Annotated in this window: 57 protein-coding genes, 1 tRNA gene and 1 pseudogene (2 of these 59 cut by a window edge); 24 read left to right on the top strand and 35 right to left on the bottom strand. The window is 70.7% G+C overall.

The window, feature by feature from the left end; all coding sequences use genetic code 11:
• Positions 1-1,010: the 5' portion of a 3-hydroxybutyryl-CoA dehydrogenase gene (locus tag NE235_RS28320; RefSeq protein ID WP_252808320.1), read on the bottom strand. Its footprint begins 691 nt before the window's first position; only the first 1,010 of its 1,701 coding nucleotides appear in the window; it begins with the start codon at positions 1,008-1,010; its stop codon lies off the left edge, out of view.
• A gap of 217 nt (positions 1,011-1,227) precedes the next feature.
• On the opposite strand from NE235_RS28320, the gene nucS reads away from it, so the two are divergent.
• Positions 1,228-1,887 (top strand): endonuclease NucS, encoded by a 660-nt coding sequence (nucS, locus tag NE235_RS28325; protein WP_252808321.1) that lies wholly within the window; start codon positions 1,228-1,230, stop codon positions 1,885-1,887.
• Here the strand turns inward: nucS and NE235_RS28330 are convergent.
• Entirely contained in the window at positions 1,842-2,744 is a 903-nt protein-coding gene (locus tag NE235_RS28330) for an SGNH hydrolase domain-containing protein (protein ID WP_308206168.1), read from the bottom strand. The genes nucS and NE235_RS28330 overlap by 46 nt on opposite strands.
• Positions 2,745-3,029: 285 nt before the next feature.
• Between NE235_RS28330 and NE235_RS28335 the strand changes: the two genes are divergently transcribed.
• The 3 genes from NE235_RS28335 to NE235_RS28345 are packed head-to-tail and all read left to right on the top strand — an operon-like array spanning position 3,030 to position 5,430.
• On the top strand, positions 3,030-3,818 hold the full coding sequence (locus tag NE235_RS28335) for a DUF459 domain-containing protein (protein WP_252808323.1): 789 nt from the start codon (positions 3,030-3,032) through the stop codon (positions 3,816-3,818).
• Positions 3,819-3,871: 53 nt separating this feature from the next.
• Positions 3,872-4,111 (top strand): hypothetical protein, encoded by a 240-nt coding sequence (locus NE235_RS28340; protein ID WP_252808324.1) that lies wholly within the window; start codon positions 3,872-3,874, stop codon positions 4,109-4,111.
• A gap of 5 nt (positions 4,112-4,116) precedes the next feature.
• Positions 4,117-5,430 (top strand): acyltransferase family protein, encoded by a 1,314-nt coding sequence (locus NE235_RS28345; RefSeq protein ID WP_252808325.1) that lies wholly within the window; start codon positions 4,117-4,119, stop codon positions 5,428-5,430.
• Positions 5,431-5,470: 40 nt separating this feature from the next.
• On the opposite strand, the gene NE235_RS28350 is transcribed toward NE235_RS28345, so the two are convergent.
• A complete protein-coding gene (locus NE235_RS28350) occupies positions 5,471-6,235 on the bottom strand; it encodes an SGNH/GDSL hydrolase family protein (RefSeq protein ID WP_252808326.1) in 765 nt (254 codons plus the stop codon).
• A gap of 250 nt (positions 6,236-6,485) precedes the next feature.
• Here NE235_RS28350 and NE235_RS28355 point away from each other — a divergent pair, with 250 nt between their 5' ends.
• From NE235_RS28355 to NE235_RS28390, 8 genes are all read left to right on the top strand, one after another.
• Positions 6,486-6,884: a DUF3224 domain-containing protein gene (locus NE235_RS28355; RefSeq protein WP_252808327.1), complete on the top strand. Its 399-nt coding sequence runs from the start codon at positions 6,486-6,488 to the stop codon at positions 6,882-6,884.
• A gap of 55 nt (positions 6,885-6,939) precedes the next feature.
• Entirely contained in the window at positions 6,940-7,515 is a 576-nt protein-coding gene (locus tag NE235_RS28360; protein ID WP_252808328.1) for a TetR/AcrR family transcriptional regulator, read from the top strand.
• A 3-nt stretch (positions 7,516-7,518) separates the two neighbouring features.
• Positions 7,519-8,316: a site-2 protease family protein gene (locus tag NE235_RS28365; protein WP_252808329.1), complete on the top strand. Its 798-nt coding sequence runs from the start codon at positions 7,519-7,521 to the stop codon at positions 8,314-8,316.
• Positions 8,317-8,403: 87 nt separating this feature from the next.
• Positions 8,404-9,249, top strand: a complete 846-nt coding sequence (locus NE235_RS28370) for an ABC transporter ATP-binding protein (RefSeq protein WP_252808330.1) — start codon at positions 8,404-8,406, stop codon at positions 9,247-9,249.
• Positions 9,246-10,058 carry an ABC transporter permease gene (locus tag NE235_RS28375; protein WP_252808331.1) on the top strand — a complete coding sequence of 271 codons (813 nt, stop codon included), beginning with the start codon at positions 9,246-9,248 and terminating at the stop codon, positions 10,056-10,058. The genes NE235_RS28370 and NE235_RS28375 overlap by 4 nt, the downstream gene beginning before the upstream one ends.
• Positions 10,016-11,215 carry a sensor histidine kinase gene (locus tag NE235_RS38375; protein WP_252808332.1) on the top strand — a complete coding sequence of 400 codons (1,200 nt, stop codon included), beginning with the start codon at positions 10,016-10,018 and terminating at the stop codon, positions 11,213-11,215. The genes NE235_RS28375 and NE235_RS38375 overlap by 43 nt, the downstream gene beginning before the upstream one ends.
• Positions 11,212-11,838 (top strand): response regulator, encoded by a 627-nt coding sequence (locus tag NE235_RS28385; RefSeq protein WP_252808333.1) that lies wholly within the window; start codon positions 11,212-11,214, stop codon positions 11,836-11,838. Before NE235_RS38375 ends, NE235_RS28385 begins: the two co-directional genes overlap by 4 nt.
• A gap of 49 nt (positions 11,839-11,887) precedes the next feature.
• On the top strand, positions 11,888-13,390 hold the full coding sequence (locus NE235_RS28390; protein WP_252808334.1) for an aldehyde dehydrogenase family protein: 1,503 nt from the start codon (positions 11,888-11,890) through the stop codon (positions 13,388-13,390).
• A gap of 45 nt (positions 13,391-13,435) precedes the next feature.
• Here NE235_RS28390 and manD read toward each other — a convergent pair whose 3' ends face one another.
• Entirely contained in the window at positions 13,436-14,644 is a 1,209-nt protein-coding gene (gene manD / locus NE235_RS28395) for a D-mannonate dehydratase ManD (RefSeq protein ID WP_252808335.1), read from the bottom strand.
• 473 nt (positions 14,645-15,117) lie between these two features.
• Positions 15,118-16,704 carry a GMC family oxidoreductase gene (locus tag NE235_RS38380; protein ID WP_425542316.1) on the bottom strand — a complete coding sequence of 529 codons (1,587 nt, stop codon included), beginning with the start codon at positions 16,702-16,704 and terminating at the stop codon, positions 15,118-15,120.
• Positions 16,705-16,898: 194 nt separating this feature from the next.
• Here NE235_RS38380 and NE235_RS28405 point away from each other — a divergent pair, with 194 nt between their 5' ends.
• Entirely contained in the window at positions 16,899-18,398 is a 1,500-nt protein-coding gene (locus NE235_RS28405) for a M28 family metallopeptidase (protein WP_252808337.1), read from the top strand.
• Positions 18,399-18,457: 59 nt separating this feature from the next.
• A complete protein-coding gene (locus NE235_RS28410; RefSeq protein WP_252808338.1) occupies positions 18,458-19,051 on the top strand; it encodes a cob(I)yrinic acid a,c-diamide adenosyltransferase in 594 nt (197 codons plus the stop codon).
• A 198-nt stretch (positions 19,052-19,249) separates the two neighbouring features.
• Here the strand turns inward: NE235_RS28410 and NE235_RS28415 are convergent, their stop codons facing one another.
• The 12 genes from NE235_RS28415 to NE235_RS28470 all read right to left on the bottom strand — a co-directional run bounded on the left by NE235_RS28415 (position 19,250) and on the right by NE235_RS28470 (position 28,734).
• Positions 19,250-19,687 carry a DUF2550 domain-containing protein gene (locus tag NE235_RS28415; protein ID WP_252808339.1) on the bottom strand — a complete coding sequence of 146 codons (438 nt, stop codon included), beginning with the start codon at positions 19,685-19,687 and terminating at the stop codon, positions 19,250-19,252.
• A 35-nt stretch (positions 19,688-19,722) separates the two neighbouring features.
• The gene (locus NE235_RS28420) at positions 19,723-20,112 is read right to left on the bottom strand and encodes a F0F1 ATP synthase subunit epsilon (protein WP_252808340.1); all 390 of its coding nucleotides are present in this window, start codon (positions 20,110-20,112) and stop codon (positions 19,723-19,725) included.
• A 26-nt stretch (positions 20,113-20,138) separates the two neighbouring features.
• On the bottom strand, positions 20,139-21,569 hold the full coding sequence (gene atpD / locus NE235_RS28425) for a F0F1 ATP synthase subunit beta (protein WP_252808341.1): 1,431 nt from the start codon (positions 21,567-21,569) through the stop codon (positions 20,139-20,141).
• A gap of 8 nt (positions 21,570-21,577) precedes the next feature.
• On the bottom strand, positions 21,578-22,498 hold the full coding sequence (locus NE235_RS28430; protein ID WP_252808342.1) for a F0F1 ATP synthase subunit gamma: 921 nt from the start codon (positions 22,496-22,498) through the stop codon (positions 21,578-21,580).
• Between the two features lie 3 nt (positions 22,499-22,501).
• Entirely contained in the window at positions 22,502-24,139 is a 1,638-nt protein-coding gene (gene atpA / locus NE235_RS28435; protein ID WP_252808343.1) for a F0F1 ATP synthase subunit alpha, read from the bottom strand.
• A gap of 38 nt (positions 24,140-24,177) precedes the next feature.
• Entirely contained in the window at positions 24,178-24,996 is an 819-nt protein-coding gene (locus NE235_RS28440) for a F0F1 ATP synthase subunit delta (RefSeq protein ID WP_252808344.1), read from the bottom strand.
• 3 nt (positions 24,997-24,999) lie between these two features.
• Complete coding sequence (locus tag NE235_RS28445; protein ID WP_252808345.1) at positions 25,000-25,560, bottom strand: F0F1 ATP synthase subunit B; 561 nt, start codon at positions 25,558-25,560, stop codon at positions 25,000-25,002.
• Positions 25,561-25,592: 32 nt separating this feature from the next.
• The gene (atpE, locus tag NE235_RS28450; RefSeq protein ID WP_252808346.1) at positions 25,593-25,826 is read right to left on the bottom strand and encodes an ATP synthase F0 subunit C; all 234 of its coding nucleotides are present in this window, start codon (positions 25,824-25,826) and stop codon (positions 25,593-25,595) included.
• Positions 25,827-25,893: 67 nt separating this feature from the next.
• Positions 25,894-26,688, bottom strand: coding sequence for a F0F1 ATP synthase subunit A (gene atpB / locus NE235_RS28455; RefSeq protein WP_252808347.1), 795 nt, complete (start codon positions 26,686-26,688; stop codon positions 25,894-25,896).
• An 82-nt stretch (positions 26,689-26,770) separates the two neighbouring features.
• The gene (locus tag NE235_RS28460; protein ID WP_252808348.1) at positions 26,771-26,932 is read right to left on the bottom strand and encodes a hypothetical protein; all 162 of its coding nucleotides are present in this window, start codon (positions 26,930-26,932) and stop codon (positions 26,771-26,773) included.
• A gap of 117 nt (positions 26,933-27,049) precedes the next feature.
• Positions 27,050-27,478, bottom strand: coding sequence for a hypothetical protein (locus NE235_RS28465; protein ID WP_252808349.1), 429 nt, complete (start codon positions 27,476-27,478; stop codon positions 27,050-27,052).
• 107 nt (positions 27,479-27,585) lie between these two features.
• Positions 27,586-28,734, bottom strand: a complete 1,149-nt coding sequence (locus NE235_RS28470) for an MraY family glycosyltransferase (RefSeq protein ID WP_252808350.1) — start codon at positions 28,732-28,734, stop codon at positions 27,586-27,588.
• A 531-nt stretch (positions 28,735-29,265) separates the two neighbouring features.
• Here NE235_RS28470 and NE235_RS28475 point away from each other — a divergent pair.
• Positions 29,266-29,784: a hypothetical protein gene (locus NE235_RS28475; RefSeq protein ID WP_252808351.1), complete on the top strand. Its 519-nt coding sequence runs from the start codon at positions 29,266-29,268 to the stop codon at positions 29,782-29,784.
• Positions 29,785-29,918: 134 nt separating this feature from the next.
• Positions 29,919-30,329: a hypothetical protein gene (locus NE235_RS28480; protein ID WP_252808352.1), complete on the top strand. Its 411-nt coding sequence runs from the start codon at positions 29,919-29,921 to the stop codon at positions 30,327-30,329.
• A 316-nt stretch (positions 30,330-30,645) separates the two neighbouring features.
• Here the strand turns inward: NE235_RS28480 and NE235_RS28485 are convergent, their stop codons facing one another.
• Positions 30,646-30,951, bottom strand: a complete 306-nt coding sequence (locus tag NE235_RS28485; protein WP_252808353.1) for a hypothetical protein — start codon at positions 30,949-30,951, stop codon at positions 30,646-30,648.
• A gap of 118 nt (positions 30,952-31,069) precedes the next feature.
• Between NE235_RS28485 and NE235_RS28490 the strand changes: the two genes are divergently transcribed.
• Complete coding sequence (locus NE235_RS28490; protein WP_252808354.1) at positions 31,070-31,888, top strand: helix-turn-helix domain-containing protein; 819 nt, start codon at positions 31,070-31,072, stop codon at positions 31,886-31,888.
• Complete coding sequence (locus NE235_RS28495) at positions 31,873-32,082, top strand: DUF397 domain-containing protein (protein WP_252808355.1); 210 nt, start codon at positions 31,873-31,875, stop codon at positions 32,080-32,082. Before NE235_RS28490 ends, NE235_RS28495 begins: the two co-directional genes overlap by 16 nt.
• A gap of 169 nt (positions 32,083-32,251) precedes the next feature.
• Here NE235_RS28495 and NE235_RS28500 read toward each other — a convergent pair whose 3' ends face one another.
• The 5 genes from NE235_RS28500 to NE235_RS28520 all read right to left on the bottom strand — a co-directional run bounded on the left by NE235_RS28500 (position 32,252) and on the right by NE235_RS28520 (position 36,520).
• Positions 32,252-33,064: an L-threonylcarbamoyladenylate synthase gene (locus NE235_RS28500; RefSeq protein ID WP_252808356.1), complete on the bottom strand. Its 813-nt coding sequence runs from the start codon at positions 33,062-33,064 to the stop codon at positions 32,252-32,254.
• 57 nt (positions 33,065-33,121) lie between these two features.
• The gene (gene prmC, locus NE235_RS28505) at positions 33,122-33,985 is read right to left on the bottom strand and encodes a peptide chain release factor N(5)-glutamine methyltransferase (RefSeq protein WP_252808357.1); all 864 of its coding nucleotides are present in this window, start codon (positions 33,983-33,985) and stop codon (positions 33,122-33,124) included.
• Entirely contained in the window at positions 33,982-35,037 is a 1,056-nt protein-coding gene (prfA, locus tag NE235_RS28510) for a peptide chain release factor 1 (protein WP_252808358.1), read from the bottom strand. The genes prmC and prfA overlap by 4 nt, the downstream gene beginning before the upstream one ends.
• Positions 35,038-35,125: 88 nt before the next feature.
• A complete protein-coding gene (gene rpmE / locus NE235_RS28515) occupies positions 35,126-35,353 on the bottom strand; it encodes a 50S ribosomal protein L31 (RefSeq protein ID WP_252808359.1) in 228 nt (75 codons plus the stop codon).
• A 132-nt stretch (positions 35,354-35,485) separates the two neighbouring features.
• Positions 35,486-36,520, bottom strand: a complete 1,035-nt coding sequence (locus NE235_RS28520; RefSeq protein WP_252808360.1) for a fatty acid desaturase family protein — start codon at positions 36,518-36,520, stop codon at positions 35,486-35,488.
• Positions 36,521-36,742: 222 nt separating this feature from the next.
• Here NE235_RS28520 and NE235_RS28525 point away from each other — a divergent pair, with 222 nt between their 5' ends.
• Together NE235_RS28525 and NE235_RS28530 are read left to right on the top strand one after the other, a co-directional pair.
• On the top strand, positions 36,743-38,002 hold the full coding sequence (locus tag NE235_RS28525; RefSeq protein ID WP_252808361.1) for a sensor histidine kinase: 1,260 nt from the start codon (positions 36,743-36,745) through the stop codon (positions 38,000-38,002).
• A gap of 19 nt (positions 38,003-38,021) precedes the next feature.
• Complete coding sequence (locus NE235_RS28530; RefSeq protein WP_252808362.1) at positions 38,022-38,669, top strand: LuxR C-terminal-related transcriptional regulator; 648 nt, start codon at positions 38,022-38,024, stop codon at positions 38,667-38,669.
• A 21-nt stretch (positions 38,670-38,690) separates the two neighbouring features.
• On the opposite strand, the gene NE235_RS28535 is transcribed toward NE235_RS28530, so the two are convergent.
• From NE235_RS28535 to thrC, 6 genes are all read right to left on the bottom strand, one after another.
• Complete coding sequence (locus tag NE235_RS28535) at positions 38,691-41,513, bottom strand: DUF4429 domain-containing protein (protein WP_252808363.1); 2,823 nt, start codon at positions 41,511-41,513, stop codon at positions 38,691-38,693.
• Between the two features lie 84 nt (positions 41,514-41,597).
• On the bottom strand, positions 41,598-42,245 hold the full coding sequence (locus NE235_RS28540) for a response regulator transcription factor (protein WP_252808364.1): 648 nt from the start codon (positions 42,243-42,245) through the stop codon (positions 41,598-41,600).
• A 20-nt stretch (positions 42,246-42,265) separates the two neighbouring features.
• Positions 42,266-43,564 (bottom strand): sensor histidine kinase, encoded by a 1,299-nt coding sequence (locus tag NE235_RS28545; RefSeq protein ID WP_252808365.1) that lies wholly within the window; start codon positions 43,562-43,564, stop codon positions 42,266-42,268.
• A gap of 216 nt (positions 43,565-43,780) precedes the next feature.
• Complete coding sequence (gene rho / locus NE235_RS28550) at positions 43,781-45,709, bottom strand: transcription termination factor Rho (protein WP_252808366.1); 1,929 nt, start codon at positions 45,707-45,709, stop codon at positions 43,781-43,783.
• Positions 45,710-46,048: 339 nt separating this feature from the next.
• Positions 46,049-46,987 carry a homoserine kinase gene (gene thrB / locus NE235_RS28555; protein WP_252808367.1) on the bottom strand — a complete coding sequence of 313 codons (939 nt, stop codon included), beginning with the start codon at positions 46,985-46,987 and terminating at the stop codon, positions 46,049-46,051.
• The gene (thrC, locus tag NE235_RS28560; RefSeq protein ID WP_252808368.1) at positions 46,984-48,024 is read right to left on the bottom strand and encodes a threonine synthase; all 1,041 of its coding nucleotides are present in this window, start codon (positions 48,022-48,024) and stop codon (positions 46,984-46,986) included. Before thrC ends, thrB begins: the two co-directional genes overlap by 4 nt.
• A gap of 111 nt (positions 48,025-48,135) precedes the next feature.
• Here thrC and NE235_RS28565 point away from each other — a divergent pair, with 111 nt between their 5' ends.
• Genes NE235_RS28565 through NE235_RS28575 form a run of 3 tightly spaced genes read left to right on the top strand, consistent with a single transcriptional unit; the run spans position 48,136 to position 50,005 of the window.
• Positions 48,136-48,774: a hypothetical protein gene (locus NE235_RS28565; protein ID WP_252808369.1), complete on the top strand. Its 639-nt coding sequence runs from the start codon at positions 48,136-48,138 to the stop codon at positions 48,772-48,774.
• Positions 48,771-49,409: a hypothetical protein gene (locus NE235_RS28570; protein WP_252808370.1), complete on the top strand. Its 639-nt coding sequence runs from the start codon at positions 48,771-48,773 to the stop codon at positions 49,407-49,409. Before NE235_RS28565 ends, NE235_RS28570 begins: the two co-directional genes overlap by 4 nt.
• The gene (locus NE235_RS28575) at positions 49,406-50,005 is read left to right on the top strand and encodes a hypothetical protein (RefSeq protein ID WP_252808371.1); all 600 of its coding nucleotides are present in this window, start codon (positions 49,406-49,408) and stop codon (positions 50,003-50,005) included. Before NE235_RS28570 ends, NE235_RS28575 begins: the two co-directional genes overlap by 4 nt.
• Here NE235_RS28575 and NE235_RS28580 read toward each other — a convergent pair.
• From NE235_RS28580 to NE235_RS28600, 5 genes are all read right to left on the bottom strand, one after another.
• Complete coding sequence (locus NE235_RS28580; RefSeq protein ID WP_252808372.1) at positions 49,938-51,182, bottom strand: hypothetical protein; 1,245 nt, start codon at positions 51,180-51,182, stop codon at positions 49,938-49,940. The genes NE235_RS28575 and NE235_RS28580 overlap by 68 nt on opposite strands.
• Positions 51,183-51,234: 52 nt before the next feature.
• On the bottom strand, positions 51,235-52,521 hold the full coding sequence (locus NE235_RS28585) for a homoserine dehydrogenase (RefSeq protein ID WP_252808393.1): 1,287 nt from the start codon (positions 52,519-52,521) through the stop codon (positions 51,235-51,237).
• Between the two features lie 32 nt (positions 52,522-52,553).
• Complete coding sequence (gene lysA / locus NE235_RS28590) at positions 52,554-53,933, bottom strand: diaminopimelate decarboxylase (protein WP_252808373.1); 1,380 nt, start codon at positions 53,931-53,933, stop codon at positions 52,554-52,556.
• 22 nt (positions 53,934-53,955) lie between these two features.
• Positions 53,956-54,693 (bottom strand): DALR anticodon-binding domain-containing protein, encoded by a 738-nt coding sequence (locus NE235_RS28595; protein ID WP_252808374.1) that lies wholly within the window; start codon positions 54,691-54,693, stop codon positions 53,956-53,958.
• 103 nt (positions 54,694-54,796) lie between these two features.
• Positions 54,797-55,174 carry a response regulator transcription factor gene (locus tag NE235_RS28600; RefSeq protein WP_252808394.1) on the bottom strand — a complete coding sequence of 126 codons (378 nt, stop codon included), beginning with the start codon at positions 55,172-55,174 and terminating at the stop codon, positions 54,797-54,799.
• A 518-nt stretch (positions 55,175-55,692) separates the two neighbouring features.
• Here NE235_RS28600 and NE235_RS28605 point away from each other — a divergent pair.
• Positions 55,693-55,764, top strand: a tRNA-Arg gene (locus NE235_RS28605).
• A gap of 176 nt (positions 55,765-55,940) precedes the next feature.
• On the opposite strand, the pseudogene NE235_RS38790 reads toward NE235_RS28605, so the two are convergent.
• Positions 55,941-56,319: pseudogene (locus NE235_RS38790) on the bottom strand (carboxymuconolactone decarboxylase family protein) (its annotated part continues 80 nt past the right edge of the window); the annotation flags it as partial.

Raw genomic sequence — 56,319 nt, forward strand, 5'->3', positions numbered from 1 at the left:
CCGCTGATCAGCGCGACGGCCAGCGGCCCCGACCCGACGACCCCGACCCGCGGCAGCGCCCCGGCGACCTCGGCCGCCATTTCGGCCGCCACCTCTGCCGCCGCCGCGGCCACGGCGGCCTCGGCGGCCGCGGCCGGCGCGGGAGCCGCCGGCGGCTCGTCGTACGCGTAGAAGCCGCGGCCGGTCTTGCGGCCCAGCAGGCCGGCGGTGACCATCTGCCGCAGGATCGGCGCGGGCGCGTGCCGCCGGTCCCGTGTCTCCCGGTAGATCGCCTCGCAGACCTCCAGCGAGACGTCGAGACCGATGAGGTCCATCAGCGTCAGCGGCCCCATCGGCAGGCCGGTCGCCTTCATCGCGGCGTCGATGTCCTCACGGCTCGCGTGCCCGGAGTCGTACATCGCCGCCGCCTGGTTGAGGTAGCCGAAGAGCAGCCGGTTCGCGATGAACCCGGCCCGGTCGCCGACCGTCACGCCGACCTTGCCGAGCCGCTCGACCAGTTCCTGCACGACCGCCAGGGCCTCCGGCCGGGTCAGCACGGTGTGAATGATCTCGACCAGCCTCATCACCGGCGCGGGATTGAAGAAGTGCACCCCGACGACCTGCTCCGGCCGGTTCGTACTGACGGCGATCTCGGTGACCGACAGGGAGGAGGTGTTGGTGGCGAGCACGGCGTCGGCCCGGCAGACCTCGTCCAGTTGCTCGAACACGCGGCGCTTGAGCGGAAGCTGCTCCGGCACGGCCTCGACGACCAGGTCACAGTCGCCGAGCGCGCCGAACGACGTGGACAACTCGATCCGGCCGAGGATCGCCTGCTGCTCGTCGACGGACAGTCTGCCGCGCTTGACCGCCCGGCCGGTGGACCTCTCCAGGTGCCCGCGGCCACGCCGCAGCGCCTCGTCGCCCACCTCGACCCCGACGACGGACAGTCCGCTCCGGGCCAGCACCTCGGCGATCCCGGCCCCCATCGTCCCGAGCCCCACGACCCCGACCTTGTTCAGCGAAGCAGCCATGCCCGCAGTCTTCCAAAGCCCGCGCCCGCTCCCAAGACCAGCCCCGCTCGGCGCCGGGCTATCCGTCCCTGCCGCGCAGAAGGCCGAGCCGGTACGGTCGCAGCTCCGCGCGCATGAAGCCGCCGCCGGTCACCGGCTCTGGTCGTCACCCGATGGGCCCGGCCGAGCCGGGCGATCGCGCGCGATCAGGTGCGTGCTGCGGCTAAGGTGGGCGACCGTGCGCCTCGTCATCGCCCGCTGCAGTGTCGACTATGCCGGCAAGCTCACCGCCCACCTGCCCATGGCTCCGCGGCTCATCTTGATGAAGGCCGACGGCAGCGTCTCCATCCACGCGGACGACCGCGCGTACAAGCCGCTGAACTGGATGAATCCGCCGTGCACCCTCAAGGAGGAAGAGGGCCGGTGGACGGTCACGCACGGCAAGTCCGGTGAGCAGCTGATCCTCACGATCGAGGAGATCCTGCACGACTCCAGCCACGAGCTGGGCATCGACCCGGGCCTGCGGAAGGACGGCGTGGAGGCTCACCTTCAGGAGTTGCTCGCCGAGCACATCACCACGCTGGGCGAGGGGTGGAAGCTGATCCGCCGGGAGTACCCCACGGCGATCGGGCCGGTCGACATCCTGTGCCGGGACGACAAGAGCGGGACGGTGGCCGTCGAGATCAAGCGGCGCGGTGAGATCGACGGCGTCGAGCAGCTCACCCGCTACCTGGAGCTGCTGAACCGCGATCCGCTGCTGGCGCCGGTCCGCGGGATCTTCGCCGCGCAGGAGATCAAGCCGCAGGCGCGGGTGCTCGCCGCGGACCGCGGCATCGACTGCGTCACCCTGGACTACGACGCGCTGCGCGGCATCGAGCGGGACGGCACGCTCTTCTGACCCGCCGGCCGGGGAACGAGGTGCGTCAGTGCGGGGACGTGCGCCCGAAGGTAGGCGGCGACACGCGTGCCGCCCGGGTCCTCGTAGTGTGCTCCGTCCGGTCTGAAGTCGAACCCGCCGGCCGTCCGGCAGGGCGGCCCCGACGGGCAGACCAGCGGAGCGATGTCGACGACGGTGACCCGGCCGGGATGCCCGGCCGCCCATCGCCGGTAGAGGTCGCGCAGCGGTCCGAGGGGAAGGTCCGTCTTCGACTGCGGCCCTGCCGGGAGGTCCTGCCACCACAGGGGCAGGAGCAGGAGGACCTGCGCGCCACCGCTGGTGACTCGGGCCAGGGTCTCATCCCATGCGGCCATGATCTGGCGTTCCCACCCGGCCGTTCCCGCCCTGAATCGCCTCTCTCCCTGAACGATGTCGAACCGATCTTGAATCGAGTGCCACACCACGATCCTGGGGTGGAAGTCGTTCACCATCGTGGCCTGCTTACGACGGGTCAGATCCGGGCACCACGTGAGTCTCACCTCCCCGCCGCGCGACGTCATGACACCCAGGACCGCGCCCGCGGCACAACCTGAGGTGGCCGCGTCCACCACGCGTACACCGGCCGGTCCGAGTTCGCGAGCGAGGTAGTACGCGTAGTCGCGGGCCACGGAGTCGCCGATGACGCCAAGGGTCGGTGCGGTCGGCGAGGTCGCCGATCCCTGAGGGAGAAACGGTACTGAATCGCGGTTCGAGGCCGGTTTTGGATGGTGCACCCTATGCGGAGGAGTCGGGTCGGTTCTCCCGCCGTAGGTCATTCCGGACCCCGCCAAGCCCACGGTCATCAGCACCGATGCCATCCGCCATCGATCAAGTCGCATGACGAGAGATTCTATTTCGCCGTGCTCATCGCTCGACAGTGCCTTCTTTAGAGTCAGGTAGATTCGGGCTTCACATGGCGTCACAATACCGGACGACTCACCGGATGCCGGGATCAGCCAGAGCTCGCCCCTCAATGGCGCGCAATCGGCGCTCACCCTAAGGCGTTGTTGCCATTATTTTGCCGACCACCGCTGTATCGGCGGGTAGGTTGACGTGGGTGGCGGCGGACCCGACCGGGGGGTGCGGTGGCAAGGAAATACTCCGCGATTCAGAGATTGATGAGCGTGGGAACGGTATCGGTCCTGTCGGTGCTGTTCGGGTGCGCGCAGAAGGACGTTCATCCGGCGGCGCCGACCGGCGCTGCCAGGTGGCAGGTGCCATTGGGCGACCCGTCACCGTCGCCGGCCGTCCGGGGAATGACGCTCCTGGTCGTCGGCGACTCTTGGGCTCGCAACCTCGGGGTCGGGATCGCGAACGCCGACCGGGCTCGGCACAACGTGGTGATCAACGCGGGGCAGCCGGGATGCGGTCTGATGCAGCCCGTCCGGATTCGGCGCAAGGGCACGATGGTCGCGGCGCCGGCGAACTGCAATACCTGGCCTGACCGGTGGCGTGACCTGGTGACGAGGTACCGGCCGACGGCGGCGCTGCTCGAGGTCGGCTACTGGGACGGCCAGGACTCCCAGCAACTCCCGGGTCAGAGCACGGTGAGTTCCATCTCGCACCCGGCCTTCCGCCATCGGTTCGACGCACAGATCGACCGGGCCATCGCCATTCTTTCCGCTACCGGCGCCACGGTGTACATCCCGACCGTAATCGACAACACCGGGCCTGCACGAACGGATTCGGATGCGATGAACACCGCGCTCCGTGCCGCCGTCCGGCGGAACCCGCGCACGGCACTGCTGGACGTCCATGGCCAGCTGTGCACCGCCGGCAAGATCTGCCCACCGGAAGTCGGCGGGATTCAGGTTTATGACGAGACCGGTCATCTGTCGGGGCCCGCACACGATCGCATCGGCGCGTGGATCCTGAACGTGATTTACGCCGGTAAGAACACTGGACGGAAGTGACGTACAGAACGCGCCACCTTCCCGTCCGACCATTGTGATCGGAGGAGATCGAGATGAGTTTCCGTAAACCGATTGTGACGCTCGCGGGCGCGGCCGCGCTCACGGCGATCCTGGCCCCGGCCGCCGCTGCCCATGCGGCCGCCGACTGGCGTTACGTCGCCGAGTACCGGTCGGTGACCGCCTGCCGGAGCGTCGGGCAGAGCCTCGTGGCCCAGCATCGTGCCCGTGAGTACCGGTGCGAGAACACCTACACCGAGTCGGGCACCCCCGTACTCGATCTCTACGTGCGCTGACCGGCGTGTCGATCCGTCCCGGCAACGGCCGGCAGGCGCCCATGCTGAACGAACCCGCTTCGCGCCGGTCGCCGGCCGTCCCGCGGCGCGCCGGCCGGGCGGCGTCCGACGCCACCGGGGCCGGGCGGATCGGCGCGGTCGACGGTCTGCGCGCCTTCGCCGTATGCGGCGTGATGGCGTTTCATTTCGGGCTCGGCGTACGCGGTGGGTTCCTCGGCGTCGACTTCTTCTTCGTCATCTCCGGCTACGTCATCACGCGGCTGCTCCTGATCGAGTGGCACCGGACGGGGACGATGAACCGCGCCCGGTTCTGGGGGCGCCGGGCTCGCCGGCTCCTTCCGGCCGTCCTGGCACTGCTGATCGTCGTGCAGGTGTGGCTGCGCTGCGGCGCACCGCCCGACCTGCGCGGCACGACCAACGCGCAGACCCTCGCGGCGCTGGCGTACCTGTCCAATTGGTACGCGATCGTCGCGGACGTTGGCTATTGGGGCGCCGCGGTCGATGCCACGCCCCTCACCCACCTGTGGTCACTCGCCGTGGAGGAGCAGTTCTACCTCGTCTGGCCGCTCCTTCTGATCGCCGCCCTGACGGCCACCCGCTCCCGCCGCGTCGTCGCCGCCGTGGCAGGAGCGGGAGCGCTCGCCTCGTACGGGGCCGGAGCCTCGCTGTTCTCTCCGAACGGCGCCAACCGCGCCTACCTGGGTACCGATACGCGGGCCGGGGCACTGCTCCTGGGCGTGCTGTGCGCCCTGGCGCTCACCCGCAGCACCGCGGGGCCGGGCGGGACGTGGGACCGGCCGTTGCCGGCCCGCCTGATCCCGCTCGCACGGTGGGTCTTCGCCTTCGCCGTCGCGGCCCTCGTACTGCTCTGGGCGACGGCCTCCGTCCCCGCGCCCTGGCTCTATCCCGGCGGCCTCGCCGTCGCCGGAGTGTCGGCCGCGCTGATCATCGGCTACGTCACCGCCGTACCCGGGACGGCCGCGGTCCGGCTCCTGGAGCGCCGACCGGTGCTGTGGACCGGGCGGATCAGCTACTCGCTGTACCTGTGGCACTGGCCCGTGCACATCTTCGCGGTCCACCGGTGGGCCGCGCTGGGCCGGCCGCTTCAGGTACTCGCCGAGATCGGAGCGACATTCGTGCTGGCGACCCTGTCCTACGCGCTGATCGAGCGGCCGGCGCGGCACGTCCGGCGGCCCGGCGTACTGGCCGCGGTCCTGCTCGCCGGCGCTCTCGCCGCTCTGGGCGGTGCGGTCCTCGCTCAGCCTCGGCCACACGTCGAGGAGCAGTCCGGCGTCATCGTGCACGGCCCCGGGCACTGAGGCCGGCAGAACCCCAGGACGCTCGCCGGGCCCCGGCCCTTCAGGCTCCTGCGGGCCGCCGCCCCGCGCGGACCAGGGCCGCGAGCGCCGGGACGTGGGTGCGGAGATACGCCGCGACGCGCGTGCCTCCGGGGTCGTCGAAGTGCACCTGATCCGGCCTGAAGTCGATTCCGCCCACCAATCCGCACGGAGGCCCCGAGGGGCAGACGAGCGGAGCGACGTCGACGACGGTGACTTGGTCGCGGTGACCGGCCGCCCACCGCTGATACATGTTCCGGAGCCTCTCGACGCCGGCACCCCGAGCGGGAGGCTCCGGGGGTTGGTGCTCGTACCACAGCGGCAGAACGAGCAGGACCCGAGCGCCCTCCCGCGTGACCCGGGTCAGGATGTCGTCCCATCCCGCCATGATCTGCCGCTCCCAATCCGGGGTGCCCGCGGTCGTCCGTACATTGCCCCGGATGAGGTCGAAGCGTTCCAGAATCGAATGCCACAGGACGACGCGGGGGTGGAAATCCCTCACCAGCGCGGTCTGCCTGGCGCGTTCGGCGTCCGGACAGCGGGACACCTCCTCCCTCCCGCGGACCGGGACGATGAAGGGGACGGCGGTCGCGGGACAACCGTAGATCGCCGCGTCCACCACCCGGACTCCCCTCGGGCCGAGTTCGCGCGCGAGATAGTACGCGTAACCACGCGCGACCGAGTCGCCGATCACGCCGAGGGTCGGCGCGGCCGGGGACGTCGCCGACCCCGGCGGCAGGAACGGCTTTTCGCCACGAGGCTCCGGCTTCGGGGAATTCGCCGACATGGCGCGAATTTCGGCGTTCGCGGCGGGAATCAGCCCGGTTCCCGAGAATCCGGCGGCCGTTACCACGAGGAGAAACCGCCATCGTTTAAAGGCCATGACAGAGAATGCTAGTCAGCGTATCCCGGGAAATCCCACGGCGCGCGCGTGAGAGCGGGTAATCATCGACCGTTTTCTCGGTGTCCCCCGAGTGACCGGGCGCCCTCCGGCTACCTGACAGGAGATGGCAGTCTCCTCCGGCATGCTCGCCGTCATGAGCAAACGAGCAGAGGGCACGTTCGTCGTCGACGCGTGGGACGCCGAGAAGCCGTACGACGAGCGGGACGGGGTGACGTTCACGCGGGTCCACGTGGACAAGACGTTCGGCGGCGGTCTCACCGGCACCAGCACCACCGAACTGATCACCGTCCACACCGGGGCCGGTCCGGCCGCGTACGTCGGGATCGAGCGGTTCGAGGGCACGCTGGACGGCCGGGCGGGCGGGTTCGTCCTCCAGCACAACGCCGGCGGTGAGAACGGCACGCCGTGGCTGACCTGGAAGATCGTCGAGGCCAGTGGCACCGGGGCCCTCACGGGGATCAGGGGCGAGGGGCGGATCATCGTCGACGAGGACGGCGGGCACTCCTACTCCCTCGACTACGAAGTGGACTGACCGCCCCTCGCCAGGGCGCGGGATTCCGGTCATGGGGGCCGGTACCCTGCCAGGCATGCCGCAGGCCACCACCGACGTCCGGGAACGGATCGTCGGCGCCGCCGAGCGCTGTTTCGCGCGCTACGGCGTCGCCAAGACGACCGTCGAGGACATCGCGGCGGCGGCGGGACTGTCCCGGGCGACCGTCTACCGCAGCTTCGCCGGCGGGCGGGACGAGGTGATCCTCGAGGTCCTCCTCCGTGACCTGCGCCGGTTCCTCGACCGGCTGGCCGCGCGGCTCGCCGCGCAGACCTCGGTGCCCGAGGGCATCGTCGAGGGCGTGCTGGACGCGGTCGCGTTCGTACGCGGCGAGCCGCGGGTGGCCGCCCTCCTCACGCCGGAGGCCGCCGGGCACACCCAGACCGCCGTCGCCGGGGCCGCCGAGAGCGTCCTGCGCCTGTGCGCCGACCGCGTCCGCCCGTACTTCGTGACGGCCCAGCGTGAGGGGCTGCTGCGGGCGGACATCACGGTCGAGGGCGCGGTGGAGTTCCTCTTCCGGATCATCTCCTCGATGATCGTCCTCCCCGGTGACGGCGACCCTCGGGACTTCCTGCGCGTCTATGTCGTCCCCGCCCTCACAGAGAGCACCTGATCGATGTCCAACGTAAGCGCGGTGCGGTCCTCCGTACGGCCCAGCCCGGCGTTCCTGTTCGTCGTCGGCCTGTTCGCCCTGTCCGGCCTGGCGGTGTGGCGCTACGGCATGAGCCCGGAGCGGACGGCCCGGCTCTTCCTGTTCGTGTTCGTGGTGAGCGGCTGGATCGTGTCGCTGTGCCTGCACGAGTTCGGGCACGCGTTCTTCGCCTGGCGGTCGGGCGACCGGAGCGTCGCGACCAACGGCTACCTCACGCTGAACCCGCTGAAGTACGGCGACATCACGCTGAGTTTCCTGCTGCCCGTGCTGTTCGTGCTGCTCGGCGGCATCGGCCTGCCGGGCGGCGCCGTCTACATCGACCGGGGAGCCATCCGCGGGCGGCTCCGGCACAGCCTCATCTCGGCGGCCGGGCCCATCGCCAACCTCGTCTTCGCGATCGTCCTCGGCGTCGTGATCACCAACCTGGCGAAGGACCCGGCGCACCTGCTGTTCTGGACGGGAATGGCGTTCCTGGCGTTCCTGCAGGTCACCGCAGCTGTGCTGAACCTGCTGCCGGTGCCCGGCCTGGACGGCTTCGGCATCGTCGAGCCGTACCTGCCGCGGCCCTGGGTCGCGCAGGCGAACAAGATCGGCGGGTACGCCTTCATGGCGCTGCTCGCGCTGCTGTGGATCCCGGCGGTCAACGAGCAGTTCTTCTCCCTCGTCTACCACCTCACCGACCTGTTCGGGATCGACCAGGACTACGTCGCGGCCGGTCACGGCCTGTTCCAGTTCTGGAAGAGCCTCGGCACCGCCGGCTGAGGCCGTCCCGTGTCCACCGTTCGGTGGACACGGGAATCACCGGACCACCGATCCCGGACCGGCCGGATCGCCGCGACGCTGGGAGGCATGAACGACACGGCGGTGCGGGTCCGCGACCTGCGCAAGCGATACGGCGACGTCGACGCGGTGAACGGCGTGGACCTCGACATCCACCGGGGCGAGGTCTTCGCCCTGCTCGGCCCGAACGGCGCCGGCAAGAGCACGACGATCGAGATCCTCGAAGGGCACCGGCGGCGCACCGGCGGCGAGGTGTCGGTGCTGGGGACCGACCCCGGGCGGCCGACCCGGAAGTGGCGGGGCCGCCTGGGGATCGTGCCGCAGACCTCGAACGAGCAACCGGAGCTGAGCGTCCGCGAGATCGTCGCCCACTTCGCGGGTTACTACCCCCGCCCCCGGAACGTCGACGAGGTGATCGAGGCGGTCGGGCTGACCGACAAGGCGGGGGCCCGCCTCGCGCACCTGTCCGGCGGCCAGCGCCGGCGGGTCGACGTGGCGCTCGGCATCATCGGCGACCCCGAACTCCTCTTCCTCGACGAGCCGACGACCGGGTTCGACCCGGACGCGCGGCGGCGGTTCTGGCGGCTGATCGAGGGGCTCGCGCACGGCGGCACGACGATCCTGCTGACCACCCACTACCTGGACGAGGCCGAGGCCCTCGCCGACCGGGTCGGCGTCATCGCCGGCGGCCGCGTCGTGGAGGTCGGCTCGCCGCTGGAGCTCGGCGGCCGGGCCACGGCGACGGCGCGCGTGGGCTGGCTCGGGCCGGAGGGACGACAGGTCCTGGAGACCGACTCCCCCACACAGGTGGTCGCCGAGCTGAGCCAGAAGTTCGACGGCGAGGTGCCGGAGCTGACCGTCACCCGCCCCACGCTCGAGGACGTGTACCTCACGATGATCGGAGAGACGCGATGACCGCCGCCGCCCTGCCCTCCCCGCTGCGGATCGGGCTGTCCCGCGGCGCGCTGGAGCTGAAGGTGTTCCTCCGCGAACGGGCGGCCGTCATCTTCACCCTGGGGATGCCCGCCATCCTCCTGCTGATCTTCGGCACGATCTTCAAGGGCGAGGTCGGACGCACGGGCGTCGACTTCCGGCAGTACATCGCGGCCGGCATCATCGCCAGCGGCATCATGTCGACGACGTTCGTGAGCCTCGGCATCACGATCGCGCAGGAGCGCGACGACGGCACCCTCAAGCGGCTGTACGGCACGCCGATGCCGAGGGCGGCCTACTTCATCGGCAAGACGATCGCGGCGCTGGTCCTGTCACTGCTGGAGACGGTCGTCCTGTTCGTGCTGGGAAGCCTGCTGTTCGGGCTGAAGCCACCGAGCACGCCCGAGCGCTGGCTGACCTTCGCCTGGGTCTTCGTCGCCGGGGTGACCGTCTGCACGCTGCTCGGCATCGCGATCAGCAGCGTGCCGCGCTCGGGCCGCAGCGCGGCCGCCGTGCTGAACGTGCCCTACCTCGTCCTGCAGTTCATCTCCGGCGTGTACTACACCTTCAGCGACCTGCCGTCCGGCGTCCAGCAGGTCGGAGCGCTGTTCCCGCTGAAGTGGATCAGCCAGGGGCTGCGGTCCGCGCTGCTGCCGGACACGCTGCTGGCGGCCGAGCCGGCGCACTCCTGGGAGCACGGGCGCACCGGACTGGTGCTGGCCGCCTGGGGTGTCGCAGGCTTGGTCCTGTGCCTGACGACATTCCGCTGGAAGCGGCGCCGCGACGCATGAGCGCCAAGGACGCCTGGGACTGGGGACTGGGCCGCTGGGAGGCGTACTTCGGCCTGGTCCTCGTCTCGACGATCACCTACGTCCTGAACGACCACCCGACGGAGCGCGGCCTGGTCGCGGCGGGGATCCTCCTGGCCCTGGTGCCGTGGTACGTCCTGTTCGGCCGGCGTTACCTCGGCCGGGAGACGCTCGGCCCGGGGCCGTACGCCTACGTCGCCGGGCTGATCATGCTGTGCGGCGCGGCGTCGCTGACGGCTCCGGAGAGCTCGCTCGTGCTGTTCGCTGCCTGCGCGCAATGCTTCATGATCGTGCGCTGGCGGGAGAGCGTGGCCGCGCTCGTGCTGCTCAACACGGTCCCGGCCGTCCGGTTCCTCCACGGTGACGCCGACGCGGGGACGATCGTGGCGTTCGCGGTCTGGACCGTCGTGGTGATCGGATTCTCCGCCTTCTTCGGCCTCTGGATCGAGCGGATCATCGCGCAGAGCACGGAGCGCCGGGAGCTGATCCGGGAGCTGGAGACGACGCGGGCGGAACTGGCGGAGGTGAGCCGGGAGGCCGGCGTCATGGCCGAGCGGGAGCGGATGGCCGGGGAGATCCACGACACGCTCGCGCAGGGCTTCACGAGCATCCTGATGCTGCTGCAGGCGGCCGACGCGTACGTCGGGCGTGACCCGGAGGAGGCGCGGCGGCAGCTCGGCCTCGCGGCGCGCACCGCGCGGGAGAACCTCGCCGAGGCGCGGGCCCTGGTCGCGGCCCTGCCGCCCGCGCCGCTCGGCGGATCGTCCCTGGACGAGGCCGTGGGCCGGTTGACGGAGCGGATGTCGGAGGAGCTGGGGGTGACGGCGGACTACGTCCTCGCCGGCGAACCGCGGCGGCTGACCGCCGGGGCGGAGGTGGTGCTGCTGCGGATCGCCCAGGAGGGCCTGGCCAACGTCCGCAGGCACGCGAATGCCGGCCGGGTCGAGGTGCGCCTCGCCTACGACCCGGAGTCGGTGCGCCTGGAGATCCGCGACGACGGCGTAGGCTTCGGCCCCGGCACGGCGCGCGGCTTCGGCCTGCACGGCATGCGCGAGCGGGTCGGCCAGGTCGGCGGCGTGTTCGACGTGCGGAGCGAGCCGGGAGCCGGTACGACCGTCACGGTGGAGGTGCCCGCGTGATCACGGTGTTGCTCGTCGACGACCACCCGGTCGTCCGCGAGGGGCTGCGCGGCATGCTGTCGGCCGAGGACGACCTGGCGGTCGTCGCCGAGGCCGGTGGCGCCGCCGAGGCGGTCGCGGCGGTCCGCGCGCACGAGCCGGACGTCGTGCTGATGGACCTGCGCATGCCGGGCGGCGACGGCGTCGAGGCGACGGCGCGCGTCCTCGTCCAGCGCCCGCAGACCCGGGTCGTGGTGCTGACGACGTACGACACGGACGCCGACATCCTCCGCGCGGTCGAGGCCGGCGCCGCCGGTTACCTGCTCAAGGACGCCTCCCGGCACGACCTCGCGCAGGCCGTGCGTGCGGCGGCGCGCGGCGAGACGGTCCTGGCCCCCTCGGTGGCGGCCAAGCTCGTGTCCCGGATGCGCTCGCCGGTCGAGCTGTCCCGCCGGGAGATCGACGTGCTGCGGCTGGTCGCCCGGGGCCGTACGAACGCGGAGATCGGCCGGGAGCTGCTGATCAGCGAGGCGACGGTGAAGACCCACCTGCTGCGGGCGTTCGGCAAGCTGGGGGTGTCGGACCGGACCGCCGCCGTCACGGCCGCGATCGAACGCGGCATACTCCCCGCCCCCGGCCGGTAACGGGTAACTTACTGGACTACAGCTACCTCGTTGGGACGAAGGGGACGCCATGACCGCGACTGCGAGCGAGAAGACCGCCGAGACGTTCCGTTCCCTGAGCCCGGCGACCGGCGAGGTCGTCGGCGAGCACCCGATCCACGACGAGGCCGCGGTGAACGCCGCCATCGAGCGCGCCCGCGTCGCGTCGGTGTGGTGGGCCGGCCTGGGCTGGAAGGAGCGCCGGATCCGGCTGCTCAACATCAAGGGCGCCCTGACCCGGTCCCTGCACCGGATGGCGACCCTGATCCACCGGGAGACCGGCAAGCCGGTGGCCGACGCCCAGCTCGAGACCGTGCTGGCGATCACGCACCTGGACTGGGCGGCGCGCAACGCCCAGAAGGTCCTCGGCCCGCGCAGCGTCTTCCCGGGTCTCGTGTCCATCAACCAGAAGTGCGTCCTGGAGTACCAGCCCCTCGGCGTCGTCGGCGTGATCGGCCCGTGGAACTACCCGCTCTTCACGCCCGTCGGCTCGATCGTGTACGCCCTCGCGGCGGGCAACGCCGTGGTGTTCAAGCCCTCGGAGTACACCCCCGGCGTCGGCCTGCTGCTCGCGGACATCATCTCCGAGGTCATCCCGGAGGAGCCGGTGTTCCAGGTCGTGACGGGCCTCGGCGACACCGGCGCGGCGCTGGCCCGCGGAGCGGTGGACAAGATCGCCTTCACCGGGTCGGCACCGACCGCCCGCAAGGTGATGGCCGCGTGCGCCGAGCGCCTCACCCCCATCGTCGCCGAGTGCGGCGGCAAGGACGCGTTCATCGTGGACGCCGACGCCGACCTCGACGAGGCCGCCGAGGCCGCCCTGTGGGGCGCGATGTCGAACGCCGGCCAGACCTGCGTTGGCGTCGAGCGGGTCTACGTCGTCGACGGCGTGTACGACGCGTTCGTGGCCAGGCTGACCGAGCAGGCGCGGGCGCTGCGGCCCGGCGAGGACCGCGCCGCCGCGTACGGCCCGATCACGATGCCGGGCCAGCTGAACATCATCAGGCGGCACGTCGACGACGCCCTCGCCCGCGGCGGCCGGGCGCTCGTCGGAGGCGCGGACGCGGTGAAGGAGCCGTACGTCGAGCCGGTGATCCTGGTGGACGTCCCGGACGACTCCGCCGCCGTCCAGGAGGAGACGTTCGGCCCGACCATCACCGTGCATCGGGTGAAGAGCGTGGACGAGGCCGTCCGGCGCGCGAACGCCACGTCGTACGGCCTGGCCGGCGCGATCTTCTCCCGCAGCCGCTCGACGGCGATGGAGGCCGCCCGGCGGCTGCGCAGCGGCATGACCTCGATCAACGCGGTGATCGCCTTCGCGGCCGTGCCGGCGCTGCCGTTCGGCGGGGTGGGCGACTCCGGCTTCGGCCGCATCCACGGGGCCGACGGGTTGCGGGAGTTCGCGCGCGCCAAGGCCATCACCCGCCGGCGGTTCGCCGCGCCGATGAACCTCACGTCGTTCAAGCGCACCGACAAGGACATGGCCAAGCTGCTGCAGCTCGTCAGCCTCCTGCACGGCAAGCACTACCGGTGAGCGCGCGGAGGGCGGCCGGCGCCGGCCGCCCTCCGCACCACCGGATCACCAGTCGTGCATGGCGCCGTCGGCCAGCCGCGCGACCGGCAGGTACTTCGGGTCGTACGGGAACCGCCGCGCGGCCTCCTCGTCGAACTCCACGCCGAGCCCCGGCCGGTCCGACGGCCACAGCATGCCGTTCTCGTAGCGGTAGCCCCAGTCGAAGACCTCGGCGGCCGGGTCCCGGTGCCCCATGTACTCCTGGATCCCGAAGTTCGGGATCGCCAGGTCCAGGTGCAGATTCGCCGCCAGGCCGACCGGCGAGATGTCACCGGGGCCGTGCGAGCCGGACCGCACGCCGTACAGGTCGGCCAGGTCCATGATCCGCCGCACGTGGGAGATGCCGCCGGCGTGCGTCACCGAGGTCCGGACGTAGTCGATGAGGCGCTCGGTGATCAGCTCACGGCAGTCCCAGATCGAGTTGAACACCTCGCCCACCGCCAGCGGCGTGACCGTGTGCGAGCGGATCAGGCGGAACGCCGACTGGTCCTCGGCGGGTGTCGCGTCCTCGATCCAGAACATCCGGTACGGCTCCAGCGCCGCGCCGAGCCGCGCGGCCTCGATCGGGGTGAGCCGGTGGTGCACGTCGTGCAGCAGGTGGAACCCGTATCCGAACTCCTCACGGACCCGCCCCATCAGCGTGGGGATGAAGTCGAGGTACGCGGCGGTGTTCCAGACCTCCTCCTTCGGCAGCGCGCCGGAGGCCGGCTCGTAGATGTTCGGGCCGGTGTGCAGCCCGTACGTCGAGTCCATCCCGGGGATCTTCGCCTGCACGCGCACGGCGGTGTAGCCGAGTTCGAGGTGCCGCGCGACATCGGCGAGGAGGTCGTCGACGTCCGCGCCGCTCGCGTGCCCGTAGACGGTCACCGCCTCCCGCGCCCGGCCGCCCAGGAGCTCGTACACGGGAAGGCCCGCGACCTTGCCCTTGATGTCCCAAAGCGCCTGGTCGACGGCTGAGATCGCCGTCATCGTGACCGGTCCGCGCCGCCAGTACGCGCCCCGGTAGAGGTACTGCCATGTGTCACCGATCCGGGCGGCGTCCCGGCCGGCCAGCAGCGGCAGCACGTGTTCACGCAGGTAGGCCTCGACGGCGAGCTCGCGCCCGTTCAGCGTCGCGTCGCCGTACCCGACGACGCCCTCATCGGTCGTCAGTTTGAGCGTGACGTAGTTGCGGCCGGGCGCGGTGACGATGACCTCGGCGGCACTGATCTTCATGCGTCCTCCGGGCGGGTGACTTGGGCGGCTCAGGCGGCGAGATCGCGGGCTTAGACGACTCAGGCGGGTTGGAGCGCGGGCTTAGACGGCTCAGGCGGTGCGAGGGCGGGCTTAGGCCCGGCCGGCGACCGGGATGAGGCATTGTTCCGATGTGCCGCTCACCGCCTTAGGACGAACCTTATGAGTGCGAGGCCGGACCGACCGGCCCGCACCACGAGGAGCACGAACGATGCACCCGGACATCATGAAGGCGCTGATGGACGAGCGTGACCGCGAGGCACGCGAGGCCCTCGAGACGGAGCGGCCCCGCCGCCTCCTGCGCCGCCGCGCCCGGTGACCCCGCTCAGGGCCTGTGCGCCCACGCCGGGCCCCGCCCGTACCGGTGCCCTCCATCCGGGCGGGGCTCGACGCGGGCGCACAGGCCGCCGCAAGAGAAGCGCGCGCCCGGTCCGGCGGGCGGCGCGGCCCCACGGTCAGGCGAACTCGACCGGGGGCAGCAGCGGGCCGCCGGCGATCAGGTCGGCGGCCCGTTCCGCTATCGCGATCGTCGGGGCGTTGGTGTTGCCGCGGGGCACCGCCGGCATGACGGACGCGTCGACGACCCGCAGGCCGTCCACGCCGCGCACCCGGAGCTCGGGGTCGCAGACCGAGTCCTCGGTGCCGCCCATCGCGCACGTGCTCGTGGGGTGATAGAGCGTCACGACCTGCCGGCGGACCCACGCGGCGAGGTCGTCGCCGTCCTTTCCGGGGGCGTACTCCCCGCCCACGATCCGGGCCATCCGGCCGGTCGCGGCGATCTCCCGGGCCTGGCGGACGCCCGCGAGGAGCACGTCGAGATCCGCCTCCTCGCCCAGGTAGTTCGGGTCGATGAGCGGCTTCCACCGCGGGTCGGCGGACCGCAGCGTCACACTCCCCCGGCTGGCGACGGCCACGGTCGTGGCGAACACCGACATGGCGCGCTTGTTCGCGTCGGTGAGGCCCTGGTCGAGGTACGGCGTGGGGAGCACGTGGTACTGCAGGTCCGGGGCGGGCAGGCCGGAGCGGGTCCGTACGAAGCCGCCGCCCTCGGCGACGTTCGAAGCGTACGGGCCGCGTCCCAGGGTCTGGTACAGCATGAGGCTGCGCAGGTTGACGCCTTCCCAGAGCGCCTTCGTGTCCGGCGTGTGCCACATGACCGGCACCATCGGGTGGTCCTGCAGCCCGGTGCCCACGGCGGGCAGGTCCACGATCACGTCGATGCCGAGCGAGCGCAGGTGGTCCGCCGGCCCGATCCCCGACAGCATGAGGACCTGCGGCGAGTTGACCGCTCCCCCGGACAGGATGACCTCGCGCCGGGCCACGGCCCGCTGCTCGGTCCCGCCGCGCAGGTACGCGACGCCGGTGGCCCGGCCGTCCTCGATGACGACGCGGGTGACGAGGGCGTCGGTCGCGACGGTGAGGTTCGGCCGGTCGGTGGCGCGGGACAGGTAGCCGTCGGCGGTCGACCAGCGGCGGCCGCGCCGCTGCGTCACCTGGTAGAACCCGGCCCCGTCCTGCTCGGCGCCGTTGAAGTCGTCGTTGGCGGGCAGGCCGAAGTCCGTCGCCGCGTCGACCCAGGCGCGGACCAGCGGATGTTTGAAGCGCAGGTCCTCGACGCGGAGCGGCCCGCCGGTGCCGTGGTAGTCGGACGCGCCGCGCTGCTGGTCCTCGGCGCGCATGAAGTACGGCAGCAGGTCGGCGTACCCCCAGCCCTTGCAGCCGTACTCGTCGCGCCAGGTGTCGAAGTCGTGCCGGTGACCCCGGATGTAGATCATCGCGTTGGTCGACGAGCTGCCGCCGAGGGTGCGGCCACGCGGCCAGTAGACGGTACGGTCGGCGGCGTGCCGCTGCGGGGTCGTCGTGTAGTCCCAGTCGTACTGGCTCTTGAACAGCGCCGCGAGCCCGGCCGGGATGTGGATCTCGGGGGCGTCGTCGGGTGGGCCGGCCTCCAGGAGCAGGACCTTCGTCCCGTGGTCCGCACTCAGCCGGTCCGCGAGCACGCAGCCCGCGCTGCCGGCACCGACGATGACGTAGTCGTACACGGCCGCCTCCACGCCTCGAGAGCCTGCGCGAAACGATAGCGATCAGGGACGATCCCGGACAGTGGCCCGAATCACGTTCTAGTCAACGTTTTCCGGTGTCCACAACGAGTCGATCTCAGGGTCTGGCCGTGAGACGCCGTGGAATGTCAGGATTCGCCGCATTACTCCGGCTTTACCATCGGAAGGGCTCCACGTTGCGAAAACTCGCCATCGGTACCCTCATCGGCCTGGCCGCGGCCTCCATCGGGGCCGCGACCCCCGCGGACGCGGCCGCACAGCCGCACCTCGACCGGCTGGTGAAACTGAAGGACATCCGCCGGCACCAGAAGGACCTGCAGACGATCGCCACCTACAACGGCGGCACCCGCGCCGCGGGCGAACCCGGCTTCGAGGTCTCCACGAAGTACGTCGTCAGCCGGCTGCGGAAGGCCGGTTACCGGCCGACGGTGCAGGACTTCCCCTTCGACTACTACAAGGAGAAGACGCCCTCGGTCTTCGACCGGCCCGGCGGCGCCAAGTACGTCTACGGCACCGACTACGCGACCCTGGACTTCTCCGGCTCCGGTGACGTCACCGCCACCGCGACGCCGGTCGACCCGGCCGGCGCCGGCGTGGGCAGCGGTTGCGAGGCCGCCGACTTCACCGGCTTCCCCAAGGGGAACATCGCCCTCGTCAAGCGCGGCGGCTGCAACTTCTCGGTGAAGGTCGGCAACGCCCAGAACGCCGGCGCCACCGCCATCGCCATCTACAACGACGGCGCCTCCCCCGAGCGGATGGGCCCCGTCCAGGGCACCGCCAGCACCCCCTGGCAGATCCCGGTGATCGGCCCGACCTACCAGCTCGGCACCGACCTGGTGAAGGAGGCCGCCTCCGGAACGCTGACGCTGCACGTCAAGACCGACACCTTCAGCGAGCAGCGCACCGCGCACAACGTCATCGCCGAGACCAAGCGCGGCCGCGCCGATAATGTGGTCGTCCTCGGCGCCCACCTCGACAGCGTCACCGCCGGCCCCGGCATCAACGACAACGGCAGCGGCACCGCGACGGTCCTCACCATCGCCGAGCAGATCGGCAAGCTCGGCAAGGGCATCAAGAACAAGGTGCGGTTCGCGTTCTGGGGTGCCGAGGAGGAGGGCCTGCTCGGCTCGGAGTACTACGTCGCGCACCTGACCGCAGCGCAGAAGGCCCAGATCGCGCTGAACCTCAACTTCGACATGCTCGGCTCGCCCAACGGCGTCCGCGGCGTGTACGACGGCGACGACTCCCAGGGCGCGGGCACCAACCCGCCCGCGGGCTCCGGTGCCATCGAGAAGGTGTTCCTCGACTACTACGGCAAGCGGAAGCTCGCGACCTCGCCGAGCGAGTTCAATGGCCGCTCCGACTACGGGCCGTTCATCGAGAACGGCATCCCCGCGGGCGGCCTCGACTCCGGCGCTGAGGGCCTCAAGACGGAGGCCGAGGCGAAGACCTACGGCGGTCAGGCGGGCGTCGCGTACGACCCGTGCTACCACCAGGCATGTGACACGTACGACAACAGCAACAACACCATCCTCGACCAGCTCGCGGACGGCGCCGCCCACGCCGCCCAGGTCTTCGCGGGCAGCACGCTGCCGGTCAACGGCGCCCGCGTCGCCGCCCCGAAGACGGCCCGCGCGCACGTCCAGCACGCGCCCACCGGCCGCGCGCTGAGCTAGACACCCTGTGGGGGCGGGCGGCCGCCCGGCCCCACAGCCCACTGACTAGGGTGACGGGCATGGCGAAAGAGCGCGACGACCAGCCCGTCGTCCTGTCGAAGATCTACACGCGGACCGGGGACGACGGCACGACCAACCTCGGCGACATGAGCCGTACGGACAAGACCGACCCCCGGCTCGCGGCGTACGCCGACGTCGACGAGGCCAACAGCGCGATCGGCGTCGCGCTCGCCCTGGGCGACCTGCCCGAGGACATCGCCACCTTGCTCACCCGGGTCCAGAACGACCTGTTCGACGTCGGCGCGGACCTGAGCACGCCGGTCGTCGCAGAGCCGGCGTTCCCGCCGCTGCGGGTCACCGAGGACTACATCACCCGGCTGGAGGCCGCGTGCGACGAGCACAACGCCGACCTGGCCACGCTGCGGAGCTTCATCCTGCCCGGCGGCACGCCGGGCGCGGCGCTGCTGCACGTCGCGCGTACGGTCGCCCGGCGCGCCGAGCGGACCACCTGGGCGGCGCTGACGGTCCACGAGGACATGAACCCGCTGACCGCGAAGTACCTCAACCGGCTGTCGGACCTGTTGTTCATCCTCGCCCGCAAGGCCAACGGCGACCGCGGCGACGTGCTGTGGAGGCCGGGCGGCGAGCGCTGATCCGAGGCCACGCCGACCGTACGGTCAGGCGACGGGCGAACCCGGCGGCGGGACCGCGCGTCAGGCGATGAGCGAGGCCGGCGGCGCGGGCCGCGCATCAGGTGATGGCCGAACCCGGCGGCGGGGCCGCGCATCAGGCGATGAGCGAGTCGGCGCGGGCTGCGCGTCAGGTGATGGGCGAGCCGGCGGGACCGCGCGTCAGGTGATGGGTGAGCCCGGCGGGGCGGCCTCGAGCCAGGCGAGGAAGCCGGTCAGCGCCGCTCCGCTCATCGCCAGCTCGACGGTGCCGTTGTCGTCCTGGATCTCGACGATGCCGGCGTCCGGCTGCAGGGCGGCCTCCTCCTCGGCCTCCGGCTTACGCCGCCCGGATACGACGAGGCCCCGGCGGGACACGACCCGCCGGGGCCTCAGCCGAATGCCGAAAATCGCGAACCAGAGCAGCTCGTCACCGTTGTACCGGCCGATGCCGAGCCGCCATACGCCACGGCCGTGGGGGTCGCGGAGGCTGCACTCGACCGTGCCGCCGCGGCGTTCGAGCAGCCAACGCCGCAGCGACAGCAGGGCGAACGCGGCGAGCACCGCCACCAGGACGACAGCGAGCAACCCGCCGATGTCCCACGCCAGGTACTCGCCCAACTCCCCCCTGCTTCCCCCACGCAGTCCTTAGCCGGTCAGACCTCTTGGCCGGCGGCCCGCAGGCGCGCGCGGGCCCGCCGCTGCGCGACCGCGGCCTCCTCGCCCTCCAGGCCCGACACCCGCTCGTACTCCGCGCGGGCGGCGTCGAGGTCGATCTCGCCGCCCAGCTCGGCGTACTCGGCGAGCACCGACACCTCATCGGAGGCGACCGAGAAGAACCCGCCGGAGACCATCGCGGAGATGGTCTCCGACTCGTCGGCGGGCTTGATCCGCACGACACTGCCGTCCACCAGCAGGCCCAGGACCGGCGCGTGACCGGGCATGATGCCCATCTCACCCTCGATGGTCTTGGCAACGACCATATCGGCTTCGCCGGCCCAGATCTCACGCTCCGGTGAGACGAGCTCGACGTGCAGCTTTGCCACTTGCTCTCCTCCGAACGCGCGAGGCGTTACTTCTGCAGCTCCTGGGCCTTCTTCTCGGCCTGCTCAATGCCACCGACCATGAAGAACGCCTGCTCAGGGAGGTGGTCGTACTTACCTTCGGCGATGGCCTTGAAGGACGCGACCGTGTCGCTCAGCGAGACGTTCTCACCCGGCTGGCCGGTGAAGGCCTCGGCCATGTACATCGGGTGCGACAGGAACCGCTCGATGCGGCGCGCGCGCTCGACCGTGACCTTGTCCTCTTCGGAGAGCTCGTCGATGCCCAGCAGGGAGATGATGTCCTGCAGTTCCTTGTAGCGCTGCAGGATCTGCTTCACGTGCTGGGCGGTCTCGTAGTGCTCGCGGCCGAGGATGACCGGGTCCATGATGCGCGACGTCGAGTCGAGCGGGTCCACCGCCGGGTAGATGCCCTTCTCCGTGATCGCGCGGGAGAGCACCGTGGTGGCGTCGAGGTGCGCGAACGTGGTGTGCGGGGCGGGGTCGGTGATGTCGTCCGCGGGCACGTAGATCGCCTGCATCGAGGTGATCGAGTGACCGCGGGTCGAGGTGATCCGCTCCTGCAGCTCGCCCATCTCGTCGGCGAGGGTCGGCTGGTAACCCACGGCGGACGGCATACGGCCGAGCAGCGTGGACACCTCCGAACCCGCCTGGGTGAACCGGAAGATGTTGTCGATGAACAGCAGCACGTCCTGGTTCTGAACATCGCGGAAGTACTCCGCCATGGTCAGCGCGGACAGGGCGACCCGCAGACGGGTGCCCGGCGGCTCGTCCATCTGGCCGAAGACGAGCGCCGTGTCCTTGAGGACGTCGGCCTCCTTCATCTCCAGCAGCAGGTCGGTGCCCTCACGGGTGCGCTCACCGACGCCCGCGAACACCGAGGTGCCCCGGTGGTTACGGGCGACACGGGTGATCATCTCCTGGATGAGGACCGTCTTGCCCACACCGGCGCCGCCGAACAGGCCGATCTTGCCACCCTTGACGTACGGGGTGAGCAGGTCGATGACCTTGATGCCGGTCTCGAGGATCTCGGTCTTGCTCTCGAGCTGGTCGAACGCCGGCGCGTGCCGGTGGATCGGCCAGCGCTCGGTGACCTCCAGCGACGAGCTCGGCACGTCGAGGGACTCACCGATCGTGTTGAAGACGTGGCCCTTGACGCCGTCGCCGACCGGCACCGAGATGGCGGCGCCCGTGTCGACGACCGGCGCGCCGCGGACGACGCCGTCGGTCGGCTGCAGCGAAATGGCGCGGACCATGTTGTCGCCGATGTGCTGGGCGACCTCGAGGGTCAGCGTCCGGGTCGCACCGCTGATCGTGACGTCGATCTGCAGCGCGTTGTAGATGTCCGGCATCGTATCGACGGAGAACTCCACGTCGATGACGGCACCGGTGACGCGGGCGACACGGCCCGTCGCCGTGGCTGTTTCTACCGAAGCAGTCATGGTGACTCTCACTCACTCCCCGCGGAGCTCTCGGCCAGCGCGTTCGCGCCACCGACGATCTCGCTGATTTCCTGCGTGATCTCAGCCTGACGGGCCTGGTTCGCGATACGCGTCAGGTTCTCGATCACATCGTTGGCGTTGTCGGTCGCCGACTTCATCGCCCGTCGCCGCTGCGCGTGCTCGGAGGCGGCCGCCTGCAGCAGCATGTGCCAGATCCGGCTCTCGATGTAGTTCGGCAGGAGGGCGTCGAGCACCGAGTCCGCGGACGGCTCGAACTCGTACGCCGGCAGCACGCCCTGAGTCTGCTCCTCCGGGGCCTGCTCGGACTCCTCGATCTCCAGCGGCAGCAGCCGGCGGACCTGCGCCGTCTGCGTCAGCATCGACACGAACTCGGTGTAGACGACATGGATCTCGGCGAGGCCGCCCTCGTCCGCGGGCTTCTCGAACTCCCGCACGAGGGTGCGGCCGATCGCCTCGGCGTTCTCGAACCGCGGGTTGTCGCTGAAGCCGGTCCAATCGCCCGCGAACTCGCGCTCGCGGAAGCGGTACCAGCCGACGCCCTTGCGCCCGACGATGTACGGGACGGGCTCCTTGCCCTGCTCCCGCAGCATCGTCATCAGCCCCTCGGCCTCACGGATGACGTTGGCGTTGTAACCGCCGGCGAACCCGCGGTCACTCGTGATGATCAGCACGGCCGCGCGCTTGCTGTCGGTCCGCTCGGTCAGCAGCGGGTGGCCGACGCCGACGTTGTGGCTGACCAGCGCGGAGATGGCGCGGGTGATCTGCCGGGCGTACGGCCCCGACTCCCGCACCCGCTGCTGTGCCTTGACGATCCGCGACGAGGCGATGAGCTCTTGCGCGCGCGTGATCTTCGCCATCGACCGTGTCGTGGCGATGCGGCGCCGGATCGTCCGAAGCTGGGCACCCATGCCTTACTTCTTCCTCACGCGGGTGATCTTCTCCTGCTCGACGTCACCCTCATCGATGGCCTCGACCGGCTGGTCCTGGACCAGCAGGCCGTGGTTCGTCGTCTCGAAGCCCTTCTTGAACTCCGCGATGGCGTCCTTCAGGGTCGACTGGGCGTCGTCGCCGAACTGGCCGGTCTCCCGGATGCCGTCCAGCAGACCCGACTGGTTGCGCTTGACGTAGTCGAGCAGCTCCGCCTCGAACCGGCGGATGTCCTCGATCGGCACGTCGTCGAGCTCGCCGTTCGTGCCCGCCCAGATGGACACGACCTGCTGCTCCATCGGGAACGGGTTGTTCTGCGGCTGCTTGAGCAGCTCGACCAGGCGGGCGCCGCGGTCCAGCTGCGCGCGCGACGCGGCGTCCAGGTCGGACGCGAACGCGGCGAACGCCTCCAGGTCGCGGAACTGCGACAGGAACAGCTTCAGGTTACTCGTCGCCTTGCGCATCGCCTTGGTCATCGCGGCGCCGCCGACGCGGGACACCGAGATACCGACGTTGATGGCCGGCCGGACACCCTGGTTGAACAGGTCGGTCTCGAGGAAGACCTGGCCGTCGGTGATCGAGATGACGTTGGTCGGGATGTACGCCGACACGTCGTTGCCCTTGGTCTCGATGATCGGCAGACCCGTCATCGAGCCGGCGCCCATGTCGTCCGACAGCTTCGCGCACCGCTCCAGCAGCCGCGAGTGCAGGTAGAACACGTCACCGGGGTACGCCTCACGGCCCGGCGGGCGGCGCAGCAGCAGCGAGATCGCGCGGTACGACTCGGCCTGCTTGGACAGGTCGTCGAACACGATCAGGACGTGCTTGCCCTCGTACATCCAGTGCTGGCCGATGGCCGAGCCGGTGTAGGGGGCGATGTACTTGTAGCCCGCGGGGTCGGACGCCGGAGCCGCCACGATCGTGGTGTACTCCAGGGCGCCGGCCGCCTCGAGCGTGGCCCGCACCTGCGCGATCGTCGAGCCCTTCTGGCCGACCGCGACGTAGATGCAGCGGACCTGCTTGCTCGGGTCGCCGCTCTCCCACGCCTGCTTCTGGTTCAGGATCGTGTCGATCGCGACGGTGGTCTTGCCGGTCTGCCGGTCACCGATGATCAGCTGCCGCTGGCCGCGGCCGATCGGGGTCAGCGCGTCGATCGCCTTGATGCCGGTCTGCAGCGGCTCGCCCACCGGCTGGCGCTGCATGACGCCCGGCGCCTGCAGCTCCAGCTCGCGGCGGCCGGTCGTCTCGATCGCGCCCTTGCCGTCGATCGGGTTGCCCAGCGAGTCCACGACGCGGCCGAGGTAGCCGTCGCCGACAGGGGCCGAGAGGACCTCGCCGGTCCGCTTGACCTGCTGGCCCTCTTCGATCTTGGAGAAGTCGCCCAGGATGACGACACCGATCTGCCGAACGTCAAGGTTCAGCGCGATGCCGCGCGTGCCGTCCTCGAACTCAAGGAGCTCGTTCGCCATGGCCGAGGGCAGGCCCTCGACGAAGGCGATGCCGTCGAAGCACTCGACGACGGTCCCGACCTCCTCGCGCGCGGCGGTCTCCGGCTCGTAGGCCTGGACGAAGCGCTCGAGCGCGCCCCGGATCTCCTCCGGCCGGATCGTCAGCTCCGCCATGTCTTCTTCGTCTCTCTCCGTGAGTCCGATGCTTAGGTTCAGCTCGCCCGTTCGATTCGCCGGCGGACGTCTTCCAGCCGGCGAGCGATGGTGCCGTCGATTTCCTCGTCCCCGATCTGGACGGAAATACCACCCAGAACGGAGGGGTCGACCTCGATGTTCAGGTGAACGTCGCGGCCGTACTGCGCCGACAGCGCGGCCGTCAGCCGCGTCTTCTGCGCCTCGTCGAGCTCGACCGCGGTGCGGACCACCGCGACCAGCCGGTTGCGACGCTCGGCGACGATCCGCCCGTAGCTCTCGAGCGCTCGCTCCAGACTACGTCCTCGCGGATATGCGACGGCCTCGCTGACCAGCCGCAACGTCGCCGCGGTGGTCTTGCCCTCAAGCAGCGTGGTCACCAGCTCGACCTTGCGCTCGCCCGGCACCCGCCGGTCCACCAGCGCGCCCCGCAGCTCCGGCTGCGCCTCCACGATCCGGCCGAAGCGGAAGAGCTCGTCCTCCACGTCGTCGATCCGGCTCTGCGCCTCGGCGGCGGCCGCGATCGCGGTCACCCCGAGCTCCTCGATCGCGTCGGTCAGCTCGGTGGACCGCGCCCACCGCTGCCGTACGACGTCGCCGATGAAGTCGCGCACCGCGGCGCTGACGCTGCCGTCGAGCACGGCCGTGGCCAGCCCGGCCCGCCGGTCGGCCGGCTGGGCCGGGTCCGACAGGGCCCGGCGCAGCACGTGCTCCCGGTCGAGCAGGTGCACCACGGCGAACAGCTCACCGCCGAACGCCGCCGCGTCGCGCGTGGCGGACAGGGCGGCCTCGAGCCGCTCCCTGGCCTCGACGAACGAGGCCCTGCTCGCGCCGATCATCTGTTATGCCCCCGCCCGCGCACGGTCCTCGAGCTCGTCGAGGAACCGGTCGACGGTGCCGCGGCGCCGGGCCTCGTCCTCGAGGGACTCGCCGACGATGCGGCCCGCCAGCTCGATCGCGAGCTCCCCGATCTCCGTACGGAGCTGGGTGAACGCGAGCTGCCGGTCGGCGTCGATCTGGGTGTGCGCCTGGTCGACGAGCCGCTGTGCCTCGGCCTGCGCCTGGTCGCGCAGCTCCGCGATGATCTGCGCACCCTGCTCGCGCGCCTCCTCGCGGATCCGTGCTGCCTCCTGCCGGGCCTCGGCCAGCTGCGTCTGGTACTGCTCGAGCGTCCGCTGAGCCTCGGCCTGCGCCTCCTCGGCCCGCTTGATCCCGCCCTCGATCGCGTCAGTGCGCTCCTCGAGCGCCTTCTGGATGCGCGGGATGAGGACCTTGCCGAGGAAGAACAGCACGACGAGGAACGCGAAGATGCCGACGATCATCTCGGCTGCGTCGGGGAGCAGCGGGTTGGGGTTCTTCTCCTCCGCCGCTAGCAATCCCGAAGCGTGTTGCGCCAGGTACATGGCGTGCACAGCCTTCCGTCAAAAAGTTCTGGTCAGTAGACGAACGGCATGACCAGACCGATCAGGGCGAGCGCCTCGGAGAAGGCGAAGCCCAGGATCATGTTCTGGCGAATGACGTTGGTCATCTCGGGCTGACGGGCCATGGCCTGCACGCCCTGGCCGAAGACGATGCCGACGCCGATGCCGGGGCCGATGGCCGCGAGGCCGTACCCGATCGACTTGAGACCGTGGTTGAGGTCGACGGCGGCGGCGAGGAGGTTCGTCATTCCTTTTCCTTTTCACTCGGCCGGTGGGACTCCCCACCGGTCAGGTTCTGGGGTTATGGGGTTGCTATCAGTGGTCGGCGTACAGACCGGCGCTGATGTAGAAAGCCGCGAGCAGCGCGAAGACGTACGCTTGCACCGCCTGCACGAACAGCTCGAAGGCCGTCATGAAGATCGTCAGAATGACGCCGAGAATGCCGACCGGAGCACCGAGCGGGGTCAGCTTCTCGAAGAGGAAGTGGAAGCCTACCGTCGCGAACAGCGCGACCAGGAGGTGGCCGGCGAACATGTTCGCGAAGAGCCGGACCGCGTGGGTGAACGGCCGCAGCAGGAAGGTCGAGGCGAACTCGATCGGGATGACCAGGATGTACAGCGGCCACGGCAGGTCCGGCGGCATGGTCGCGTTCTTCAGCAGGCCGAAGAAGCCCTGGTGCTTGACGCCGACGACCCAGAAGGTCGCGTAGACCAGCAGGGCGAGGACCATCGGGAACGCGATTCGCGAGTTCACCGGGAACTGCGCGATCGGGATCACCGACATGAGGTTGCCGAGCCAGACGAAGAAGAACAGCGGCACGATCAGCCGCATCCACTTCTCGGCGTCCTTGCCCAGGAACGGCCGGGCGATCTCGTCCCGGACGAACATGTAGAGGACCTCGCCGACGTTCTGCACGCCGCGGGGCACCAGCTTGGGCTTGGCGAACGCGGCCCAGAAGAAGGCCACGATGACGATCATCACGATCAGGCACAGGACGATCGGCTTCGCCACGGCGAACGGGCCTACGTGGAACAGCGGCTTCCACTGGAAGAGGCCGAGGCCCGGGGCCTCTTCATTGAAGTCCTTGGCGAGGAGGTGCGGCGCACTCACCCGGCGATCCTTTCGCAGTCGTAGCTCATCAAGGCGGCAACCTTGCTGTCGTCTCGGTGGGCTACGGCTCCGCCGGCCCTACTCAGCGGCCGTAGCGGGCGTAGACCAGGTAGCTCGCGAAGACGAGGCCGAACACCAGCCCGATGGGAAGAAGGGCCGGGACGTGGAGCCAGCGCGCGAGAAGCCAGCCCGCTCCGCCGTAGACGAACATGCCTCCCAGCAGGGTGGCAGGTGCCGCCGACATGTCGTTGGCGAACTTGCGGTTGTCTGCATCGCTGGGCTGACGCCCATCCCCGGTCATCGCGTCTCGGACGATAGCAGGCCACCTCCCGCGTAGTCATATTGGAGTAGTCCATTGTCATCATGCGCCCGACTTGCCCTGGCTCTGCGAGCGGGGGGCGGGTTCGACATACGGGGCCTTCACCTTGAGCGTCGCGTTCGTCTCGGCCGCGAGCCAGACGACCGTGAGAGCGATCACCGTCCAGCCGAAGGCGCGCGCGTTCCACACGGTCACGTCTTTCAGCGCGACGACCAGGCCGAGCACGACGACGAATTTCACGAGGAAGCTGAACAGGCCGGCCATCAGGACCATCTGCTCAGAAATTTTCGTGACATAGCTGACGACGACCACCCCGAGGGTGAAGAATGCAACCACCACGACGGTCCCGAGGGCGGAGCCGAGGGCTCCCTTGCCGCCCGCGAAGAGCAGGCCGACGACGATCGCCACCAGACCGACGAGCCCGGTGGGGATCGCGGCGCCGCGGAGGATCCGGGCGTCGTTGGAGTGCATGAGTGCTCCGAGTGTTCACGGTGGGTGTTCGGTTGCCCGCTCGTGAAAGGTATCACAAGCTTCTCACTGCTCGGAATGACCTACCAAGTAATGGTAAAAACCGCAGCTCACGCGGCCTGCCGAGGACGCTTGTCGGAGGGGGTCTCCTCACCGCTCCGGTGTCGCCGTCCGTGCGGGCGCAGCTGCGGGAAGGCCATCACGACCAGGGCGGCGATCGCGACCACGCTCGCGGCGGCCAGCACCAGCAGCGGCGACTTGGCCGCCGACAACGCGACCACGCCGAACGAGAACAGCGCCGTCCAGAGGTACATCACCAGCGCGGCCCCGCGATGCGAGTGGCCGAGGTTCAGCAGCCGGTGGTGCAGATGCTTCTTGTCCGGCGCGAACGGCGACCGCCCGCCGTACGTCCGGCGCACCACCGCCATCAGCATGTCGGCGTAGGGGACGACCAGGATCGCCACCGGCAGCAGCGGCAGCAGCGTCGGGAACCGGTTGATCGACCCCTTCAGGGCCGCCGGGTCGAACCCCGAGACGGTGATCATCGACGTGGCCAGCAGCAGCCCGATCAGCATCGACCCGGTGTCGCCCATGAAGATCCGCGCCGGGCTGAAGTTGTGCGGAAGGAAGCCCACGCACATGCCCGTCAGCACGGCGGCGATCAGCGCCGGGGCGCTCTGGTGGTCGAGGTGCGCGACCACGGTGACCAGGTAGGCGTACAGGAAGAAGGCGAGCGCCGAGATGCCCACGATGCCGGCCGCCAGCCCGTCGAGCCCGTCGATGAAGTTGACCGCGTTGATGGTCGCGACCACCAGGAGGATCGTCAGCGGCACGCCGTACGACGGCGGCAGCGCCAGGGTCGCACCCGGCAGCGGGAGCCACAGCAGCTGGACGCCGTTCATGATGAGCAGCCCGGCCGCCGCGACCTGACCGGCCATCTTGGTCAGCGCGTCGATCTCCCAGCGGTCGTCCGCGATGCCCACCACGACCAGCAGCCCACCGGCCGACAACAGCCCCACCCACGTGGGGCTCTCGGTGAAGACGTCGCGCATGTGCGGCAGCCGCGAGGCCATCAGCAGCGCCGCGCACATCCCGAAGAACATCGCCAGGCCGCCGATCCGCGGCGTGGGGATGGCGTGCACGTCGCGATCGCGCACCGGTGTCATCGCCTTGAAGGCGATCGCGAACTTCCGCACCAGGGGGACGAGAAGGTAGGTGACGATCGACGCCGTCAGGAACGTGAGGATGTACTCCCGCACCGCCAGCCTCCCTCCACCATCCGCCGAGCCCGCCGTGCGGGACCCAACTCTATTCCCGATGACCAAGCCGCGATGGTCACTCCGGCGGTCCCGGGCAAGACTTGATCGACCGATCCCGCGCAGGCCGCCATGGCAGTAAACGGTGCCGGGTCCACGAGTGTGCCGATGATCACATGTCCGTCAGGGGCCGCCCGGAGCGTCCGTCTGAGCCCGCGCCCGGTCCGCTACGATCATCGCCCCACCGTGGGAAGGTCTCCCGCTGAGGTCAGACGCCCGAGGCCCCGCGAAGGTTCGGCTTCCGGCGATCGGCCGACGGCTGGAACGCATGAAAGAAGGACCCTAGACCCCGCCTCGGACATTTCCTGCACCGGCATCAGGACATGCGCCACGCATGTCCGTTAGATGTCGGAGGGTGCCTACCGGTTCCCGTCCTTTCCCGGCCAAAAAATCACCCAAAAAACCGGCACAGCGGATTCTCCGGAAGTGCTACGGTCCTTGACCGTTCATCCCATCTCCGAACACGGAGGATCAATGCGTCGTTTCGCGACTCTCGTCGCAACGGGGGCCGTCGCAGCCGCGGCCGCCATCAGCCTGATGGCGGCACCCGCCAGCGCCGCAAGCGCCGGCCACAAGGCCGTTATCGGTAAGAGCCTGCAGTCCGGCGTCAGCGTCGAGGCGTCGATCAAGTACCACTACTGGAAGATCGGCGGGGCGAAGAAGAAGGGCTACACCCGCTGGACGGGGGCCTACGACATCGCCGGCGTGTACACCTACGGGAAGTACGGCACGTACAAGGGCAAGCTCGTGCTGTACGTCTACGGCAAGGACACCAAGGCCGACGGCCGGTCGGCCGGCATCGAGGTCAAGGGCCTTCCCGGTACCAAGTACTCGCAGGTCTGGATCCCGAACAAGGGCAAGAAGACCTTCTCGGTTGGCGGCAACACCGGAGCGAAGTCGGTGTACATCCGCGAGGTGCTGGGCAACCGCAACAAGGACGGCGTGAGCTTCGACGTCAAGAAGGCCGGCAAGTGGAAGAAGATCTCCGCCTGAGCCGGTAGTCGCTTGACTGCAAGCTGACAGAGAAGGGCCCTGCGGCGCGGCGGGGCCCTTCACTTTATGTCGGGTGAATCCGTCAAACTGCTAAGATCATCTCCCGTACCGCCCAAGCGATCCTGGAGAGATCAATGCGGCGAATCGCGATGGTCACCCTCGCAGCCGGCGTCCTCATCACGACCTTCTCCCTCACCACGACGCCCGCGGACGCGGCGGTCGGGTTCTGGCGCACCGTCGGCCTGTCCGGCGTCGACGCCTTCGGCTTCTACGACACCCAGGCCGCGAAGGTGACGCTGACCTTCGACCTCAAGGACACGAAGAAGGACGGCTACAGCGCCGCGCTCCGCTTCACCTTCACCGGGACCAAGAAACAGAAGGACGACGTACGGGTCGTCGCGCTGACAGGCGACCGCCTCCAGGACAAGTGGCAGACGGTGACGTCCACCCGCCTCAAGCACATGTACGTCCAGGAGTGCCGGGGCACCTGGAAGAAGAGCAAGTTCACCATCAAGAAGTGCGGCGCCTGGCGCCGGCACTACTGAACGTCGTTCCGTCCGCCGCCAGGCGAGCGTCCCCAGGACGCCCCGAGGGTCCAGCATGCTCCGTACCGAGACGACGGCCACGGCCATCCCTGTGCCTGGATGACCGCGCGCGTCAACTGCTCTGGGTCCGTCGCCTCGACGAGCCGTGGACGATCCACCGGGAAGACCAGTGCCCACCATGTTCCGGTACGCCTGCCGTACCAGAACACCAATCCGGGGAATCGCCGCCTCAGGACGGCGACTGGATCGGGCATCTCGGTCACGCCTCGGGGCCCGCGTAGTGCCGGGAGTGAGTGCGGCAGCCCCGGTGTCATCGTCAAATTCCCCGGCGGAGCGGGACGCAGACGACCTTGCTGATCACCCGGACCAGCTCCTCGACCTCGTCGACGGCCAGGAGCCGGGCCGAGTCGTCGAGCCGGCCGATCGGGACGCCCCACGACCAGTGCCACCGGAGGTCGTTCCGGTCATCCGGTCTACAGATGATCCTCTCGCTGAGGTGATTGCTCGCCCCGTGGATGAGGATCTCCGCCCCGTACTGCTCGGCGTTCAGCCCCGCCGACCGGCATTCCTGGGTCAGCCACTTCGCGTACGCGAATATGTCTTCCGTTGTGTACGGTTCCACGACTTATTCCCTTTTAATCGCCCGCCGCTTTTCCGTGACCAGGCTCACACGCTGAGTTACTTTGAGCTACAGACAGGCACCACCCCAGGCCCCACGTAGCCCCCCGAAAGGACTCACCATGGCGAACGGCGCGCTGACCCGAGACCCCCTCATCCGAGCCTTCGGCGCGGTCCTGCGCGGCCACCGCGAAGCCGCGAAACTCTCCCGCCCCGCCCTGGCCCAGGCCCTCGGTTGCACCCCGCAATGGATCGAAAAGCTCGAGACCGCCCTGCGCGCACCCTCCGAGGCGACCTCCGAAGACCTCGACACCTACTTCAAGACCCCCGAGACCTTCCACCGCATGTGGCTGGAGATCCGCCGCGCCGGCAAACACGCAGCACTACCCCCAGGCTTTCCCGGCTTCGTCGAACTGGAAGCCAAGGCGACGATGATGTACATCTTCGAGCCCATGGTGGTCACCGGCCTTTTTCAGACGCCGGAGTACGCGTTCGAGGTGCTCAAGGCGGGCCGGAAGCTCGAGGTGATCGAGGGACTCGTGGCCACGCGCTTGGAACGCCAGAAGATTCTCCGCCGCGAGAAGCCTCCGGAGATCGTCCTTGTCCTCGACGAGTGGGCCCTCCGCCGTCCGATCGGCAACCTCGAAACTCGCAAAGAGCAGATACGCCATCTGGTTGAGCTCGCCGAGCAGCCGAACATCAACGTCCAGCTTGTCCCGAGTCAAACCGGCACGTACGCCGGCCTCCCGGGCGCTTTCATCCTGCTGCGTCTCGAAGATGGAACTGACTACGTGTATCTCGAGGGCCATGTCGAAGATCAGGTGATCGATCGACCCGACAAAGTACGAGCCTTCGAAGTACGCTTCAACTTGATCAGGAGTGCGGCCATGTCCGCAGATGACTCGCTGGCGCTGCTTCGCGAAGTATGGGAGACCCCGTGACGGCTTCGGATTTGGCGGTCCCGTTCTGGCGCAAGAGCACGCGTAGTACCGACACGGGAGGTGCGTGCGTCGAAATCGCTGCGCTGTGGCGGAAGAGCAGCCACAGCGGCACCACGGGCGGCCAGTGCGTTGAGGTCGCCGCCGCGCCTCAGGTGGGCACCGCACCTGAGACCCCGCCGACAGGGAATGCCTAGCTCACGTCGGTAGGCCGGCCGGGCACGGTTCGCTCAGCCGACCTGTTGCCTTTCGTTCCGAGCGGCGATGCGCCACGCTGGCCTGGTCTTACGCCGAGGGTTGTGGTTGCTGTGACAACGTGAATCCTCGGCGCAGAGAACTCAGCGGGTGGACCGCAGGGGACCCGTTTCAGCGGTCGGCCGGCGGGGTGTCCTTGTCGGAGTCCGTGCCCTCCGATGATGCGAAGGTCTTCGTGTCCGCCTCGGTCAGCGGGGAACGTCCGCCCTGCGAGCTGTCAGCCGCCTTCGTGGCGTCCTTCTGGTCGTCGGCCGGAGGCGCCGCCGGGGCGGGGTCGTCCTCGTCGCTGAGGAGGACGCCGCAGACCTCGCGGAGGCGCTCCTCGGGGATGGCGCCCGCGCGGAGCAGGCGCGGGACGGCGCCGGTCAGGTCGACGATCGACGAGGGCATCTCGTCGCCGCTCGGGCCGCCGTCCAGGTAGACCGAGACCGAGTCGCCCAGCTGGGCCTCGGCCTCCTCGGCCGTGCGGGACGGGGCGGCGCCGGACCGGTTGGCGCTGCTGACCGCCATGGGGCCGGTCTCCTTCAGCAGCTCCAGCGCGAGCTGGTGCAGCGGCATGCGGATCGCGACGGTGCCCTTGGTGTCGCCGAGGTCCCAGGCGAGGGTGGTGTTGGCGCGGCACACGATCGTCAGCGCGCCGGGCCAGAACTCGTCAATGAGGTCCTGGCCGTACGTGCCGAGGTCGTCGACCAGCGCCTGCGCGGCGCGGACCGAGCCGACGAGCACCGGCGAGGGCATATCACGGCCGCGGCCCTTGGCGTCCAGCAGCGCGGTCACCGCGCTCGGCGTGAACGCGTCCGCGCCGATCCCGTACACCGTGTCGGTGGGCAGGACCACCAGCTCACCACGGCGGACCGCCGAGACGGCGTCCGCGATCCCCTTCGTCCGCTCCAGCGGGTCCGAGCAGTCGTATCGTCGGCTCACGCCCGCCATTCTTCCACCGCCCCGCACCCGCCCGGACCGGGATCGGGCCGAAGGGGGTCAGTCGGTGCCGAGGCGGGCGGTGACGAAGCGGTCGCGACCGGTGAGGTCCTTGTGGTTACGGACGTCGCGCCAGCCGTGCTCCTCGGCGAAGATCCAGTAGACCGGGTGGCCCTGGAGGTCGCTGTGCTCGACGGCGACCCAGCCGCCGGGGCGCAGGAGGCGCCGGGCGGTGCGCTCGATGATGCGGACGGCGTCGAGGCCGTCGTCGCCGCCGCCCCACAGCGCCGCCGCGGGGTCGAAGTCGCGGACGTCCTCCGGGACGTACTCCCACTCCGACATGGGGATGTACGGCGGGTTGCTGACGACCAGATCGACCCTGCCGTCGAACTCGTGCAGCGCGTCGGCGAAGTCGCCGAGGTGGAGGCGGACGCGGCCGCGTTCGTCGAGGTCCTCGACGTTGCGGGTGGCGTGGACGTACGCCTTGGGGTCCTTCTCCACGCCGTGCACGCGGGCGCGGGGGACCTCCTGGGCGATGGACAGGGCGATCGCGGCGGAGCCGGTGCCGAGGTCGACGACGAGGGGGTCGCCGACGTCCATCTTGTGGAGGGTGTCGATGGCCCAGCCGGCGAGGACCTCGGTCTCCGGGCGGGGGACGAACACGCCCGGCCCGACCTTCAGCTCGAGGTAGCGGAAGAACGCCCGGCCGGTGATGTGCTGCAGCGGCTCACCCGCCTCACGCCGCGCGATGCCCTCCCAGAACCGCGCGTCGAAGGCGGCGTCGGGCACGGTGTGCAGCTCGGCGCGCTTGACGCCGTGCACGAATGCCGCGAGCTCCTCGGCGTCGGCGCGCGGTGACGGAACCCCCGCGGCGGCCAGGCGTGCCGTCGCTCGGGCGATCTCGTCGGACAGGAGGTGGGTCATGTGGCTTCGGCGAGTCTTTGCTCCATGTCGGCGTCGACGAGGGCCTGCGTGACGTTGTGCAGGTCTCCGTCGAGTACCTGGTCGAGGTTATATGCCTTGTAGCCCACGCGGTGGTCGGAGATGCGATTCTCCGGAAAGTTGTAGGTGCGAACCCGCTCGGAACGGTCGACGGTGCGCACCTGGCTCTTGCGCTCGGCCGACGCGGCGGCCTCGGCCTCCTCCTGGGCGACCGCGAGCATCCGGGCGCGGAGGATGCGCATGGCCTGCTCCTTGTTCTGGAGCTGGCTCTTCTCGTTCTGGCAGGACACGACGATGCCGGTGGGCAGGTGGGTGATCCGGACGGCCGAGTCGGTCGTGTTGACGCTCTGGCCGCCGGGACCGCTGGAGCGGAAGACGTCGATGCGCAGGTCGTTCGGGTCGATCTGGACGTCGATGTCCTCGGCCTCCGGCATGACGAAGACGCCGGCGGCGCTGGTGTGGATGCGGCCCTGGGACTCGGTGGCGGGGACGCGCTGGACGCGGTGCACGCCGCCTTCGTACTTCAGGCGGGCCCAGACGCCGTCCTCGCTGCCTCGCGACTTCACGGCGACCGTGACGTCCTTGTACCCGCCGAGGTCGGAGTGCTGGGCGTCGATGATCTCGGTCTTCCAGCCGGCGCGCTCGGCGTAGCGGAGGTACATGCGGAGCAGGTCGCCGGCGAAGAGCGCGGACTCCTCGCCGCCCTCCCCCGCCTTGATCTCGAGGATGACGTCCTTGTCGTCGTTGGGGTCGCGCGGCACGAGCAGGCGCCGCAGCGTCTCCTCGAGCTCGTCGATGCGCTTGTCGAGGTCGGCCGCCTCCTGGGCGAAGGCCGGGTCCTCGCCGGCCAGCTCGCGGGCGGTGGCCGCGTCGCCCTGGGCCGCCCGCAGGTCGCGGGCGGTCTCGACGATCGGCCGCAGCTCGGCGTAGCGCTTGCCCAGTTTCCGCGCCGTCGCCTGGTCGGCGTGCACGGCCGGGTCGGCGAGCCGCTTTTCGATGTCGGCGTACTCGCCGACGAGATCGTCGAGATTCACGTCAGGGTCCTCGGTCGGCCGGGTGTGTGGGCGGACAGGCGGAACGCCGGCCGGAGCAGCGTGCCTCCGGCCGGCGCAGCGGTCTGACCTACTTCTTGTTGCCGCCCGCGGCCTTCTTGCCGAAGCGCGCCTCGAAGCGCGCCACACGACCACCGGTGTCGAGGATCTTCTGCTTGCCCGTGTAGAACGGGTGGCAGCTCGAGCACACGTCGGCGTGGATGACGCCGTTCTGCGCGGTGCTGCGGGTCTGGAAGGTGTTGCCGCACGTGCACGTCACCGTGGTGACGACGTAGTCGGGGTGGATCTCAGGCTTCACTATCTCTCCTCGCTCCAGGCGGTCGCCGGGTCATCTCCGAGGGAGTTCGGGGATGTGAACCGGTACCACAGCGCTCCAGTGTGCCAGACATGACAACATGCCGAGGCCACCGGGCATTCCCGCCCGTGGAGGTCAGCGCAGGGGCGCGCCGGTGGCGTGCAGGTGGCCGAGCGCGTGGGCGTACGACTCGATCAGTCCCTCCTCGGTGTACGGGAGGCCGAGCCGCTCGCAGTGGGCCCGTACGAGGGGCTGGGCGCGGCGCAGGTTCGGGCGCGGCATGCCGGGGAACAGGTGGTGCTCGATCTGGTAGTTCAGGCCGCCCAGGAACCAGTCGGTGAGGAGACCACCGCGGACGTTCCGTGAGGTCAGGACCTGCTTGCGGAGGTGGTCCCAGCGCTCTCCCGGGCCGGGCATCGGCATGCCCTTGTGGTTCGGGGCGAAGGAGCAGCCCAGGTGGACGCCGAGGATCGCCTGGTGGAGGAGGACGAAGGCGACGGCCATGCCGGGTGACATGACGGTGAAGATCAGGCCGAGGTAGGCGGCGACGTGCACGGCCAGCAGGACCGCCTCCAGGAGCGCCGTGCGCCGCTGGCGGGCGCCGGTCTCGCCGCGCGCCGCCGCGATGACCGACCGGACGCTGGAGACCTTGAGGTTGAAGCCCTCCAGGAGGAGGAGCGGGAAGAACAGCCGACCCTGGTTGCGGGTGAGCCACCGGGCGACGGCGCCGCGCCGGTCGGCGGCCTGTTCGGTGGTCCAGACGAGGACGCCGACGCCGACGTCGGGGTCCTTGTCCACGTGGTTCGGGTTGGCGTGGTGCCGGTTGTGCTTGTCGGTCCACCACCCGTAGCTCAGGCCGACCGCGAGGTTGCCGACCAGCAGCCCCATGACGCGGTTCACGCGGCGGGTCCCGGCGATCTGCCCGTGACCGGCGTCGTGACCGACGAAGTACAGCCGGGTGGTGAGGACCGCCGCGGGCAGGGCCAGGGCGAGCTGCCACCAGGAGTCGCCCACGAAGGCGACCAGGGCGAACACGGCGCCGTACAGCAGCAGGTCCAGGCCGACCGAGGCGGCGTAGCGGCGGGTGCGGCGGTCCAGCAGGCCGGCGGCGCGGACCTCCTGGATCAGTGGGGCGAAGTCGCTTCTGGGCAGGGTGGCGGTTCCGGGCATACGCAAGTCCCCTCGCGGTCGTCGATCAGGTGCTGACTGTCACGACACACTAGGGACGCGCCGGTGTCGCGCCCAGCCGGTGAGCACCCTAGGGAGTGGAAGGTATGCCCCCGGTAAAGAGGGGGGCTGGCACCACCATCCCCCGGCTCTCAGGCCCAGTGACCGTTATGCCTCCCCACGGCAGGCTCGACGGTGAATGATGGAGCCTGGATCGGAGGAAACATGAAGATCGGCCTGCTCTCGGCCGTACGGGGACTCGCGCTGGCGTTGCTGGCCTTGCCGGTCTCGCTGGTGCTGTTCATCTTCTCCGTCGTTTTCTTCGCGGTGACGTTCCCCATCGGGTTCCTGACGTTCCCGTTGGTGGTCGGTCTGGTGCGCGCCTACGCCAACGCGCGGCGGCGGCTGGCGCACGCGTGGTTCGGCGTGGAGATCAAGGAGCCGTACAAGCCGAGGCCGCGCTTCCGCCGCGGGCTGACCGGCCTCTTCCAGCGCTACCGCTGGGTGGTCGCGGACCCGGCGACCTGGCGGGACGTGCTCTGGCTGATCCTCGACGCGACGGCCGGCTTCGTTCTGGGTCTCATCGCGTTCGTCCTCCCGATGTACGGCCCGTACGGCTGGGTGCTGGCGGCGGGCGTGTGGAAGCCGATCGTCGACGCCGGCGGCGGCGACTGGTACACCTTCATCCACGTCATGAACCAGGACGACGCGAACAAGGCGGCGATGCTCGGTGTCGTCTACGCGGTGATCGGCCTGTGGCTCGCGCCGAGGCTCACCCGGGCGAGCTCCCTGCTGTCCCGGGGACTGCTCGCCCCGACGCGGGAGCGGGAGCTGCAGCTGCGCGTCGCCCACCTGACGGAGACCCGCTCCGACGCACTGGACACGCAGGCGGCCGAGCTGCGGCGCATCGAGCGTGACCTGCACGACGGCGCGCAGGCGCGGCTGGTCGCCATGGGCATGAGCCTGGGCACGATCGAGCACCTGATGGACCGGGACCCGGAGCGGGCCCGGCGGCTGCTCACGGAGGCGCGCGAGTCGTCGTCCAAGGCGCTGACCGAGCTGCGGGACCTGGTCCGCGGCATCCATCCCCCGGTACTGGCCGAGCGCGGCCTGGGCGACGCCGTACGGGCCCTGGCCATGGCGAGCCCGCTGCGGACGGAGGTGTCGGTCGAACTGCCGGGCCGGCTGGACGCCCCCGTGGAGTCGGCGGCGTACTTCGCGGTCTCGGAGGTGCTGACGAACGCCGCCAAGCACTCCGGCGCCCAGCGGGTGTGGATCGACATCCGGCACGAGGACGGCCGGCTGCGCATCGTGATCACCGATGACGGCCGCGGCGGCGCCGACGCGGCCGGTGGCACGGGACTGCGCGGGATCGAGCGCCGGCTCGGTACATTCGACGGTGTCCTGGCCCTCAGCAGTCCGGTGGGCGGTCCGACCATGGTCACGATGGAGCTGCCGTGCGTCATGACCTCACCCCGGCGCTGACCCCCGGAGAGGGAATGTGATGCGCGTCGTCCTCGCCGAGGACCTGTTCCTCCTGCGCGACGGCTTGATCCGGCTGCTCGAGGCGTACGACTTCGAGATCGCCGCGGCCGTCGACAACGGTCCCGAGCTGACCCGGGCGCTGCTGACGCTCAAGCCCGACGTGGCGGTCGTCGACGTGCGCCTGCCGCCGTCGTTCACCGACGAGGGCCTGCAGGCCGCCCTGCACGCCCGGCGGGAGTTCCCCGGCCTGCCGGTGCTCGTGCTGTCGCAGCACGTCGAGCAGCTGTACGCGCGGGAGCTCCTGGCCGACGGCAGCGGCGGGGTGGGTTACCTGCTGAAGGACCGGGTGTTCGACGCGGAGCAGTTCGTCGACGCGGTCCGCCGGGTCGCGGCCGGCGGGACCGCGATGGACCCGCAGGTGATCTCCCAGCTGCTGGCGCGCAACGCGCGGAACGAGCCGCTCGGCGGCCTGACCCCACGCGAGCGCGAGGTGCTGGAACTGATGGCGGAGGGCCGGTCGAACGCCGCGATCGCCCAGCGCCTCGTGATCACCGAACGCGCCGTCGCCAAGCACACGTCCAATATCTTCGGGAAGCTCAACCTGCCGCCCTCCGACGACGACAACCGCCGCGTCCTGGCCGTCCTGGCCTTCCTCAACGGCGGCTGAGCCGGCGCCGGCCGGCCCGGGTCAGCGCCGCCGCAGCTCCGCGCACTTGGCGGCGAACTCCTCCGCGGTGAGCAGGCCCTCCTCGCGAAGCTGGATCAGGTCGCCCAGCTTGGTGGCCGTATCGCCGACGCGGCCCACCCAGACGCGGACCTCGTCCTTGCTCGCGGCCGTGCGCCCGGGGTGACGTACCGCGTCGGGCCACACCGGTGTCCCGGCGAGGTACGCGTCGACCGCCGCCTCGAACCGCTCGCCGTCGGAGAGGGGTCCCGCGCACTTGGCGCTCAGCTCCGCCTCGGTCAGCAGCCCGTTCTTGTGCGCGTTGACGAGCTGGGTGAGCCGGCCGGCGGCCTCGGCGATCCCGCCAAGCCAGTCTGAGACGTCGGACAGCTCGATCTCCGGCTCCGCCGCGTACCGGCGGCCCGGGCCGGCCGGCGCCGGCCGTACGGGAGAACCCGCGAGGATCGCGCCGATCGCCGCCGTGAACCGCTCGCCGCCGCGCAGCCGGAAGACCAGGTCCTCCCAGTCGGACCCGAGTTCCAGGTGGAGGTCCTCACCGCCGGCCCGCCGGTCCCACTCGTAGTGATCCACGCCGCCGACCGCGGTGAGGGGAACGCGCCGCAGGCCACCGGGCCCGGCGAACAGTACCGCGCGGCCGGTCAGCGCGAGCAAGCCGCTCTCCCCGGCGAACAGCGCCGACTCCAGCTCGTGCACCTGGTCACCGGGCCCGAACCCGGCGGCGAGCAGGAGGAGCTGACGCGCGTCGGGCCGGCCGCCGGCCCGGGACCGGGACAGCGCCGCCGCCACGTCGGGTCGCCGCAGGAGGTCGTCGGGCGCCGCACCGGCGGGTGCGGGGACGTGCTCGGGCGGGCACTGCCGCATGGCGTCGATGGCGTACCTGAAGCGTTCGGGGTCGCGCAGCCAGGTGAACTCGATGTCGTCGTAGTCGTTGTCCGTGATCCTCAGCTTGCCGGGGCTGTCGTCATAGTCGGTGTCACAGCCGACGTAGTGCATGTCGGTGAAGGCGAGCCCGTTCAGGCCGCCCTCCTGGTCCGCGAAGACGACGCGCCGGTCCGTGAGCGCCAGCAATCCCGCCTTGCCGCCCCACCGTCCGGGTTCCACTTCCTTGACGGGCTCACCCGCGTCGAGGACGTCGAGCAGCGCGGCCAGCTCCCGCTGGAACGGGCCGACGTCGCTCCTCGTCCGGCTGAGGGCGGCCGCGACGTCGGGCCGGTGGTGGGCCGGTGCTCCCGGCGTCTGCCCGGGGCCCGCCGCCGGTGCGGCGGCGTACGCGGGCGAGGGCGCGCCGGGAGCCGGTCCCCCGTACGCGGGCGACGGGCCGCCGGGCGCGTTCCCTCCGGGTACGGGCGACGGCGCGCCGGAATCCTGTCCTCCGTACGCGCCGAAGCGGAGGGCACGGAAGGTCTGCTGGAAACGGACCGGGTGGTAGATGCCGTGGAAGGGGATCTCGTCGCCCTCCACGTCGATCCACACCAGGTTCCCCTCGTGCGTCTCGTCCCAGGTCGCGCGGACGTCGATGAACATGTCCAGTGGTACCGCCGTGTGGCCGCCGAGGGCGTCGTCGGGCCCGATGCTGAGCAGGTGCCGGTCGGTGAGGAAGAAGACCAGGACCCGCCGGCCCACGGCCAGCTCGATCTCCCGCACCGTCTCGCCGGGCTCGAGCGCCGCCGAGAGCGCGGCCAGTTCACGGACCATGGCACGGACGCGGCCACTGGCCCGCGCGAGCGCCTCGCCGATGTCCGGGCGCAGGCCGGAGGTGTGCAGCAGTTCCGGGTCGGGGACGCGGGTCACGCCCTGCAGCGCCCTGGTCACCTGCAGCGTGAACTCCAGCGCCGCCGGATCATTGTTGTGCAGCACCGCATCCACGTCCAAGGATGGATCGGGCGCGGACGCGTCGGTGGCCGCGCCGGCGAGCCGGACGCGTACGTGACCGACGCCACCGTTCGCCTCGACGAGCTCCACCTGGTCGATGGCGGGCAGCGGAATCCTGCGGCTCATGCCCTGGCTGGTCACGACCACGCCGGCCCCGTCGAACTCGGCACGTCCGTGCAGCCCGTGCAGCACGACGCCGGCGCCACCGGGCCGTCCCGGGCCGGACAGCCCGTGCGGGAGGCCGCCCCCGGCCGCCGGGGCGTTCAGGTCCAGCTGCCGGCCGCGCAGCGCGGTCGCGACGCCCGCGGCGAACAGGAGCGCCTCGGCCCGCTCGGCGGCGAACGGCAGGCAGCGCTCGCTGTCCCGCGGGTCGGGCACGAGGTCGGCGCGCTCGCCTACGGCCCGGAACCAGAGGAAGTCGCCCCTCCTGCCCTGACCGGGCACGCAGGTGACCGCGTCGAGGGCGGCGAGCGGGAAGATCCGCTCCTCGCCTCCGGTCCTCCAGGCCAGGCGGACGTTCCGGCCGTCGAAGTGACAGGTCCCGTCCTGGGTCTGGACCGCCGACGGCCACGGGGCCTCGACCATGAACTCGGCGGCGCCGGACTGCGCCAGGCCCCCGGAGACGACGGCCCCGTGCAGGGTTTCGGCCAGCCGTCGGCCGTCCGTCTCCTGCTCGGGCGGGTAGTCGACGAAGAACGGATGGTCGTCGGCCGAGATCATCGCGCCGCCCACCGCGTAGAAGGGGTCGGCGCCCGGGCGCAGGAAGAGGGCGAGCCGCCCGAGCCGCCGCCGGCCCGGCGGTAGCAGCTGAACGCCGGCCAGCGCGGTCACCGGGAATTCGATCCGCCCCAGCCGACGGCGCAGCCAGCCGCCGGAGGACGATGAGTAGTCCAAGCGGCATTGCCGCCCGTCGAATGTCAGCCGGGCGTCCGCCCCCGTCAACCCCGTGATCACTCTGGGGACATTAGCAACAATTGGGACATTCCCGACGCCCGACGAACGAACGAATCCGGCCCGCGACCGCACGGGCCGGCCGCATCAGCTCTGGCCGAGGTAGGCGAGGACGGCCTTGACCCGGCGGTGGGTGCTGTCGGTGTGCTGCAGGTCCAGCTTGAGGAAGATGTTGGAGATGTGCTTCTCCACCGCGCCGTCGGTGACGAAGAGGCGGCGGGCGATCGCGGCGTTCGACAGGCCCTCGGCCATCAGGCCGAGGACCTCCCGCTCACGCGGGGTGAGCGCCTCCAGCCGGTCGCCCCGGCGCCGCCTTCCCAGCAGCTGGGCGATCACCTCCGGGTCGATGACCGTGCCGCCGGCGGCGACCCGGCGTACGGCGGCGGTGAACTCTGCGACGTCGGCGACCCGTTCCTTCAGGAGGTACCCGACGCCGTCCGCGCCGGCACCGATCAGGTCGGTCGCGTAACGCTCCTCGACGTACTGGGAGAACACGAGGATCGGGGTGCCGGGGACCCGCCGCCGCGCCTCCAGCGCGGCCCGCAGGCCCTCGTCGGTGAAGGAGGGCGGCATCCGGACGTCGACGATGGCGAGGTCGGGACGGTGCTCCGCCACGATGTCGACCAGCCCCGGACCGTCACCGGCCGTGGCGACCGTCTCGATGTCCTCGTCCGCGAGCAGCCGGACCAGCCCCTCGCGCAGCATTACGGCATCTTCCGCGATCACCACCCGCACGCCCCCAGACTAGAGGAACGTCACCAGACGCAGGGCAGGTCCGCGCGGATCACCGTCGGCCCGCCGATCGGGCTGTTCACCGTCAGGATGCCGTCGATGCCCGCCGCCCGGTCGGCCAGGCCGGCCAGCCCACCGCCCGGAGTGGCCTCGGCCCCGCCGACGCCGTTGTCGGACACCTCGACGATGACCCAGGTCTGGTCCCGGGTGATGCTCACCGACGCCCGCGTCGCACGGGCGTACTTGGCCACGTTGGCGAGCGCCTCGGAGACGATGAAGTACGCGATGCTCTCCACCGCCGCGGGCGGCCGGGTCGGCAGGTCGATCTCGACCTGGACGGGCATCGGGGCTCGGGCCGCGACCGCGGAGATCGCGGCGTCCAGCCCCCGATCGGTGAGGATCGCCGGGTAGATGCCCCGCGCGAGGTCGCGCAACTCGGCGATGGCCTCCTTTGCGCCCGCGTGGGCCTGCTGGATGAGCTCCTGAGCCGCCACCGGATCGGTCTCCAGCTTCGCCCGGGCCCGGCCGAGATCCATCGCGACGGCCAGCAGCCGCTGCTGGGCGCCGTCGTGCAGGTCCCGCTCGATCCGCCGCCGCTCGGCCTCCGCCGCGTCCACGCCGCGCGCCCGGCTGGCCCGCAGCTGAGCCGTACGGGCCCGGAGCGCCTGGGTCTCGCTCGGCCCCAGCAGGTAGGACGCGATCGCCGCGTGCGCCGCCCCCACGATCCGCACGGCGTACATGGCGACGACGAACGCCCCGATTCCCAGCGGCACCGCCGGCAGCGTGGTCAGCGGGTCGTCCAGCCAGATCTCGTGGCCCGCGAACGTCACGTAGAGGTAGCCGCCACGGCTCTGCGTGATCCAGATCGGCATCGTGAGCAGCGCGACCGTCATCACCCACAGCACCATGGAGATCATGAACTCCGCCACGCCGATGGGGAAGGCGAGGAGCAGGTAGACGAGATCCTTCCAGGTCGCCGGGTCGGCGGCCAGCGTCCGCCACTTGCGCAGGAGGTTACGGCCGGACGGCAGCGCGCGGTACGGGCTGGGGATCCGCACGCCGAACGCCAGGTGCGCGAGCCGCCGTTCGAACACGGCGGCACCCCGCCAGAGGATCATCGTCAGCGCCAGCCCGAGGACGCCCACCCAGATCACGACGGTCCCGACGGAGACCGACAGCAGCACGGCCAGCCCGACGAAGTAGGCCAGGCCGAGCGGGGCGTGCAGCAGCAGAAAAGCGGCCGACCTCCAGGTCAGCGGGTCCTTGAGCAGACGCAGGGGGCCGCGCCTGGGGGAGGCCGATGTGTCGACGGCGCCGTTCACCGGGGTCCCTTCCTGCCGGGGGAGCGTACGGGTCCAGCCTGCTGAACGACCGGGTCCCCCGCCATGGAGCATCCCAGCCGTCCGCAGGTAGGGCTAACCCCAGGGCCGGCCCCACCCCACTCGTCTCCCCTGGGACGAGCCCTGGACACGACGACGCCCCGGAGGGATGCTCCGGGGCGTCGTGTCACGCGGATTCCTGCGGGAACCTGCCGCGGGTCAGTCGTTGAGCGTGGTCTTCTGCACCTGCAGGAGGAACTCGGCGTTCGACTTGGTCTCCTTCATCTTCTCGATGAGGAGCTCCAGCGCCTGCTGGGTGTCGAGCGCGTGCAGCACGCGGCGCAGCTGCCAGACGATCCGCAGCTCCTCCGGAGCCAGCAGGATCTCTTCCTTACGGGTGCTGGAGGCGTCGACGTCGATCGCCGGGAACACCCGCTTGTCGGCGAGCTCGCGGCGGAGGCGGACCTCCATGTTGCCGGTGCCCTTGAACTCCTCGAAGATGACCTCGTCCATCCGCGAGCCGGTCTCGATCAGCGCGGTGGCCAGGATCGTCAGCGAGCCGCCGTTCTCGATGTTGCGGGCGGCGCCGAAGAACCGCTTCGGCGGGTAGAGCGCCGTGGAGTCGACACCACCGGACAGGATCCGGCCGCTGGCGGGCGCCGCGAGGTTGTACGCGCGGCCGAGACGGGTGATCGAGTCGAGCAGCACGACGACGTCGTGGCCCAGCTCGACGAGCCGCTTGGCGCGCTCGATCGCCAGCTCGGCGACCATCGTGTGGTCGTCGGCGGGCCGGTCGAAGGTCGAGTGGATGACCTCGCCCTTCACCGACCGCTGCATGTCGGTGACCTCTTCCGGCCGCTCGTCGACGAGGACGACCATGAGGTGGCACTCGGGGTTGTTCTTGGTGATCGCGTTGGCGATCGCCTGCAGCACCATCGTCTTACCGGCCTTCGGCGGCGAGACGATCAGACCGCGCTGGCCCTTGCCGATGGGGCTGACCAGGTCGATGATCCGCGTGGTGAGCTGGTTCGGCTCGGACTCCAGGCGGAGTCGCTCCTGCGGGTACAGCGGGGTCAGCTTGGAGAAGTCGACGCGGCCACGGGCCTGCTCCGGCTCCATGCCGTTGACGGTGTCGAGACGGACCAGGGCGTTGAACTTCTCCCGGCGCTCGCCCTCGCGGGGCTGGCGCACGGCGCCGGTGATCACGTCGCCCTTGCGCAGGCCGTTCTTGCGGACCTGGGCGAGCGAGACGTAGACGTCCTGCGGGCCGGGCAGGTAGCCGGTGGTCCGGACGAACGCGTAGTTGTCGCGGATGTCGAGGATGCCGGAGACCGGGATGAGGACGTCGTCCTCGCTGATCGTGGGCTCGGAGTCGCCGAAACGCTCACGGCCGCCACGGCCGCGGTTGCGCTCGCGGAACCGGCCGCGCCGACGCCGACCGCCACCGTCCTCGTCGTCGGAGTCGCTCTGCTGCTGGCGCTGGTTCGGACCACGCTGGCCCTGGCCGCGGTCGTCGCCGCGCTGCCCGCGGTCGTCGCCGCGCTGCCCGCGGTTGTCGTCACCGCGCTGGCCACGGTTGTCCTCGCCACGCTGGCCACGATTGTCGTCGCGCTGGCCGCGGTTGTCCTCGCGCTGCCCCTGGCCGTCCCGGTCCCGGTTGCGGTTGCCGCGCTGGCGCTGCCGCTGACCGCCCTCCCGGCCGGCGCCGTCGCGCACACCGGCGTCGCCGGCGGGCTGCTCGGCCTCGACCTTGATCTCCTGCTGCTCCTGCGCCGGCGCCTCTTCGCGCTTGGCGGAACGCTCGCGCTTCGGCGCGGCCGCGGGCTCGGCCACGGCGGGCGCCGCGGCGGTCTCCTTCACGGCGGGGGCCTCGGCGTCGCTCTTCACGGAGGCCGCCTGGTCACCGCCTCCGGTGTTCTGCGCCTGCCGCTCTTGGATGGCGGCGATGAGCTGGCTCTTCCGCATTCCGCCCGTACCGCTGATGCCGAGGCTGGAGGCGAGGGCCTTCAGCTCGGGCAGCACCATCGCCGACAGGCCGGTGCCCGAGCGGCGGCGCCGCGGCGCAGCCGTCGTCGCCTTCTCGGCGGACGCGGCCTCAGGAGCCGTTGTGACTGCTGCGTCCGAGAGGAGTTCGGTGGATTCGCTCACTAAGGGTCCTTCCCAGGGAGCGGGTGTGGCCGCCGTCGGCCAGGCAACCCGGTCGTGCGAACCGGCGGGGGCGCCGGATCATTCGAGCTCTGCTGATCTCCATGTGATCGGCGAAGAGTTCTGGCCACATCCAGATGGTGGTGGAGGCAGGTTCTCGCGAGAGATCCCCGATCCCGATACGTCCGTAGTTTTGGTTGAACGCTGAACAACGAGCGGTTTCGTTGCCGGGGAACCACATCCGCGTCACACGGCCGACGTAAGCCGGAATGGCTGACGAGCCCACGCCCCCGTACGGGGCATCTGGTGCGGCACTTAGCCTAACATCACCTGGGCACACTGCTATTCCCCAGAGACTCGCGTTTCCTGACCGATCGGCTGAACGCATGCGCCGTGGGGGTCAACGTTCAGCGGGTGTATGTGCCACGAAGTACCCACTTCCGAGCCGATCGAATCAACCTCGCCTGCGGATACGAACGCGAGAACGGTCGGCCCGGCCCCCGACACCACCGCGGGCACGCCGGCCGCGCGAAGCCGGTCCACCAGCGCGACCGACTCCGGCATCGCCGGGGCGCGGTACGCCTGGTGCAACCGGTCCTCGGTGGCGTCCAGGAGCAGCTCCGGGCGGGCGGTGAGCGCGGCGATCAGGAGCGCGGCGCGGCCGGCGTTGGCCGCGGCGTCGGCGTGCGGCACGACGTCGGGCAGGAGGCCGCGGGCGCGCTCGGTGGCGAGCCGGTGCTCGGGCACGAACGCCACGGGGCGTACGCCCGGGGCGACGTCCAGCCTGGTCATGCGCGGCCCCGCCGTGGTCTCCCAGGCGATGGTCAGGCCGCCCGCCAGGCACGGCGCGACGTTGTCCGGATGTCCCTCGATCCTGGTGGCCAGGGCGAGGACGTCCGCGTCGGTGAGGCTCGCGCCCTCCGGATGCAGGGCACGGGCGGCGAGGATCCCCGCGACCGTCGCGGCCGAGGAGGATCCGAGGCCGCGCGCGTGCGGGATCCGGTTGACGCAGCGGACCCGCAGCCCCGGATCGGGCGCCGATCCGATGGCCGCGTACGTGTCGCGGAACGTCTTGACGATCAGGTGCTGCTCGCCACGCTTGGCGGTCTCCTCGCCCTCACCGGTGACGTCGATCCACACGCCGGAGTCGGCGAGCCCGACCTCCACGTCGTCGTACAGGGTGAGCGCCAGCCCCAGCGCGTCGAACCCCGGGCCGAGGTTCGCGCTGGTCGCGGGGACCCGTACGTGGACGGTGGCGGGCGCGGGGCGCCCCGCCCTCACGTGAGTTCCAGGGCGGACGCGGCTGCGTGCGCGTCGACGGGCACCGTGATCGGCGCCGGGGCACCCGAGATGGCCCAGTCGGGGTCCTTGAGGCCGTTTCCGGTCACCGTGCACACGACGCGCTCGCCCCGGCGCAGCAGGCCCTCGTCACTGGCCTGCAGCAGCCCCGCGACGCTCGCCGCCGACGCCGGCTCGACGAACACGCCCTCCTCGCGGGCGAGGAGCCGGTAGGCGGCGAGAATCTGCCGGTCGGTGACGGCCTCGATCGCTCCCCCGGACTCGTCCCGGGCCTTGAGCGCCAGGTCCCAGGAGGCGGGATTGCCGATGCGGATCGCGGTCGCGATGGTCTGCGGCGACGTGACCGGCTCGCCCTTGACGATCGGCGCCGCGCCGGCCGCCTGGAAGCCCAGCATGCGCGGCCGCGCGTCGGACTCCTTGTAGCCCATCCAGTAGGCGCTGATGTTGCCGGCGTTGCCGACCGGGAGGCAGTGCACGTCCGGGGCGCCGCCGAGCGCGTCGATGATCTCGAAGGCGGCGGTCTTCTGGCCGTGCAGCCGGTACTTGTTGACCGAGTTGACGAGCGCCACCGGATAGTCGACGGCGAGCTTGCGGGCGAGCTCGAGGCAGTCATCGAAGTTGCCGTCGATCTGCAGGAGCTTGGCGCCGTGCACCAGCGCCTGTGCCAGCTTGCCCATGGCGATCTTGCCGCGCGGCACCAGCACCGCGCAGACCATTCCCGCGCGCACGGCGTACGCGGCCGCCGACGCGGACGTGTTACCGGTCGAGGCGCAGATGACCGCCTTGGCGCCGTCCTCGGCCGCCTTGCTGATCGCGAGTGTCATGCCGCGGTCCTTGAAGGAGCCGGTCGGGTTGGCGCCCTCGACCTTGAGGTAGACCTCGCAGCCGGTCAGCTGGGACACCCGCGTCGCCGGAAGCAGGGGTGTGCCGCCTTCCAGAAGGGTGACGACCGGCGTCCCGGCCGTCACGGGGAGCCGATCGCGGAACTCCTCGATGACGCCACGCCATGCCCTGCTCACGATGTTCCTCCTGACCTGCGCTGTCGTTCAGCGAGTCTACGGGCACCCGGACCGCGCGTCTCACGTCGTTTCACATCGTGGACGACCCGCCGCCGATTAGGATCATCGACCGTGCACCCCCGAGCACGCGTCGCCGGATACGTCACGGCCGCCGTCCTGGTCGCCGTGGGGACGCTGTGGGCGACCGGCGGCCTCGCCCCGGCCGACGCGCCCGTCCCGACGCCACCGGGCCGGGAGGTCGACCAGCACCTCTTCCGAACCCGGCTCGTCGGCGCCCACGTGGCCACGATCAAGAAGTACGGGCGGTCCACGCGGATGCTGGTGATCAATGCCTGGGTGACCAACCCGACCCGCGAGACGCTCGGGACGTACGGCCTGAACGACGACGTGTTCGCGCACGGCATGTTCCTGCGCTGGAAGGCGCGGGACGGTCCCCGGCCGAAGCTGGTGGACGCCCAGGCCATCGCCGGCGACACCCTCTTCCGCTCACTGCAGCCGCGCCTGCCCACCTACGTCGCCGTGCAGTACGAACTGGCGGCCGGCACCCGGCTGCCCGACCAGGTGACCGTCGCCCTGGCGGACTACCAGCACACCGACTCGGGCGTCCTCGACCCGCGCGGCTACTGGGACTGGAAGGCCCGCCGCTACGAACGCGCGCACGAGACGAATCCGCTGACGCACAAGTCCGGGTGGGTCACGCACATCATCCCCGTCCTGGTCGCCGACGTGAGACTGCCGGTGAAGCCTTGAGACGGATCGCCTCGATCGCGCTCGCCGCCGCCCTCGCGTGCGCCGCGGTGGCGCTGCAGTCCACCCGCTGGAGCTATACCCGGGCGTACGGCCCGTTCGTCAGGAACGGCCGGATCGGCCAGACCGTCACCGAACCGCGGTTCACGATCCGCGTCGACCGGGTCGACGGCGCCCGCACGATCGACGTCCCGCCGACCCAGTACACCAAGGCGCAGCAGATCACGGCGACCGGCGTCTTCGTGGTCGTCCTCGCCACCATCGAGGCCCGGCGCTCCCCCGTGTACGCCGGGCAGGCACGGCTGCACACCCGGTACGGCGACTACTTCCCGACGGACAAGCTCGGCGGCGGAGGCGGCCTGTCCCAGCCGGTCGTCACGCCGCTGAGCTACGTGCGGTTCGAACCCGGCCTGCCGCGCCGGGGCGCCTATGTCTTCGACGTGCCGCCCGCGGCCGTGGCCGGCGCCCGGCTCTACGTCTCCGACCACGACGCCGAGGACGCGCCGTTCGGCTTCTACCGCGACGACCCGCGGCGGTTCGCCGCCGAGGCCCACGTCGACCTCGGTCTCGACACCGCCGAGGCCGCCCGCCTGACGTCGAGACCCCCGTCCGGCTACTCGGTCCCGGAGCCCTCATGAGCGCACTTGTGAGAAGCGTCGCGGCCGGTCTACGGCGCGGCACGGCCCGGGTACGGCGCGGCGCGGCCACGGGCGCGGCCCGGGTGCGGCGGCCGGTCCGGATCCTCGCCCTGCTGGTGCTGCTGGGCGGGGCGATGTACCTGCCGTTCCGCCAGGAGTGGGCGTACTACCGCCAGGACGTGCCGGCGACGCACACGCGGACGGTCGGGCCCGGCCGGCCGGCGGTCTTCCAGCAGATCCGCTGGACGCTCCTGCGCTACGGCCGGGCCGAGTTGAAACGCGGCGACCTGCCGCCCGGCCCCATCGGCCGGCCGGTCCGGCCCGGCGAGACGCTCGTGGTGGCCACGCTGCGGGCCGAGCCGCTGACCGGGCATCCCCGCGACTTCGCCATCGACTTCTCCCTGCGCGACCACGCCGGCCACCGCTGGAGCGCCTACGAGTGGCACACCACGATCATCCCCGGCGGCAAGGACCCCGCGTACGTCATGGGCCTCGTCCCCGACTGGGCGGCCGGCACGTTCGAGCTGGTCATGCGGCACCAGCATCAGGATCTGTCGCCGGCGCTGGGCGGCCCGCAGCTGGTGTTCCGTCGCTGACCCGGCGCCGTACGAGGTCGAACGTGGCCGCCAGCAGGGACAGCCGGAGGATCTCGCCGATCATGCGATGCCCGAACTCGATCGGCACCAGGACGAGGTTCCAGAACCGTACGGTGTGGTCCGTGCCGATCAGCGCGACGACGCCGCGCTGCAGCGGATCGAGCAGCACGCCGATCGCGACGTAGCAGAGGCAGAACCAGGCGAAGACGTACGCGCCCGCGTGGTGCGCCAGCCGGAGCGCGTGCAGGACCGGCACGTACTTCTCCCGCAGGCTGCGGCTGGCCACCTCGGCCAGGCGGCGCCGCCGGCCCGCCAGGCGGTCGGGCAGCCCCTCCAGCGGGGTGCCGCGGACCGCCGCCCGGTCGTGCATCTCCAGGCCGAACACGATCGCGGCGATGGCCAGCCACACCAGCGGCAGGAGGAGCGCGTCCTTGACCGGGCCGGGACCCGGCACCGACACGACATCGGTGATCGCGTGCCAGAACGCCCGGTTCGCCAGCCACCGCTCGGCCGCCATGACGAACTGCATGATCGAGTACAGCGTGTAGAGGGCGACGTTCACCTCGAAGAACGCGGTGAGGATCCCCATCACGCGGCCACGCCGCTCCTCGTACCGGCGTTCGCAGAGCACCCGCAGCACCCACGACACCGCCGCGACGACCAGGCAGGTCACGATCGGCAGCTCGAGGACGTTGCCGACGTTCATGACGTCGCCGGTGTTCACCCGCCGCTGGGCGTCCGCCCGCAGCACCTCGCGCAGGTCCGTGGTGTAGAGGTTCCAGCCGAGGTAGACGAGCACGAATGGGAACAACGTCCGGCCCACCGCGGTGACGTACGGCTCGTCGGGATCCTCGATCACGGACAGGCCGCGGCCCAGCGTGAAGAGCATCCCGACCGTCACGACCAGCGACGCCAGCACCGCCACGCTCAGCGGCAGCAGGACGACGGCCTGCCGGACACCGGGATGACGCCCGGTCCCGAGGTGGGAGATCCCCTGGAGGAGTGCGTACCGGACGATCGACCCGGCGCTGAACCACATCGCCAGCGGCACGAAGAACCGCGCCGCGAGCCGGAGCGCCGACACCGGCAGCAGCGCCGCGCCGAGCGCTCCGTCACGTCGTACGGCGGCGCGACCCGGCCCGGCGGCTTCGTCTGCTGGTGCGGCGGAAGCGGCCATCGCCCGAATGCTAGTGCGACCGCCGCCGCTCAGTGGCCTCTTCTACTCGTGTTCACTCGTCGCCTTCGACGCGCATGACGCTGGCGACCTCGCGGACGATCTCCTTGTCGCGGAGGGTCTCGACGGTGGCCGACAGCGCGCCGTCGGGGGCCCGGTGGGTGACGATGACGAGCTGCGCCTCCTCGCCGTGCCCCTCCTGGCGTACGGCCTGGATCGAGACTCCGTGGTCGGCGAAGACGTCGGCGACGCGCGCCAGCACGCCGGACCGGTCCGCCACGTCCAGGGAGACGTGGTACCGCGTGACCGTGTCGGCCATCGGCAGGACGGGCAGGTCGGCGTACGTCGACTCGGCGGGACCGCGGGTGCCGTGCACGCGGTTGCGGGCGACGGCGACCAGGTCGCCGAGCACCGCGCTCGCGGTCGGCGCGCCGCCGGCGCCCGCGCCGTAGAACATCAGCGACCCGGCGGACTGCGCCTCGACGAACACCGCGTTGTACGCCTCGCGGACGTTCGCCAGCGGATGCGTGCGCGGGATCATCACGGGGTGGACGCGGACGGACACGCCGCGGCCGTTCCGGCCGTCGTCGGACGGCACCCGCTGGCAGATCGCCAGGAGCTTCACGACGCAGCCCATCGCCCGGGCGCTCGCGATGTCGGCGGAGGTGACGTCCGCGATGCCCTCCCGGTGCACGTCCGCGGCGGTCACGCGGGTGTGGAAGGCGAGCTGGGCGAGGATCGCGGCCTTGGCCGCCGCGTCGAAGCCCTCGACGTCGGCCGTCGGGTCGGCCTCGGCGTACCCGAGGGCCTGCGCCTGTTCGAGGGCCTCGGAGAAGCCCGACCCCGACGTGTCCATCTTGTCGAGGATGTAGTTGGTCGTGCCGTTGACGATCCCCATCACCCGGTGCACGTGGTCACCGACGAGCGACTCGCGCAGCGGCCGCAGCAGCGGGATCGCGCCCGCCACGGACGCCTCGTAGTAGATGTCGACACCGTGCTCGCGCGCCGCGCCGAAGAGCGTCGCGCCGTCCTCGGCGAGCAGCGCCTTGTTCGCCGTGACGACCGACTTGCCGGACTTCATCGCGTCGAGCAGGAGGCCCCGGGCGGGCTCGATGCCGCCGATCACCTCGATCACGATGTCGACGTCCGGGCGGGTCACCAGCCCGGTCGCGTCGGTCGTCAGCAGCTCCGGCGGCACGCCTTCACGCCGCTTGTCCTTCCGGCGCACGGCGATGCCGACGAGCTCCAGCGGGGCGCCGACCCGCGCGGCGAGGTCGGCCGCCTGCTCGTCCAGGAGGCGTACGACCTCGGTTCCGACGACGCCGCAGCCCAGCAGCGCGATCTTCAACGGTGGCCTCAGGGGCAGGGCGGAACTCAAGGCGACACCTCCAGGCGCAGCAGATCGTCCTCGGTCTCACGGCGCAGGATCAGCCGCGCCCTGCCGTTCCGTACGGCGACGACCGCCGGCTTCGGCAGGTGGTTGTAGTTGTTGCCCAGCGATCGGCAGTACGCCCCCGTCGCCGCGACGGCGATCAGGTCGCCGGGGGCGAGGTCCGCGGGCAGCCACAGGTCGCGGACGACGATGTCGCCGCTCTCGCAGTGCTTGCCGACCATCCGGCTCAGCATCGGGCCGGCGTCCGAACGCCGGGACGCCAGCGCGGCGGTGTACTCCGCGCCGTACAGCGCGGTGCGGATGTTGTCGCTCATGCCGCCGTCGACGGAGACATAGGTGCGCAGCCCCTCCAGGGGCTTGACCGTGCCGACCTCGTACAGCGTGATGCCACCCGGCCCGGAGATCGAACGGCCGGGCTCGACGGTCAGGCGCGGGACGGGGAGGCCCTTCTCCTCGCAGACGCGGGAGACGATGCCGCGCAGGTTGTCGGCGATGTGCTTCGGGTCGAGCGGGTCGTCGCCCTCGAGGTAGGCGATGCCGTACCCGCCGCCCAGGTCGAGTTCGGGCAGCTCGACACCGTGCTCCTCGCGGATGGCGTCCAGCAGCTCCACGACCCGCCGGGCGGCCAGCTCGAAGCCGTCGGTGTCGAAAATCTGCGAGCCGATGTGGGAGTGCAGGCCGACGAGCTCCAGCTCCTTGATCCCGATGACCCGGCGGGCCGCCTCTTCCGCCGTCTCCCGGGCGAACCCGAACTTCTGGTCGTCGTGGGCGGTGGCGATGAACTCGTGCGTGTGCGCCTCGACGCCCGTCGTCACCCGGACGAGGACCTTGGGCCGGACGCCCAGCTCTCGGGCGAGGTGACCCAGGCGGGCGATCTCCTCGTAGGAGTCGACGACGACGTGGCCGACGCCGGCCTCCAGCGCCCGCGTCAGCTCGGCCATCGACTTGTTGTTGCCGTGGAACGTGATCCGCTCCGGCGGGAACTCCGCCCGGAGCGCCACCGCGAGCTCGCCGCCGCTGCAGACGTCGAGGCCGAGCCCCTCGTCCTTCACCCACCGGGCGATCTCGACGGACAGGAACGCCTTGCCCGCGTAGTAGACGTCGCCGTCGCTGAACGCCGCCGCGAACTCCCGGCAGCGGGACCGGAAGTCCTCCTCGTCGTAGACGTACAGCGGCGTACCGAACTCCGCCGCCAGATCACGAATGTCCACGCCGCCCACCGTCAGCACCCCGTCCTCACGGCGGGCGCCGCGCGGCCACACGCTGGGCGTGAGCGCGTTCAGGTCGCTCGGCGGCGGCAGGGGGTGGTCCTCGGGCAGCACGTCCGCGTGCCGAGGGCCGGCCGGGTGAACTCGACTCATCGACTGCTCTTCCTATCGGGACTCAAAGACGGTCGTTCGGGGTCTCGCCGAGCATGCGGAGGCCGTTGCCCAGGACGATGTACGCCGCTTCAGCCAGGCTAAGGCGTGCGGAATGGTGACCGGTGATGATTTCGTCGCCCCTGGGCAGCGGCGAGCACCACTCGTGGACGTCGTGGTACGCGTCGGCGATCAGCTCCAGCTGCCGGGTGAACGGCCGCGGATCGCCGGTCCGCGCCGCCTGCTCGGCCCGGCTCGGGAACTCCGCCAGCAGGGCGAGCAGCCACTTCTCCCGCGGATCGGTCAGCGGGCCCTCGGCCGCGCCGACGCCGAGGTCGGCGGCCTGCCGGCGCACGGCGGCCGCCCTCGCGTACGCGAACCGCACCACGAAACCCGGGTTGTCGAAGGTCAGCGGACGCTCCGGCCAGGTCTCCCGCGGCACGGGCACTGGCACGACGCCGTACGTCTCGTCGATGCGCCCGATCAGCGCGGTGTCGACACCGATCGACAGGAAACCCGGCCCCGTCACCCGTACGTCGCCGACACCCGGCATCCGGCCGAGCCGCTCGGCGAGCAGTTCGGCGATCTCCCTGGCGGGCCGCCCGGCGGCGCGCGCCAGCCGCAGCGGCAGCGGCGTCGCGTAGTCACCGGACTCGGTGACCGTGACGGGAACGCGCCCGGGCACGGGAACGGCGAACTCACCCTCGTCGACCGCCCCGCGGACGGCGGCCACGACGGCGGCGTTCAACTCGGCCGGGGTCACGACATGAGACTAGCCGACCAGCATGTGGACATCCGATCGCCGTGGGCCGCCGTCGCGCGAGATCCTCCGGCCTGCGCCGCCGGAATCGGTCATCTGTCCGGGGTCAGGCGACCGGACCCGCGCCGGCCAGCTCGCGGACCGTACGGATCAGCTCGGCGGGGTCGAACGGCTTGGTCACGTACGCGTCCACGCCGATCTCGTGCCCGCGCCGGATGTCGTGCTCCTGGGCGCGCGCCGTGATCATGACGACCTTGATGTCGCGCGTCTGCGGGTCGTCACGCAGCTTGACGGCCGTCACCCAGCCGTCCAGCCGGGGCATCATGACGTCGAGAGTGATCACGTCCGGAGCGATGTCGCGCACCCGGTCGAGGCAGTCCTGCCCATCCACGGCGGTCAGCACCTCGAAGCCCTCCAGCTGGAGGTTCACGGCGATCAGCTGCCTGATCACCTCGTCGTCATCGACGACCAGCACACGTCCCAGTGTCACGACCGCCAAGCTAACGCTTTCCCGGGTCGGGACACGCGGATAACGGCCACACTGATGTCACACTCATGTCACACCCCCGCCGATGACCCGGCCAACCCGGACAGAAGGGGCCGCACGGCTCCACGCGACCGATAGGTTCCATGATCACTGGCGCGTACTGCCGATAGGGCGCAGTGAACACCGGTGAGCAGCCGACCGGCCCATGCCCAGCTCCAGCCCGGTCGCCCTGGCCGGTGATCCGCCCGGCGCGCTCCCGCCTTGTGGCGACTCCGCCGCCTGTCGCTGGAGGCTGCCAGGCCCCAACGACGCCGCCGTACGCCCTGAGCGGATGCCCCTCGGGGAGGCCCGCCATGCCGTGCGATTCGTCCCGCGCCGGCCACCACCGCGCCAGACGATCTTTTGCCATGCCTGGTGAGCGACGTTCGTCCAGCTCATCGGTGCTCCGAGGACCGGCACGGCGGGGAAAGGTGTTCGATGAGGGTCGGTGAGCTGGTAGTCTTCATTCGTCCCGAGCCCCCTTAGCTCAGGGGATAGAGCACCGGCCTCCGGAGCCGGGTGCGCAGGTTCGAATCCTGCAGGGGGCGCGCATCCTGATCAAGGAAAACCCCGGCTCACCAGCCCGAACGCTGGAAGCCGGGGTTTCGCGCTTCTGCGGCTGTATGCCCACTGACCGCAGCCGCATGTCCCTGTGCCGACGGGCAGTGATCGCGACGTCGGCGGAGTCCAGATCGGCTTCGTGGTGGTCGGCGGCGATGGCTTCCACCGTCTCGGCATCGTAGAACCGGTCCCGGAGCACCTTCCCGTGTGCGAGAGCACAGTAACTGGACCGCAGGCGCCGCGCTGCCGCCAACGTCACCAGCTCGTAGCGCCGCGGGTCCATATCCTCTTTGATCGCGGTGCTGAGTTGCTGCCAGGCCGCGTAGACGGCGGGTCGCAGCGCGAACACCTTGGTGTAGTTGGCGACATATCCCAGTGCCGCGCGGTCGGCTTCATACAGACGACCGGTCTCGTCTGCGGCGTTGGTCTCAGCGGGTGTCCGCAGGTAGCTCATCGCACCGTCCTTCGGGCTCCTCGAGGTCGGACAGGCAGGTGGCGTACTCCCCGCACCTGAGGGGACACGTCGCTCCCGATCACAGAGT

Origin of the sequence: Actinoallomurus spadix, from assembly GCF_024055725.1 — a bacterium.
GTDB lineage: Bacteria > Actinomycetota > Actinomycetes > Streptosporangiales > Streptosporangiaceae > Actinoallomurus > Actinoallomurus spadix.

What these genes read in the sequence shown, in the direction of transcription:
- NE235_RS28330 (WP_308206168.1), bottom strand. Translation starts at nt 2,744, where the DNA reads ATGCGACTTGATCGATGGCGGATGGCATCGGTGCTGATGACCGTGGGC.
- NE235_RS28340 (WP_252808324.1), top strand. Translation starts at nt 3,872, where the DNA reads ATGAGTTTCCGTAAACCGATTGTGACGCTCGCGGGCGCGGCCGCGCTC.
- NE235_RS28350 (WP_252808326.1), bottom strand. Translation starts at nt 6,235, where the DNA reads ATGTCGGCGAATTCCCCGAAGCCGGAGCCTCGTGGCGAAAAGCCGTTC.
- NE235_RS28355 (WP_252808327.1), top strand. Translation starts at nt 6,486, where the DNA reads ATGAGCAAACGAGCAGAGGGCACGTTCGTCGTCGACGCGTGGGACGCC.
- NE235_RS28360 (WP_252808328.1), top strand. Translation starts at nt 6,940, where the DNA reads ATGCCGCAGGCCACCACCGACGTCCGGGAACGGATCGTCGGCGCCGCC.
- NE235_RS28365 (WP_252808329.1), top strand. Translation starts at nt 7,519, where the DNA reads ATGTCCAACGTAAGCGCGGTGCGGTCCTCCGTACGGCCCAGCCCGGCG.
- NE235_RS28370 (WP_252808330.1), top strand. Translation starts at nt 8,404, where the DNA reads ATGAACGACACGGCGGTGCGGGTCCGCGACCTGCGCAAGCGATACGGC.
- NE235_RS28375 (WP_252808331.1), top strand. Translation starts at nt 9,246, where the DNA reads ATGACCGCCGCCGCCCTGCCCTCCCCGCTGCGGATCGGGCTGTCCCGC.
- NE235_RS28390 (WP_252808334.1), top strand. Translation starts at nt 11,888, where the DNA reads ATGACCGCGACTGCGAGCGAGAAGACCGCCGAGACGTTCCGTTCCCTG.
- manD (WP_252808335.1), bottom strand. Translation starts at nt 14,644, where the DNA reads ATGAAGATCAGTGCCGCCGAGGTCATCGTCACCGCGCCCGGCCGCAAC.
- NE235_RS28410 (WP_252808338.1), top strand. Translation starts at nt 18,458, where the DNA reads ATGGCGAAAGAGCGCGACGACCAGCCCGTCGTCCTGTCGAAGATCTAC.
- atpD (WP_252808341.1), bottom strand. Translation starts at nt 21,569, where the DNA reads ATGACTGCTTCGGTAGAAACAGCCACGGCGACGGGCCGTGTCGCCCGC.
- NE235_RS28430 (WP_252808342.1), bottom strand. Translation starts at nt 22,498, where the DNA reads ATGGGTGCCCAGCTTCGGACGATCCGGCGCCGCATCGCCACGACACGG.
- atpA (WP_252808343.1), bottom strand. Translation starts at nt 24,139, where the DNA reads ATGGCGGAGCTGACGATCCGGCCGGAGGAGATCCGGGGCGCGCTCGAG.
- NE235_RS28440 (WP_252808344.1), bottom strand. Translation starts at nt 24,996, where the DNA reads ATGATCGGCGCGAGCAGGGCCTCGTTCGTCGAGGCCAGGGAGCGGCTC.
- NE235_RS28445 (WP_252808345.1), bottom strand. Translation starts at nt 25,560, where the DNA reads ATGTACCTGGCGCAACACGCTTCGGGATTGCTAGCGGCGGAGGAGAAG.
- atpE (WP_252808346.1), bottom strand. Translation starts at nt 25,826, where the DNA reads ATGACGAACCTCCTCGCCGCCGCCGTCGACCTCAACCACGGTCTCAAG.
- NE235_RS28460 (WP_252808348.1), bottom strand. Translation starts at nt 26,932, where the DNA reads ATGTCGGCGGCACCTGCCACCCTGCTGGGAGGCATGTTCGTCTACGGC.
- NE235_RS28465 (WP_252808349.1), bottom strand. Translation starts at nt 27,478, where the DNA reads ATGCACTCCAACGACGCCCGGATCCTCCGCGGCGCCGCGATCCCCACC.
- NE235_RS28475 (WP_252808351.1), top strand. Translation starts at nt 29,266, where the DNA reads ATGCGTCGTTTCGCGACTCTCGTCGCAACGGGGGCCGTCGCAGCCGCG.
- NE235_RS28480 (WP_252808352.1), top strand. Translation starts at nt 29,919, where the DNA reads ATGCGGCGAATCGCGATGGTCACCCTCGCAGCCGGCGTCCTCATCACG.
- NE235_RS28490 (WP_252808354.1), top strand. Translation starts at nt 31,070, where the DNA reads ATGGCGAACGGCGCGCTGACCCGAGACCCCCTCATCCGAGCCTTCGGC.
- NE235_RS28495 (WP_252808355.1), top strand. Translation starts at nt 31,873, where the DNA reads ATGGGAGACCCCGTGACGGCTTCGGATTTGGCGGTCCCGTTCTGGCGC.
- prmC (WP_252808357.1), bottom strand. Translation starts at nt 33,985, where the DNA reads ATGACCCACCTCCTGTCCGACGAGATCGCCCGAGCGACGGCACGCCTG.
- NE235_RS28520 (WP_252808360.1), bottom strand. Translation starts at nt 36,520, where the DNA reads ATGCCCGGAACCGCCACCCTGCCCAGAAGCGACTTCGCCCCACTGATC.
- NE235_RS28525 (WP_252808361.1), top strand. Translation starts at nt 36,743, where the DNA reads ATGAAGATCGGCCTGCTCTCGGCCGTACGGGGACTCGCGCTGGCGTTG.
- NE235_RS28530 (WP_252808362.1), top strand. Translation starts at nt 38,022, where the DNA reads ATGCGCGTCGTCCTCGCCGAGGACCTGTTCCTCCTGCGCGACGGCTTG.
- NE235_RS28575 (WP_252808371.1), top strand. Translation starts at nt 49,406, where the DNA reads ATGAGCGCACTTGTGAGAAGCGTCGCGGCCGGTCTACGGCGCGGCACG.
- NE235_RS28580 (WP_252808372.1), bottom strand. Translation starts at nt 51,182, where the DNA reads ATGGCCGCTTCCGCCGCACCAGCAGACGAAGCCGCCGGGCCGGGTCGC.
- lysA (WP_252808373.1), bottom strand. Translation starts at nt 53,933, where the DNA reads ATGAGTCGAGTTCACCCGGCCGGCCCTCGGCACGCGGACGTGCTGCCC.